This window comes from Candidatus Eisenbacteria bacterium, from assembly GCA_005893275.1.
Taxonomy (GTDB): Bacteria; Eisenbacteria; RBG-16-71-46; order SZUA-252; family SZUA-252; genus WS-7.
This window is the reverse complement of sequence record VBOW01000025.1, coordinates 1-50,703: the sequence shown is the minus strand read 5'-3', so window position 1 is coordinate 50,703 and position 50,703 is coordinate 1. Positions and strand designations below refer to the sequence as shown.

The window sequence follows — 50,703 nt, the reverse complement described above, 5'->3', positions numbered from 1 at the left end:
ACTGCGCTTCGGGGAGCTACCCCGCGAGCGTCGCGGTGAGCGACGGCGCCCTTTCCGACAACGAGAGCTTCACCGTCAGCGTGACCGACGTGAATCGGACCCCCGTCTGGAGCGTACCCGGGGGCGGGTACGCGCTCGCGATGGATGAAGGGAGCGCGGCCGATCTCTTGGTCCACGCCTCCGATCCCGATCAGGAGTGCGGCCTGCCGGCGCCGACGCTGGCCTTTCTGGGTTCGGGCGCGCCCCTCTCGCTCACGGTGACCTTCACCGACCAGGGCAGCGGCACTGGGCTTCTCCACGTGGCCGCAAGCTATGACGCCGCGGGCAGACATACGCTTACTCTGGGGGCGCGCGACGCGCTCGACCCGGCTCGGTCGGTCGACGTTCCGGTTCAGGTCACGGTCGGCGCGGTGAATCGCGCCCCGGTCGCCTCGGCGGGCGGGCCGTACTCGGGCCTCGTGGGGATGTCGGTCGCGATGAGCGCTTCCGGTTCCTCCGACCCCGACGGCGACGCGCTTACCTTCGCGTGGACCTTCGGCGACGACTCCCAGGGAGTCGGAGCGGCCGTATCGCATGCCTACCCCGCGGTGGGGCACTATCGGGTAACGCTCGCGGCGAGCGACGGCGCTCTCGCCTCCACCGACACCACGGCCGCGGACGTGGCCACCTTGTATCAGGCGCGGGCGTTCACGGATCCGGGCCCGATCAAGCTCGCGACCGGCAAGCCGCGCGAGGCGGTTTATCTCGAGCCCGTGGCTGAATCCTTCGAAATCAGCTCGGTCGATCTTTCGACCCTGAAGCTCACGGCGCCGGAGGGCACGGGAACCGTCGCCTGTATCTATCCGATTCCGGAGAGGACGACGCTCGGCGGCGACCGCGACCGAAACAACGTGGAAGAAATCCACATGGAGTTCGCGAAGGAGGATCTCCGCGCGCTTTTCGCGCACGTCGACAAGCGAGGGCCGCTCAACCTGGTGCTGTCGGCCAACCTTCTCGGCGGGGGATCGGTGCAAGCGACCGTCGACGGGGATCTCTGGCCGGAGCAAAACGTGGTCCGGCGGGTTCGTCCTAATCCCATGAACCCCGAGGCGATCATCAGCGTGAGCACGGCGGAGCCTGGATATCTGAGGATCCGTATCTACGACTTCAACGGCCGCCTCGTGCGGACCGTGCTCGACGAGGGGAGTTACCCCGCGGGAGATCACGACGTCCGCTTCGACGGCCGCGCATCGGACGGGCATACGCTCTCGTCGGGGAAGTATTTCTATCGCGTCGAGACGCCGTCGACGCAGGGCTCGGGCTCACTCACCATACTCAAATAGCTCGGTCTGCTTCACGAGCGGCTGGGCCTTCGGGCTCAGCCGCTCCCTCCCGCCTCGATTCCAGCGCTCGCGCCGAGCAGCGCGCGAAGGAGACCGCGCCACTCCGGCGCCAAGAGCCACTTGAGGCCGATGTCGATCGCGAGAAATACCAGTGACGCAATGAGGAGCGGCTTCACCGCGGCACGAGGAGCGCCCCGGTCGAAGAGCCGTGGAAAGCCCCACGCCGCGGCGGCGGTCCCCGCGAAGACGAAGGAGATCACCCGGGCGATCGGCCAAGGCGGCCACGCGATGATCGCGGCCTGGATCTTCGCGATCTCGGGATCCGCGTGGGCGACCACCCACCCCACGTACCCGTTCATGTAGCCGAGCAGGAGCGATCCCAGGATCAGCGCACCACCCCGCCGGAAATCGCCGACAGCAGGAAAACCAGACCGTACTCGACGAGCACGCGCGGCAGAAAGCGCGAGATGTCCCCTTCGGAGCCCGCCCCTGTCGCGATCCATTGCAGCATTTCCTCCCGGTAGGCGCCCGCGCGCCAGATGCCGCGCGTCGCGGACTCGGGCGAATGCGCGGCCGCGGCGACCGTGGAAACCGTGAGCGCGGCGGCCCACGCGAGCGCGAGCGTTGCCGCGGCGCGGGGTCTCCCTCGGGCGACGGCCCGCGCGTAGACGAGAGCGAGCGGAGCGACCGGTAGGATCGCGAAGAGGAGCGGATTCTTGAGTGGGATCAGGAGCCAGGGGAGCAGCAGGGCCGGGATGACAGCGGCCGCCGAGGCGCGTATCATGACGCGGCGGAGTATAGGCCGATCGATCTCATCCCCGGAAGGAGAAGTGCATGCTCCCGGAGTTTCACAGCGCTGCCATGCTTGACTATTCCCGTTCCGACGTGGAGACGGGGATGCGCGAGGCGCTCGGGCAGGTCCGATCCAAGTTCGGGGCCACCTACCCGCTCGTGATCGGCGGAAAACGGATCACGACGAAAGAGACGTTCCAGAGCAAGAACCCCGCGAATCCGTCCGAATGCGTGGGCAATTTCTCGAAGGCGACGGTCGAGCACGTGAACGACGCGGTCCTAGCCGCGGAGAAGGCGTTCGAGTCGTGGCGCTGGATGCCCTCCGAGGAGCGCGCCAACGTGCTGCTGCGCGCGGCGGGACTGCTGCGCCGGCGCCGCCACGACATGAACGCCACGATGGTGCTCGAGGTGGGGAAGAATTGGACCGAGGCGGACGGCGACACCGCCGAGGCGATTGATTTTTGCGAGTTCTATGCGCGCGAGATGATGCGATGGGGCGGCCCGCAGCCGCTCACGCCGAACCCCGGCGAGAATAACGAGCTCGTCTACATCCCGCTCGGCGTCGGCGTCGTGATCCCACCCTGGAATTTTCCCTGCGCGATCGCGATGGGCATGACCGCCGCGACGATCGTCACGGGGAACACCGCCGTCTTGAAACCGAGCAGCGACTCACCGCTCGTCGCGTGGAAACTATTCGAGATTCTGGAGGAGGCGGGGGTCCCCGCCGGTGTTCTCAATTTTCTTCCCGGCCCGGGGGGAAGCATCGGGGATGCGCTCGTAGAGCATCCGCGCGTCCGATTCGTGGCGTTCACCGGCTCCAAGGAGGTCGGGGTCGGGATCACTGAGCGCGCGGCCAAAGTGCGGCAAGGGCAAATCTGGATCAAGCGCGCGATCCTCGAAATGGGGGGAAAGGATTTCACGATCCTGCACGAGGACTCGGACCTGGAAGCCGGCGTGAAGGGCGTCTATGCGGGGGCGTTCGGCTTTCAGGGCCAAAAGTGCTCGGCGTGCTCGCGCGCGATCGTTCACGAGCGGCTCTACGACGAATTCCTGGAGCGGCTCAAGGCTCAAGTGGCAACGATGACGGTCGGTCCCACCGAGAAACGGGAGAACTACCTCGGACCGGTGGTCAGCGCCTCGGCCGAAAAGAAGATCCTCGAGTACATGGAGCTGGGAAAAGGCGAGGGCCGCCTGATCACCGGCGGAGCGAAGCACTCCGGCCCGGGATATTTCCTCAAGCCCACGGTCTTCGCGGACGTGAAGCCCCAAGCCCGGATCGCCCAGGAGGAAATCTTCGGGCCGGTGCTCGCCGTGCTCAAAGCGCGCTCCTTCGAGGAGGAGGTCGAGATCGCGAACGGAACGATCTACGGGCTGACCGGCGCCTACTACGGACGCGACCGCGCCCTCCTTCTCGAGGCGAAGCGGCGGCTTCACGTCGGCAATCTCTATTTGAACCGGAAGTGCACCGGCGCCCTGGTCGGAATCCATCCCTTCGGCGGCTTCAACATGAGCGGCACCGACTCCAAGGCCGGGGGCCGGGATTACCTCGGACTCTTCCTCCAGGCAAAATCGATCGCGGAGCTCGTGGGCTAGAGGCGTCGCCTAGCGCTGGGTGCGTCCGGCCGCAGGCTCGCCGGTGCGCGCCGCAAGCGCGACTTGGATGGCACGCGCAAAGGAGGGGAGCGTGTCGTCCCGGGCGCCCATGACGACGACCCGGTCGCCCCGCCTCGTTCCGGCGACGATCTGGCGGGCCGCCTCGTCGCGTGTGGAGACCACCCTCGCGGAGATTCCAGCGTCCGCCAGGGGATCCGCGATGTGCTCGGAGCGAATCGTGCGATCCGCGGTGCCGCCGGCGTCGTAGATGGGCGCGAGGAGGAGACGGTCCTCGGGGCGCAGAGCCTCCCGGAATGTCTCGATCAGCTCGTCCCGGAAAAAGCGGGTGGGGCCGTACCCGTGGGGTTGATAGAAGATCCATAGCGCCCCCCGCGGCCGAAGCGCCTCGATCGCCATGCGGATCTTCACCGGGTTGTGCGCGAAGTCGTCGAAGACTTCGATTCCGTCCGCGGAGCCGATCCGCTCCAGTCTCCGCCGGACTCCGGCGAAGCTTTCGAGAGACCGCGCGGCACGCCCGACCGAGATCCCCGCCGCGTGGGCGGTCGCGATCGCGAGGGCCGCGTTCTGGACGGTGAGGATTCCTGGGAAAGGAACATTGATCTCCGTGCCGCCGATCTCGAACCACACGGCGCCCGGCTCGAGCCGCACGGAGCGCGCCACCAGATCCGCGTGGATCCAGACCGGATCCCCTTCGACCGCGACGGTGAGGAAGGGGAGGCGGTCTGGGCGTGGAACCGCGGCGAGCGCGGGATCGCCGACGTGGAGGACCGCCCGCTCGCGGGTCTGCTCCAGAAGGCGAGCGAAGAGCCCGGTCGTGACATCCATTTCCTTGTGGTCGCGCGTCAGATTGGTGAGGGTCGCGATCGCGGGGGAGAATTCGGCGACGCTGCCGTCGCTTTCGTCGGTTTCGACGACAAACCAATCGCTCCCGCCCACGCGAAGGCTTCCCGGTGGGAAGGCCCCGTCCAGGCTCGCGGCGGCCCCGCCGCCCAGAAACGAGGGATCAAAACCCGCGTCCACGAGGATGTGGGCGACCATCGCGGTCACGGTGGACTTGCCGCTCGTGCCCGCGATCGCGATCGCCCGGCGCTCCGCCGCCAGCTTTGCGAGAAACGACCCGCGCCTGATCCGCGTGATCCCGAGCGCTTGGGCGCGGGCAAAATCGGGATTGCTCTGCTCCACCGCACTGGAGTGGATGAGCGCGTCCAGGCCTGGCACCACGCCGGAGCCGTCCTGGGGCACGAGGGTGACGCCCGCCTCGGCAAGGGCGTCGAACACGGGGAGCGTGAGGCCGCGGTCGAAATTCCGGTCGGACCCGGTGACGCGGGCGCCGAGCAGCGCCGTGAGCTGGGCCATGGGGGCCATCCCGCTCCCGCCGACGCCGCTGAAGTGGTAGTTCCGCTCGGTAAACGGGTGGGGATCGTTCACGCTGGAAGTCTCGCTTCCGCGGGATCTCGGGTCAACATCAGCATCCGCATGGACTCTCCGTGTCCGGAACCCAATTGACGGGATCGGCCTCTGCCATTAGCTTTGTTGGCTCGGCGACAAAAGGATGGGGCTGTAGCTCAATTGGGAGAGCGCTTGACTGGCAGTCAAGAGGTAGCGGGTTCGATCCCCGCCAGCTCCACTTGCCTTCTACCGTAGGGAGAAGGCCGGCTGGAGGAGCCGCCCCTGCCACGCCTCCGCCGCCTTGAGCGCGAGGTCGGCCGTGACGAAACGGTATCCGTTCCCCTCGACAATCCCCTCGTAGTTCTCCCGTAACGACTCCCTCAGGTACTTCAAGCCCCACTCGAGGGCGAATGCCGGCCCGATCTGCCGGGGCGCCGGCGAGCGACCATCGAGAAGCGTGGTGATGCTGTCCGCGCGAACGAAGAGCTCCAGGATCCGGTCGCCGAAGGACGACTCGCCGAGGATCCCCATTTTCAGATCGCAGCGTGCGGTTTGGAGGTCGGCGCAGATGGAGTTGAATTCGCGCACCAGGCCCCTGAGCCCGGCACCGTCCTCGCCGCTCCCCAAGCCGGGGGTCGTTGCGGTAAGCAAAAGCGTCAGGGCGAACGCCGGAAGAACGGCGGTTCCTTTCCGCCCCTTCGCGGTGGAACTCGGATACTGCATGTCGCGTTTCTCCGATTCGGAACCGCCCCGAGCGGTTCCTGGTTAATGAATCGGACGAAACGGCGAGAAACTTCACCTTTCATTCAGTTCGCATCGCGCGGAATGCCGCCCAATTCATTGACGCGGCCACACCCCTCTGATAGGCTGGTCCCATGCCTGCTCAACACCGTAAGTTCCAGTCGATTAAAGGATTTCGGCCGCTCCTGGCCACGGTCGCAGCGATCCTCCTTCTCCTGCCGGGATCGGCGCGAAGCCAGGACGATCGCGCCGTTCCCCAGGCGAAGCCGCCCGCGCGGGTCCCCATCTACGACCCCGGCGCGCCCGTGCAGAAGAAGGTGCTGAAGAATGGGCTCACGATCCTCGTTCAGGAGGAACGGACGAGCGAGCGGGTGGCCGGGGCGGTCGCCCTCCGGATGGGCTCGATCTACGAAACCGATGAGGAGGCGGGCCGCTCCCAGGTGCTGATCAAGTCGATCGTGGCCGGTACGCAGAAGCACCCGCCGGCGGAGTTCGCCCTGAGGCTCCTCGCGGCCGACGCGAGCCTTGAATCCGGGGCGGGACCCGACCTGGGTCAGATCGCGATCACCACGAAACGCGAGCAGGTGGACGCGGCGATCGATCTCCTGGCCGAGTGCGTGCTGGAGCCTTCCTTCCCGGACACCGCGGTGGATGCTTCACGACAGCGAGCGCTGACGGTGGCGGCCGGGGAAGGGGAGAGCCCGATCAAGGCGGCCTACTCGATGTATCTCGGGGCCATGTACCGGGGCAGCCCTCTGGCGCGCCCGGTGGCGGGGACGGTCTCCGGAATCGCCGACTGCCGCCGAAGGGATGTCCTCGCCCAATATCAGCGGTACTTCGTCGGCGGGAACATGGCGGTTTGCTTCGTGGGGAACTTCGACGGCAAGAAGGTGATGGCGCGCCTCGAGAAAGCCTTCGCCGCGGTGCCGCGCGGGGCGGCGCTCCGGCCGGTCGCGGGGGATCCCATCCCTCTCGCCGCGGACACGAGCATGACCGCGGAGCGGGATATTCTCGCCTCATGCCTCACCTACGGCTACGCCGCCCCCGGCTACGGGGACCCCGACTATCCTGCGTTCAAGATCATCGAGTCCTATCTCGCTTCGGGGGATCGCTCTCCGATCGCGTTCTGGCTGCCGCAGAGGGGGCTCGCCGCCACGGTCGGTGTGATCTATGCGCCCTACCCGAGACGCTCCTCCATCGCCGTCTACCTCGGATCCGCGCCGAGCAAGCTCGGAGCGGCCCGTGACACGGTCGCGGCGGTCATGAGCCGCCTGAGAACTCAGCCGCTCGACGAAGGGGAATGGATCGCGCAGCTGAAACGGGTCCAGAACGGCACCTTCGCGAACCAAAACGACCCGCTCGTACGCGCGCGCTCGATGTCCCAGTTCGAGGTGGCGGGCGAGGGCTACGATTTTCCCCGCCGGTTCGAGGAGTCGCTGCTCAAGTTGAATCCCGAGAGCGTCCGGGCGGCCGCGGAGCGCTGGTTCGCTCACTCTTGCGAGGCGACCGTCACGCCCGTGAAGAGCGAGTCCAAGCTCTAACGAACCTCGCCGGCCGAGGCGGGCAGGGGAGGGAGGAGGGTCGGTGGGCGATGTAACGGGCATCCTCCTGATGATTCCGCCGCTTCTCTTCGCCCTCACCTTTCACGAATACAGCCACGCCTACGTTGCCACCCGTCTCGGCGACCCGACGGCGAGGTTGCTGGGGCGCCTGACGCTCAACCCGATCGCGCACCTGGACGTGACCGGGACAATCGTGTTCGTCCTGACGCAGAGGATCGGCTGGGCGAAGCCGGTCCCCGTCGACGAGCGCTACCTCGGGCACCCCCGCCGGGACATGATGTGGATCGCGCTCGCCGGGCCGATCTCGAACCTGATTCTGGCGTTCCTTTTCGGAACGATCGTCCGATTCGCCGCGCCGGTCCACATGGCCGGCACGATGGAGAGGCTCCTGCTCTACATGGCCGAAGGAAGCGTCGTCGTCAATCTCGGGCTCGCGGCGTTCAACCTGATCCCGATCTTCCCGCTGGACGGATCCCGGATTCTGACGGGGCTCTTGAGCCGCGAGTGGGCCGAGCGGTATCGCGAGTTCGACCGGGTGGGGCCGTTCGTGCTCCTGGGCATCGTCGTGCTCGGAATGACGACCGGGGTGAACCTCTTCAGCTACATCGTCACGCCGTTCGTCTACATTCTCGGAGGATTCTTCACAGGGGGAGTGCTCTGATCGAACCCAAGGCCGCCGGAAGCGGCAAGAAGCCGCGCATCCTGAGCGGGATGCGCCCCACGGGGAGGCTCCACCTGGGAAATTACCTGGGGGCGCTCCAGAACTGGGTGGAGCTGCAGGGCACCTGCGAGAACCTCCACATGGTGGCCGACTGGCACGCCCTGACGACCGACTACGAGCACGTCGAGGAGATCGGGCCGAACACGCTCGAGATGGTGACCGACTGGCTCGCGGCCGGAATCGATCCGGAGAAGAGCCCGGTTTTCATCCAATCGCACGTCAAGGAGCACGCGGAGCTACACCTGCTTTTCTCGATGCTGGTGACGACGAGCCGCCTCGAGAGGAATCCGACGGTGAAAGAGCAGGTTCGGGACCTCCACCTGGAAGAAACGGTGAGCTACGGCCACTTGGGATACCCGGTGCTTCAGGCGGCCGACATTCTGCTCTACAAAGCCAACCTCGTTCCGGTAGGAGAGGACCAGGTGCCCCACATCGAGATGACGCGCGAGATCGCGCGCAAATTCAACAGCCTCTACGGCGAGGTCTTCCCGATTCCGGCGCCGAAGCTGACCCAGTTCGCGCGCGTCCCCGGGCTCGACGGCCGGCGGATGAGCAAGTCGCTGGACAACGCGATCTATCTTTCGGATTCTCCGGAGACGATCGCGGCCAAGGTGAGGACCGCCTACACCGATCCGAAGAAGATCCGCGCGAACGATCCCGGCCATCCGGAAGGATGCGTCGTCTTCGCTTACCATCAGGCGTTCAACGCCGCGAACGCGCCCCAGATCGCAGCCGACTGCCGCGCGGGCCGGCTGGGGTGCGTCGCGAACAAGAAGGACCTGGCTGCGATCCTGGCCGAGCAGCTTCGTCCGTTCCGGGAGAGGCGCCGCGAGCTGGAAGCGCGCCCCGAACGGGTTCGGGAGGCGTTGAAAATGGGGGAGGAGCGCGCGAGGAAAATCGCGCAGGAGACCATGAGGGAGGTACGCGAGGCCATGAAGCTTCCATGACCGAATTCCGGAAAAACGACCCGGCCGCCGTTGCCGCGCGCGCCCCCGGGGCCACGGAGGAGGGCGTCGCGTCGCCCGCGAGCCTGATCCGGGTTCAGCTCCCCGCGTTCGAAGGTCCGCTCGATCTCCTGCTCCATTTGATCCAGCGCGAGGAGATCGAGATCTCCGACATTCCCATCGCCCGCATCACCCGGGAGTATCTGGAGACTCTGGAGCTCATGCGGGAGCTGGATCTCGAGGTCGCCGGGGAGTTCCTCGTCATGGCCGCGACGCTCATGCGCATCAAAGCGCGGATGCTCCTACCGCCGGCGATCGCGGACGAGGAAGAGGAGGATCCGCGCGAAGGTCTCATGCGGCAGCTCTTGGAATATCGGCGCTTCAAGGAAGCGGCGCGTGACCTGGAGCAGCTCGAGAGCGACCGGCGGCTGCTCTTCGATCGGGGCGCGCCGTCGCAGCTCGAGGATCCCCAGGACGGAGAGCTGCAGCCGGTGAGCCTCTACCGGCTCCTGGACGCTCTCAAGAACGTTCTCCACCGGCAGGCCCCCCCGATCATCCACACGATCACGGCGGAGCCGATCAGCCTGGAGGAGGCGATCGCGGTGATTCGCGATTCCCTGGGTCGGAGGAAGCGGGCGTTGTTTGAGGAAGTGCTCTCCCATTTTCTGACGCGCTTGGAGAAGATCACGGCCTTTTTGGGATTGCTCGAGCTCCTGAAACAGGAACGGATCACCGTGGCGCAGGAGCAGCTATTCGGACCGATCTGGATCGCGTGGCGGGAGGAGAAACCCCGTCGACGGATCGTTGTCGAGGAGGGATGACCGACATGCCGACCGCGAAACAAATCCTCGAGGCCGTGCTCTTCGCGAGCGACGTGCCCGTCGGGCTCCAGGTCTTGACCGAGGTGCTCGGGGACCGGAGCGTCCAGGAAGTCCGGGCGCTCCTCGCGGAAATGGCCGAGGCCTACGAACGCGGGGAACGCGGAATCATCCTCCATGAGATCGCGGGCGGGTTCCAGATTCTCTCGCGGAAGGAGTGCTCCCCCTGGGTCGAGCGGATGCTCCGCTCCAGGCGAAAGATCCGGTTGAGCAAGCCGGCTCTGGAGTCGCTCGCGATCGTCGCCTACCGCCAGCCGATCACCAAAGTGGAGATCGACTCGATACGCGGGGTGGATACCGCCGGGGTGCTTCACACGCTTCTCGAGCGGAATCTCGTCACGATCAAAGGCCGTTCGAAAGGGGTCGGACGGCCGCTGCTTTACACCACGACGCCGGAGTTTCTCTCCTACATGGGGATCAACGACCTCTCGGACCTTCCCGAGCTGAAGGAGGTCGCCCCGCTGCTCGAGGAGCGCGAACAGCAGCCCGAGCAGGGGGAGGCGGTTTCAGCCGGAGCGGCCACGACGGAGGAGCAGGCGACGAAATCCGAGGTCGAGGTGTGACGGCCGGGAACGGTGCGGCTTAATCAATTTCTCGCCCGCGCCGGGGCGGGGTCCCGGCGCGAGGCGGACCGCTGGATCCGGGAGGGACGCGTCCGCGTGAACGGCGCGCCGCCGTCCGGGATGGGCCCGAGCATCGATCCGGAGCGCGATCGCGTCACCCTCGACGGGAAGCTTCTTCGCTGGCACGACGACTTCCGCTATCTCGCCTATCACAAGCCGGCGGGCGTCCTGGTCAGCCGTCGGAGCCAAGGCGGCCGCCCCACCGTCTTCGAGCTCCTCGGCGGGGTCGCGCGCGGGCTCCACGCGGTGGGCCGGCTCGACCTCCATTCGGAGGGGCTCCTGCTTCTGACGAACGACGGCGTGCTTGCGGAGGCGCTCCTCCATCCCAGGACCGGGCTCACGCGAGTCTATCGAATTTGGGTCGTTCCGGTGCCCGGCGTGCCCACGATGCGCCGCCTTCGCGAGGGGGCGATCGTCGAAGGGGAGGAGGTGGTCCCGAGCCGTGTGCTGCTCGAGGGGGCCGAGCGCGGGCAGGGAAAGCTCCTGGTCGAAATCCTCGAAGGAAAGAAACGCGAGGTGAGGCTGCTCGCGCGCGCCGCCGGCCTCCACGTCCGCCGCCTCCTGCGCGTTCAGTTCGGGCCGATCCGGCTCGAGACCCTCCCTTCGGGCAGAACACGCCCGCTTACCAGGACGGAGATCCGCGCGCTCGAGCGCGCGGCCAGGACGGCGTCCCATGCCTGATCTCGGGGATCTGCGTTCGCGGATCGATCGCATCGATCGCGAGCTGATACGGCTCCTGGCCGAGCGGGCCGAAGTCGTGGCCGCGATCGGGGAACGAAAGCGCGTGGAGGGGGAATCCGCCCTTGACCCGGCGCGCGAGAGGGAGCTCTTTGAGCGGTTGGCGGGCGAGGAGCGCGGCCAATTTCCGCTGGCCGGGCTCCAGGCGATCTTTCGCGAGGTCGTGTCCGCGTCGCGCGCGATCCAGGGGGATTTTCGTATCGGCTACCTCGGTCAGCCGGGCGGCTTCGCGCACCAAGCGGCCACGCGCCGGTTCGGGAAGTCGTCCTCGTACGAGCCGCTCGCGGCGGCGCAGCAGCTCCTGGAACGGATCGAGTCGGAGCGTCTCGAGTACGGCGTTTTCGCCCTGGAGGGGGATCCGGAAGATCCCGCCTTCGACGCATTCGACCTCTTTCTCACGGCCGAAGCCCGGATCGTCGCGGAGTTCGTGGACCGGGCCGGTTACCAGGCGCTGGGCCACGCGGCGGCGCCCAAGCGCCTCTATGCGCATCCGGCCGCGTTATCCCTCTGTCAGCGCTGGCGCGCCTCGCTCCCTTCCGGGACCGAGATCGAGCCGGTCGCGGGAAGCGGCGAGGCGGGGAGACGCGCGGCCCTCGATCCGGAAGCGCTTTGCATCGCCCCGCCGATCGTCGCGGAGACCGTTCACCTGCCGGTTTTCGATGCCGCGGCCGAAGATGCCCCCCGCAGGCCCCGCCGATTTCTCGTGCTCGGTGCCGGGGAATCGAAGCCGAGCGGCAGGGACAAGACCGCGCTCCTTCTCTCCCTGGAGAACCGGCCCGGGCGCCTTCTCGAAGTGCTGCGTTGCCTCGCCTCGCACGACGTCAACGTCGGCTGGATCGAATCGCGGACCCATCGATGGCGGCCCGGGGAGCACCTGTTCCTCCTCGAGCTCTCGGGTCACCGGCTCGAGGAGCCGCTTCGCGCCGCGTTGGACGAGATTCGCCCGGCGACGCTTCTTCACCGCATCCTCGGGAGCTTCCCGGCGGCGGATCCAGTCCCCTAGTGATACACTGCCCCAGGCGATCCCCTGAAGCTCGAGAGGACACTGATGTCGATCCGCGCGATGGAACCGGTCCGGCCTGAAGTTCGCTCCCTTGAGCCCTACGTCCCCGGCAAGCCCGTCGAGGAGCTGGAGCGCGAGCTCCATATCTCCGGCGCCATCAAGCTCGCCTCAAACGAAAATCCGCTCGGCCCCTCGCCGCTCGCGATCGAAGCGATGGCCGAGGCGATCCGCGGCGTGAACCGCTACCCGGACGGCAGCTCCTATTACCTGCGAGAGGCGCTCTCCGAATTCTGGGGCATCCCCATCGAACAGATCGCGGTCGGATCGGGCTCGAACGATCTCATCGACGTCCTCTGCCGCATTCATCTCGGCCCGGGGGACGAGGCCGTGATGTCGGACCCCGCGTTCGTCATGTTCGCGATCGCCGTCCGCGTGGCCGGGGGAAAGCTCGTCCGCGTGCCGGGGCGCGAGCTCTTCCACGACCCGGACGCCATGCTCGCCGCGGTCAACGAGCGCACGAGGCTCGTCTATTTCTCCAACCCCGACAACCCGACGGGCACGATGGTTCCCCGGCGCGCCCTCGACCGCTATTTCGATCGAGTGCCGGATCACGTTCTCACGATTCTGGACGAAGCGTACTTCGAATACGTCACCGATCCCGAGTATCCGAACGGGCTGGATTACTTGCGGAAGGGGAAGCGGGTCGCGGTGCTCCGGACGTTTTCGAAGATCTATGCGCTCGCGGGACTTCGGGTCGGATACGGCTTTTTTTCTCCGGAGCTGACGTCGCTCGTCCACCGGGTGAGGCTTCCCTTCAACGCGACGAGCGTCGGCCAGGCCGCCGCGCGCGCCAGCTTGCGGGACAGGGCCCAGGTGGAGCGCAGCCGCGCGGTGAACGAGGCGGGGAAGAAGCTCCTCTTCTCGGAGCTTCCCGGGCTCGGCCTCACGCTCACGCCGACGTGGGCGAATTTCGTCCTCGCCCGCTTCCCCGGCTCCGCCGTCGAGGCCGCGCGCAAGCTCGAGCGCCTGGGGATCATCGTCCGCCCCGTGACTTCGTTCGGGCTCCCGCCCGAGTACGCGCGGATCAGCGCCGGGACCCGGGCCGAGCTGGAGAGGCTCCTCGACGGACTGCGCCGGATCCTGTGACGCCGCGGGTCATCGCGATTCACGGGCTTGGGCTGATCGGGGGATCGCTCGGCTTGGCGCTCCGCGCGGGGAACGATCCGCCGCGGGTGCTGGGCTACGACCCCGATCCCGAGACCGCGCGCCTGGCGCGCGAACGCGGGGCGGTGGACGCGCTCTTGCCCGATTCCGGAAGACCGGATCCCGATACAGAGATCGTGGTCACCGCCGTCCCGCCTCGGGTCGCGGTGGCGATCGTGCCGAGCCTGGCGGATGCGATGCCGCGCGACGCGGTCCTCACCGACCTCTCGAGCGTGATGCTTCCCGTGCTGACCGCGGTCTCGGCCAAGCCTGACCGAAGGCGGCGGTTCGTGGGCTCGCACCCTCTGCGGGGCTCGGAGCAGGGGGGGATCCGGGCGGCGCGCGCGGATCTTTACCGGGGAGCGCCGGTCCTCGTCGGGGCGCCGCTCGATCCGGGATCTCCGGCCGAAGGCGTGGGCGCGCTCTGGGCTTCGATCGGAGCGCGCCCGTCCGCGATGGCCCCGGCGATCCACGACGCGCTCGTCGCGCTCACGAGCCACCTCCCCCAAGTGGTCTCGACGGCGCTCGTGAGGACGCTCCGCCGGACGGGGAACCTGACCGGCATGCTCGCCCAGGGCGCGGGTCCGGGGCTCAAGGACATGTCCAGACTCGCCGGGTCTCCGGCCGATCTCTGGTTCGAGATCCTCACCTTGAACGCGGAGAAGCTCACGCCCGCCCTCGAGCTTCTCGAGCGGGAGATTCGTGGATTGCGGCACGCCATCGAGCGCAAGGACCCCGGGCTCCGGACGCTCCTCGAGGAGGCGCGCGAGTTTCGCAGGGAGATCGCTCCGTGACCCGGGCCCGCATCGTGCCGCGGGGCCCGCTCCGCGGCGAGACCCGGGTTCCCGGGGATAAATCAATCACGCAGCGGGGCATCCTCCTCGGAGCGCTGGCGCCCGGCGTGACGCGGATTCGCGGGGCGAACCCGGGGGCGGACGCCGCCGCCGCGCTCGGAATCGCGCGGCAGCTCGGCGCCCGCGTCACCGCCTCGGCCAAGGAGGGTGTCCTGATCCGCGGGGGAGAGCTCCGCGAGAGCGACCGGGTTCTCGACGCTCGAAACTCCGGGACGGCGCTGAGGCTTGCGACCGGAGTTCTCGCCGCCCAGCCCTTTCTCTCGATCCTGACCGGCGATTCCTCCCTGCGGAGACGCCCCGTCGCGCGGGTGATCGAGCCGCTGCGGGCCCTGGGCGCCGAGCTCACCGCGAGGCAAGGGGACCGATATCCGCCGGTCGTCGTGCGCGGCCGGATGCTTCAAGGCGCCGCCGTTCTGACCGCGGTCCCAAGCTCGCAGGTCAAGAGCGCCGTGCTCCTCGCCGGCGTGCAGGCGCACGGTGTGACCTCGGTGCGCGAATCGACTCCGACACGGGACCACACCGAGCGCATGCTGCCGCTCTTCGGCGCCCCCGTCGAGCGGGACGGGGGCGCCGCGCGCGTCCGTGGTCCTGCCTCGCTCCACGCGACCGAGATCGAGGTCCCCGGGGATTTCTCCGCGGCGGCGTTCCTTCTGGCCGCCGCGGCCATCGTGCGCGGATCGGACGTCACGATCCGGAGCGTCGGCGTCAATCCGACGCGGACCGCCTTCCTGGATCACCTCGCGCGGATCGGGGCGCGAGTGGAACGCGGAAACGAGCGTCTCGCCTCGGAGGAGCCGGTGGCCGACCTGCGCGTGCGCTCCGGCGCGCTCCGCGGGGTGCGTCTCGCTCCCGACGGCGCGCCGGGATTGATCGACGAGCTGCCCCTCGTGGCCATTCTCGCGGCCTTCGCGGAAGGAAAGACCGTCGTGCGGGGCGCGGAAGAGCTCCGGGTCAAGGAATCGGACCGGATCGGCGCGGTCGCCGCCGGCCTTCAAGCGATCGGGGTCGACGTGGATGTGCACCCGGATGGCTGGACGATCCATGGAAGGGGAGGGCGCTTCCGCGGCGGCACCGTCGATGCGGCCGGGGACCACCGCATCGCGATGGCATTTCTCGTCGCAGGGCTCGTGGCGCGGGAAGGAGTCACCCTGCTGGGCGCCGAGTCCTCGCGCGTCTCCGATCCGGGATTTCTGAGCCGGCTGCGGAGCCTCGTGCGTTGAAACCCTTCGTGCTGGCGATCGACGGACCCGCGGGGGCGGGGAAGAGCACGACCGCCCGCGGGGTCGCGAGGCATCTGGGCCTCGTGCACGTGGATTCCGGAGCAATGTATCGGAGCGTCGCGCTGCTCGCCCTCCGGCACGGGATCTCCCTCGAGGACGAGGCGGCGCTCGTCGAGATGGTCGGTCGGGCGCGGTTTCAGCCGAGCACCGACGGGATGCTCGTGGACGGCGTGTCGATCGAGGATACGATCCGGACCACGGAGGCCGGCGAAGCCGCGTCGCGGGTGGCGCTCCATCCCCGGCTTCGCCAAAAGCTGGTCTCGCTCCAGCGCTCGTTCCGGGCGGACCCCGGGCTCGTGATGGAAGGGCGGGACATCGGGACCGTGGTCTTCCCGGACGCGGATCTCAAGATCTTCATCTCGGCAAGCGCCGAAGCGCGGGCCGAGCGGCGCTTCCTCGAGCTTCGGGCGAAGGGGCAGAGCCCCGACCAGAACGCCATCGTCGAGGCGATCCGCGAGCGGGACCGGCGGGACACCGAGCGCGTGGCGAGCCCGCTCGTGCGGGCTCCCGACGCGATCCTCCTCGAGACCACCTGCATCGGCCCCGAGGAGCAGATCGCGCTGGCCAGCCGCTGGGCCGAGCTGGCGCGCGCGCGCCCGGAGCGGGCGAGCCTCGTCTATCGGTTCGGGGCTGGATTCGCGCAGGCCTTCGCGCGGGTCTTCCTCGACTTCCACGTGGAGGGGCTGGAGCGAATTCCACGTAAGGGCCCGCTGATCGTGGCGTGCAACCACATCTCCTTTTGGGACCCGCCCTTGGTCGGCTCCTCCATCCCAAGGCCGGTCCACTTCGTGGCGAAGGCGGAATTATTCCATAATCCTCTGTTCGGAGCCCTCCTCCGGTCGTATAATGCCATCCCAATTCAACGGGGGCCGCAGGCCCGCAGCGGGCTCCGCGGGGCAGAGGAGGTGCTCTCCGCGGGAGGCGCCGTCCTGATCTTTCCGGAAGGGACGCGGAACAAGAGCGGTACGCTGTTACCCCCCCGGGCCGGGGTGGGACGTCTCTCGGCGGTTACACGGTCCCCGGTTTTGCCCGCGTGCGTCACAGGCTCAAATCAAATCCGCCGCTCGATCAAGCGGCAGGTTCCGATCCGGATCACATTCGGCTCGCCCGTGATGCCCCCCCGTTCGGGTCATCCCGAGCGGGAGGAAGTGCGCGACTTCGCCCGGCACGTCATGGACATGATCGGGGCGCTGCGCGCGGACCAGGAGAAACGACATGGACGTGATCGTCGCGGATAACGCCGGTTTCTGCTTCGGGGTGAAACGTGCGATCAAGATGGCGAACGACACCATGGATGCGGCGGGATCCCGCGTCAAATCGCTCGGATCCCTGATCCACAATCCACAGGTCGTGAGCTCGTTTCGCAAGCGCGGGCTCGAGGTGGTGGGGGATCTCGAGAGCGTGGACCCCGAGGACACCGTCATCATCCGGTCCCACGGCGTGGGCCCGGAGCTGAAGCGGGACGCGGCGGAGCGGGGCCTCAAGGTTGTGGATACCACGTGTCCGTTCGTTACCAAGGCGCAGCAATATGCGGCCAAGCTCATCGCCGACGGCTACAAGGTCGTCATGATCGGGGACAAAAATCATCCGGAAGTGATCGGCGTCGTGGCGTATACGGAGAATCGGGCGATCGTGATCAACACCATCGCCGAGGCGGAGGCGCTCAAGTTCATCCCGAGAATGGGGGTGGTGTTCCAGACAACCCATTCGATCGGGCACGTCCAGGAAATCGTGGGCGCGCTTCTGAAGCGCGGCAAGGAAGTACGCGTGTTCAACACGCTTTGCGGGGCGACGACCTCGATGCAGAAGACTGCCATCGAGCTTTCGTCGGAAGTTGAAGCGATGGTGATCGTGGGCGGACGTCAGAGCGCGAACACGGCCCAGCTCGCGGAGGTCTGCCGCAAGGTGAATCCGCGGGTGCTCCAGATCGAGTCCGCGGACGAAATCCAGGAGGATTGGTTCCAGGGATTGTCCCGGGTCGGCGTCTCGGCGGGGGCATCGACGCCCGATGAGGTCATCGCCGACGTTGTGGACCGGATCACCCGCATCGAGCCGAGCCCCGCGGGGGCTTGAATCAGGCACCACCGGCCTTCACGGCCGAATTTCATAGAAGAGGCAAGGGGGAACACCAACGAATGGTTCGACGTCATGAAGAGGATGTGGACGTAAAGGACGAGTCGGCGGACGACGCCGAGGTCGAGACGAAGCCCCGTAAGCGCAAACCGCAGACGAGGCTCATCCACGACGAAGGCGGAGACGAGGGCGCGATCACCGCCGTCGGCACCCAGGAGCTCGATACCGACGAGGACTCCGCGAGCATGATGGGGCAATGGCTCCAGCTCTACGAGGACTCGCTCAAGGACCTGGAAGAAGGCGAAATCGTCCGCGGCCGCGTCCTCAAGATCGACGACAAGGAAGTCACGGTGGACGTCGGGTTCAAGTCCGAAGGCGTCATTCCTGTCGAAGAGTTTCCGGATCTCGAAGGAGTGAAGGTCGGGGACGAGATCGAGGTCTTCCTCGAGAAAACTGAGAATCAGGACGGCCTCGTGGTGCTCTCGAAGCAGCGGGCCGACTTCGTCAAGGTGTGGGACCGCGTGAAAACCGCCGCGGATCAAGGGCAGCTCGTGGAAGGCAAGCTGGTGCGGAAGATCAAGGGCGGCGTCGTGGTCGATCTCTACGGGGTCGAGGCGTTCCTTCCCGGGTCGCAGATCGCGCTCCGGCAGGTTCAGAACGTGGACTCCCTGATCGGTCAGGGAATGGAGTTCAAGATCATCAAGCTCAACAAGAGGCGCCGGAACATCGTCGTCTCCCGGCGCGCCGTCCTCGAGGAGCATCGAGCCAAGCAAAAGAGCGAAATCATCCAGGAGCTGGCGAAGGACCAGGTTCGTGAGGGTGTGGTGAAGAACATCACCGATTTCGGCGCCTTCGTGGACTTGGGAGGCATCGACGGCCTGCTGCACATCACCGACATGTCCTGGGGACGCGTGAGCCACCCGTCCGAGCTGGTCTCGATCGGCGAGAAGGTGAAGGTGAAGGTCCTCTCGTTCGATCCGGAGAAAGAACGGATCTCGCTCGGCATGAAACAGCTCACGCCCTACCCGTGGGAGGACGTCGAAAAGCGCTATCAGGTCGCCCAGAAGGTCAAGGGGAAGGTGGTCTCGATCACCGACTACGGCGCCTTCGTGGAGCTGGAGAAGGGAATCGAGGGGCTCGTCCATATCTCGGAGATGTCCTGGACACGCCACGTGCGACATCCTTCGAAGGTCGTCGCGATCGGCGATCAAATCGAGGCGGTCATTCTCAAGATCGACAAGGAGAACGAGAAGATCTCGCTCGGCCTGAAGCAGACCGAGCCGGATCCGTGGCTCACCCTCGACCAGCGGTTCCCGATCGGCACCAAGCTCGCCGGAAAGGTCCGGAACCTGACGAATTTCGGCGCCTTCGTCGAGATCGAGGAGGGGATCGACGGTCTCGTGCACATCAGCGACATGTCCTGGACCCGACGCGTCGTGCACCCCAGCGAAGTATTGAAGAAAGGGGACAAGGTCGACGTGGTGGTCCTCTCGATCGACAAGGATGCCCGGAGGATTTCCCTGGGCTTGAAGCAGGTGAGCGAAGATCCGTGGCCCACCCTCGCCGAAAAATACATCCCGGACCTGATCGTGAAGGGGAAGGTGGTCCGCCTCCTGGACCGCGGCGTGATCGTGGACTTGGAGGAAGGGCTCGAGGGCTTCATCCCGCTCTCCCAGCTGGGAGTGGAGGGGCTCAAGAAGCCGGCGGACAGCTTCACGATGGGGGATGACCTGAACCTCAAGGTCACGCGCGTGGACACGCAGGCGCATCGGATCATTCTCAGCGTGCGCGCGTGGCTGGCCGACCAACCTCAGCCGGTCCAGGCCGAGTTCCAGACCAAGTTCAAGCCGAGTCCGTCCGCGGAGTCCTCGACCGAGGAACCCGTCACGGTCGAGGCCGAGGAGACCGGGGACGCGGCAACCGATTTTTGACGTGATATGACCGACGTCGCGCTATCGCCCGAGGGGTCGTCGAAGACCCCTCGGGTCTCTTTTTGGACGCTGGGGTGCCGCCTGAATCAGTACGACACCGCGGCGCTCCGGGCGCGAATCTTGGATTCGGGGTTTGCCGAAGTCCCCGCCGGATCGGCGGACGCGGACGTCGTCTTCGTGAACACGTGCACGGTCACCGCGCGGGCCGATCAGGAGGCGCGCCAGCTCGTCCGGCGGCTTCACCGCACCCGGCCGAAGGCGAGGATCGTCGTGACCGGTTGCTACGCACAACGTGCTCCCGAGGAGCTGCGGGCGCTCCCGGGGGTGACCGCGGTCCTGGGCTCCGCCGAGCGGGATGACGCGGAGTCAGTCATGCGGGCGGCGGCGGGAGAAACGCCCTGGGTCCGCGTGGGCGCCGCACGCGCCATCCGCGACTTCAAGACCGCCGCGCCCTTGCTCGTCGGACGCTCGCGCGCTCTTCTCAAGATCCAGGACGGCTGCGACTCCTTCTGCACGTATTGCATCGTCCCCTATGTGCGCGGGCGAAGCCGCAGCCTGCCGCCGGGGGAGGTCCTAGAGCGCGCGCGCAGGCTTCTTGAGACTGGATTCAGCGAGATCGTGCTCACCGGCGCGGATCTGGGCGGCTACGGCCGCGACCTCGGCGGGACGGGCGCGCTCGCCGGGCTCGTCCAGGCGCTCCTCGGCTTGGGCGCACGCCATCGGGTCCGCCTCTCGTCGATAGAGCCCAACAAGGTGGATCCGGTCCTCGCCGGGCTCATCGGCAGCGAGCCACGGCTCTGCCGGCATCTTCACGTGCCGCTCCAGAGCGGCTCGAACCGAATCTTGCGCGCGATGAGGCGCGGCTACACCCGGGAGGAGTACGCGGCGCTCGTGTCGGGGGTCTCGGCACGCGGGCCCGTCGGAATCGGAGCCGACGTGATCGTGGGCTTTCCGGGCGAGGGCGAGGCCCAGTTTCAGGAGACCTACGATTTCCTCGAGGGATCGCCGATCACCTTCCTTCACGTGTTCCGCTATTCGCCGCGCCCGGGGACCGTGGCCGCGCGCCTGGGGGCCGGAGTGCCCGAGGCGGGGGCCCGGGAGCGCGCCGAGAGGCTCCGCGCCCTGGGGGAGGCCAAGTCGGATGCGTTTCGGCGCTCCCTCATCGACTCGACCGTTCCCGTCGTGATGGAATCGGGGCGCGGAACCCGCGGGCCGATCGCGATGAGCGACGTGTACGTTCCGGTCGAGCTCGATCGTGATCCCGACCGGCGGGATGGGATCCATCTCGCCCGCGTCGAGGGGGTGTCGGGCGGGCGCCTCGTGGGATCGATCGCAGCAACGGGTTGACCCTCCCGCCGGAGGCCGATATCCTCGCGCCGGAATCCGAAACCGCCCCATCCCGGGAGGGGACGCTCATGTGGATTCTCAAGAATCTCGCCTGGCTTCTAGTCATGATTGTCGTTGTGGGCTTTGCGGTTCTGAACGTGAACGGGCGCGTCACGGAAATCAGGCTCCCCGGCGCGACCTACGTAGACCTCCCTCTCACCGTGATCCTCTTCGCCGCCTTCGCCCTGGGGATGTTTCTCGCGTTCATCCTGACGTCGATTCACTACCTGAAGGGCCGGGCGGCGATGGGCCGCCTCGCGCGAGAAAACCAGAGCCTGAAGGAAGAGCTTCGTTCCCTGCGCAACCTTCCTCTGGAGGACCTGAGGATCGACGAGAAGCAAGGCGGCGAGGACTGATGCCGGCCCTCTACGCCTTCGTCTTGGGGGGCGGGGTGTTGGCGCTGGTGGGCTGGGCCGCGTGGACCCTTTCCGGAGGGTTCACCGTGGACCGCGCGGGGCCGGACACGCCGTACCGGCACGCGATGGACGCCCTCCTCCGCGGGGACCGCGACGAGGCGCTCCTCGCCTTTACCGAGACGGTTCGAATCGACACCGACAACGCGGACGCCTACATCCACCTGGGGAACTTGCTCCGGGAGCGGGGCGAGGCGGGCCGCGCCTTCCACATCCACCGTGAGCTGACGGTGCGGCCTGGGCAGACTTTGGCCCAGCAGCGGGCGGCGCGTGAGGGGCTCGTGTTGGATCTCATCGCGCTCCGCCGACCGGAGGAGGCGGTGGAGGAGGCGGAGACGCTCCTCGAGCTTGACCCAAAGGACGGACGCGCGCTCAGGATCCTGCTTCGCGCCCACGAGGCGGCCCGGGACTGGGAGGGCGCCTTCGAGGTGCGCTCGGAGCTTGCCCGGGCGAACGGCGAACGCGCCAACGAGGCGCTCGCCAGCTACCGCTCCGCCATCGGGGAGAGCTATTTGCGCGCCGGAAAGATCCGGGAGGCGGAGAAGCATCTCCGGGGCGCGCTCCGCCTCGAGCGAAACCATCCCGCCGCCCTGCTCCGGCTCGGCGATATCTACTACGATCGCGCCCGCCCGGAGCGCGCGGTCGTCCTCTGGAAAGGACTTGCCCGGACGCACCCGGAACGAGCCAACCTCGTGCTCGAGCGCCTGGAGACCGCGTATTTCGAGCGCGGACGATTCAGCGAAATGGCGCAGACCTACGAAGAGATGCTCGCGCGCAATCCTCGGGATGCGAGGATCATGGTCGCGCTCGCTCGGATGCACATCAAGAAGGGCGATCTCCTCGAGGCGAGCCGCGCTCTCGGCGAGGCGCTCGAGATCGAGCCCGAGTCTCTGTCGGCGAGGTTGCTTCTCGTCGACGTGCACCGCCGGCGAGGCGACCTGAGCCACGCCCTCGACGAAGTGGAAGCGCTCTTGAAGCGGTTTCAAAGCACCGAACGCTTTTCGTGCCCTGCCTGCGGCACCGCCTCCGATGAGTACTGGACCCGGTGCCCCGCGTGCTCCGCGTGGTCGACCGTCGCATGAAACACGGGCCGAGGACCTTCCTGCCCTTCGCCGTAGCGGGGATATGCCTCGTGGCGATGACGGCGTCGCTCCTCGCCGAGCGTCCCCCCGCCGGGGAGCGCTTCAAGAGACCCGCGCCTGTCCGCGGCGGGTCGCGCGCCCTCGCGGAAGAGCGGCGGGTCACGGACGCCCAACGCGCGGTGGACCGCGGCCGGGTCGAGGAGGCCCGCGCGCTCCTCAAAGGGGTGGATCCCGCCCTGCTTCCCCGCGCCCTGGGCGAGGCCGCGGCCTTTCTTTCCGCCTCGATCGCGGAGGACGCCGGCACGGTGGATCGCCTGCTCGATGAATATCTCAACAACTATCCGCGCGGACCCCACAGGCGCGCGGCGGCCTTGGCCCTCGCCAAGAGCCAGTATGCGCAAGGGGACTACCGGGAGGCGGAAAACCTCCTCAGTATTTTCTCCCCGGGGGTCGAGCGCGATCCTCTCGGACGGGACGGTCTCATTTGGCGCGGGCTCTCCCAGCTCGGCCGCGGGGACGCGGCGGGAGCTCTGCAGCACTTCAAATCGGCCAAACAGGATCTGGACGGAAGCAGCGAGGAGGAACCCTACTACTTCGCCGTGGCCGAAGCCGCGCTCCGCGCGAGCAGGCCGCGGGAGGCCGTGGAGGCGCTCAAGGTGATCCTCGCGCGGTATCCGCGCGGAGATTATGCGCCCCAAGCGCTCTACGCGATGGGGATCTCGCTCGAAACCATGGGGCGGGGCGCCGACGCGGCCGCCGTGTTCCGCCAGGTCGCGCAGCGATTCCCCGACTCCTACGAGGCAACCCGGGCGCGCGACCGCGGGATTCGCTCGGCCGGGCCGCCGATGCTCGGGCTGCCGATCGGGGGCGGATATGCGATCCAGGTCGGCGCCTTCGCGCGGCGCGAGCTGGCCGAGGCTCTCGGGAAGGACCTGAGACTCGCCGGCGTCGGCGACGTCGCCGTGCTGGAAGGGCGCGAAGCGACTCCCATCTACCGCGTCCGCGCGGGGGCGTACGCGACGCGCGACGAAGCGCGGGCGCTCGGGGAGAGGCTCCGCCGCGAGCGCGGCTTCTCCTACACCATCGTGCCGCGCTGACGACGGGGTCCATGGAAACGACCCCGATGCTCGATCAGTACCGGCGGCTCAAGGCCGAGCATCCCGGAACGATCCTTTTTTTCCGGATGGGGGATTTCTACGAGACGTTTGGAGAGGACGCGCTCGTCGCCTCGCGAGTCCTCGGAATCGCGCTCACGAGCCGCGACAAGAAGAAGGATGATTCGATCCCGCTGGCGGGGGTGCCGCACCATGCGGTCGATGGATACCTTCGCACCCTCGTGCAGGAGGGGCATTCGGTGGCGATCGCGGAGCAGATGGAGCCGGCGTCCGAAGCGCGCGGCCTCGTGGATCGGCAGGTCATCGAGGTTCTCACGCCGGGAACCATCACCCGAAGCGGAATCCTCAACGCGGTCGACAGCAATTACATCGTGGCCCTTCACCCGGGCGCGGAACGGATCGGGGTCTCGGTGGCCGAGGTCTCCACCGGAGAGTTCCGGGTGGGGGAGGTCGCGAGCGAGGACCTGGCGGCGCTTCTCCTCGAATATCCTTCGCGCGAGATCCTTTGCCCCGACGGGGTCCCAGCCGACCTCGGCCTCCCGAAGATCGCCCCCCGCGCCCACGTGACCCGCTGGGACGCCGTACGGTTCGACGCGCGCGCGGGGCGTCAAGCCCTCGAGCGGAAATTCCAGGTCCGGAGCTTGGATTCGTTCGGGCTCGGCGACCCCGGGCTTGGATTCGGAGCCGCCGGCGCGCTTCTCGACTACCTCCGCTCCCTCAAGAAATCGGACCTGCCTCAGATCGGGACGGTCCTCGCGCTCCGTGAGGGACCGTCGCTCGTGGTGGACGAGGTCACGTTGCGGAACTTGGAGATCCTGGAATCCCAGGCCGGTCCCGAGCATACGCTGCTCCATCTCCTCGACAGGACCGAGACGGCGATGGGGGGGCGGGCGCTCCGGGCGCTCCTTCGCGCTCCGTGCGCCGAGCTTGAGGTTCTGAGCGCGCGCCTTGACCGAACCGAGCTCTTCGCTCTCACGCCACGTCTTCGCGCCGAGATCCGCGAGCGGCTTCACCGGATGCCGGACCTGGAGCGCGCCCTCGGGCTCCTCGGTTCCGGCCGCGCCACGCCGCGCGACCTCGGAACGCTTCGGGACGCGTTGCTCCGGCTCCCGGACGTGGCGAAGACGCTCGAGTCGCACCGGAACCCCGTGACGGAGGCGTGGCGCGCGGCGCTCCCGGACCTCTCCGCGCCGGCCTCGGAGCTCGGCCGCGCTTTGGCGGACGAGCTTCCCCTCGCCGCGACCCAGGGAGGAATCATCCGTGAGGGATACGATCCCGTGCTCGACGAGCGGCGCCGGGAGGCGTCCACCTCCCGCGCGCAGGTATTGGCGCTCGAGGCGAGCGAGCGTGCGCGGACCGGGATCCACAATCTCAAGGTTGGCTTCAACCGCGTGTTCGGGTATTACCTCGAGGTCACCCGCTCCCAGCTCGGACGCGTTCCTCCGGACTACGTCCGGCGCCAGACCCTGGCGGGCGCGGAACGATTCGTCACCCCCGATCTCACGCGGATGGAGGAGCGGATCGAGGCATCGAGCATCGAGAGCCACCGGCTCGAGGCCGAACACTTTCAAAAGCTGCGCGATCTCGCCACCCGCGAGATGCCGCGGATCCAGTCCGCGGCCCGCGTCCTCGCGGCGCTGGATCTCCATCTCGCCCTGGGAGACTGCGCGGCCCGCGAGCGATGGGTGCGGCCCTCGCTCGCCGAAGACCGCGGCCTCCGCCTGATCGCTTCGCGTCATCCCATGGTGGAGCGTTCGCTCGAGCCCGGCGCCTTCCAGCCGAACGACGTCGCGCTCGATCCCGAACAAGAACAGATCTGGCTCATCACCGGGCCCAACATGGCCGGGAAGTCCACCTTCCTCCGGCAAGTCGGCCTCGCCGTCTACCTCGCGCACATCGGCTCGTTCGTACCCTGCGCCGAGGCCAGGATCGGCCTCGTGGACCGGATCTTCACGCGCGTCGGCGCCTCGGATCAGATCGCGCGGGGGGCTTCCACCTTCTTCGTGGAGATGCAGGAGACGGCGACGATCCTGCGCCAGGCAAGCGACCGAAGCCTGGTGCTGCTCGACGAGGTGGGGCGCGGCACGAGCACCTACGACGGGCTGAGCCTGGCCTGGGCGGTGACCGAAACGCTCCACGACGGCCCCGGCGCCAGACCCCGGACGCTTTTCGCCACCCACTACCACGAGCTGACCGATCTCGAGTCGAGGCTCCCGCGCCTCAAGAACCGCACGGTGCGCGTCGAGGAGCGCGGGCACGAGATCGTCTTCCTCCATGCCCTGGCGCCCGGGCGCGCCGACCGCTCCTACGGGATCCACGTGGCGAAGCTCGCGGGGCTCCCCGAGGGCGTGTTGAGCCGGGCGCGGGAGATCCTCGCGAGGCTCGAGGCGGGGGATCGCGCGCCAGAAGAGCCGGCAGCGACGGATGCGGCGGAGAAGGAGCGGGTCGAGGAAGCCCGCGCGCCTTCCAGGGTGGCGCCGCGCTTCGAAGCCGCGCTGGCGCGAGAGCTGGCGCGCGTCGCGGTGGAGTCGATGACGCCTCTCGACGCCCTGAACGAGCTGGCCCGGCTCCGCGATCGGGCGCAGAAGTCCCGGGAGCATTGACGGGCCCCGGCCGAATCCGTATCCTTCCCTCCAGGAGACATGACCCGCCTTCCGCGAATAGCTTCCCGCCGTTCACGACCGAGGGGCTTCCGTTTCGGGACGGCTCCCCGGCTCGGCCTGTTTACGACCATCGCGCTCCTCCTGATCGCCGGCCGCGCCGGAAGCCCATGCTTCGCGGCCCCCCTCCCGGCGGCGAAGGCGATGCTCTCCCCACTTCCCACCGATTCCGTGCGCGCAGGTATGACCGGCTACGGCCTGAGCGTGTTCCGGGGAACCTCGGTCGACAGCTTTCCGATGACGATTCTCGGGGTCCTCAAGGGGAACCGCCCGGGAGCCGACCTCATCCTGGCTCGGGCGCACGGCGAATTCCTCGAGAGGACCGGGATCATCGCGGGAATGAGCGGAAGCCCCGTTTATGTCGGCGGGAGGCTCATCGGCGCCGTCTCGTATACGTGGGCCTTCACCAAGGATCCGGTCGCGGGCATCACGCCGATCGGGGAGATGCTCAACTCGCTTCGCCCCATGCCCGAGGAGAAGCTCGAGCCTTCCGACGCGCGATACGGTGGGCTCGATCTGCCCCCGGGCGGGGCATCGCCGCTCCCCGGCGAGGCGCACCCCATCGCGACCCCGCTCGCGCTGTCGGGATTCACCCCCGAGGCGATCCGCTACCTCGATCCTTGGCTCAAGGAGCACGGGTTTGTCTCGGCTCCCGGTGGCGGCGCCCAGGACGTCGGCTCATGCGACTCGATCGTGCCCGGCTCCGCCGTAGGGGTGGAGCTTGTGCGCGGGGACATGAGCGCGACCGCAATTGGTACGGCGACCTACCGCGAGGGAAACCGCGTCCTCGCGTTCGGGCATCCTTTCTTTGCGCTGGGGCGAGTGCAGCTTCCGCTGACCGCCGCCACGATCCACACGGTGTTCGCAAGCCAGCAGATCTCGACGAAGGTAGGATCGGCGACGCGCACGTGCGGCACCCTGGTCGCCGATCGAAGCGTCGGGATCGCGGGGCAGCTCGGCAGCGCCCCGTCCATGATTCCGGTGACCGTCTCGATCCGGGGACCGCAGAGCCTCGAGCGTCGGTATCAATTCGAGATCGCGCGGAGCCGCTCCCTGACGCCCGGGCTCGCCGCAGCCACGATCGTCAGCTCGATTTCCGAGGCGCTCTTCGACGTGGGCCTTTCGACCACGCGCTACGACCTGACCTACTGGTTGAACGGCGGGACCCGCCTGCTCAAGCGCGGCAACGCGATCGTGGCCCCCGCCCCTCTCGCGGGCGCGGGAGACGACGTCTCGCAGACCCTGCTCCTGCTCTTGATCAATCGATTCGAGCCGGTGCAGCTGGATTCCTTGCGGGCGGATATTTCCGTGGAGGACGGGCTCGACCAGGCCACCCTCACGTCCTTCCGGGTGGAGCCCACGATGGCCGCGCCGGGTGAATCGGTCCAGGTGGAGCTTTCCATCCGCCCGGCCCGGCATGCGCCCGAAACGCGTCGGGTCACCGTCCGGATTCCCCCTGGGACCCCGCAGGGAGATCTCACGGTCAGGGTGTGCAATGGCCCCGAGACCGACAAGTGGGAGCGCGACCGCGCGCCCGAGACGTTCGAGCCGCAGAATCTGGACCACCTCCTGAGCCTCCTGAGCCGCGAGCGCCGCGGCGATCAGATCTTCGTGCAACTCTACCGGGAGGTTCGTGGGGTCAGCGTTCACGGCGGAGAGATATCCCAGGCCCCGTCCTCGATCCTGGACGTGCTCGGCGCCGGGGCCAAGTCCGGGGACGGGGCCCCCGTCAAGGGGGCGACCCTCGTGGAGGTTCCGGTGGAGATGGGCCGGGTCATGAACGGCTGCGAGCAGAAGACGGTCACGGTGCTCCCGTATCGGGTGCGATGACGCCGCACGGGGCTTCGATGAAAGGAGTGACCATTCCATTGCCCATGAGGCGGCGATTCTCGGTGGTGCTGACTGCCCTTGCCCTCTTCGGTGCTTCGCACGCGTGGGCGGTGAGGACCTCCCTGTGGACTCAGGATACGGTCGATGACTTTCTCTCCGGCGACGTGGCGGGGGTTACGGTAACGAGCGAGGGGCAGGTGGAGCTCGGCGCCGCGTGGGATTCGGTGGTGTCCAACCTGCCCGACGTCGCCCAGATCTGGTGTCTCGCGCGCGATTCGAAAGGCCAAATCTACTTTGGGACGGGGGACGAGGGTCGCATCTACCGCTGGTCCCGCGGCCGCCCCGCGCAGCTCGTTTGGGACACGGGATCCTCCGAGATCATGTCCATGGTGATCGACGCGAACGACAACGTGTACGCGGGCTCGTCGCCGGGCGGGGTGATCTACCGCGTTTCGGCGCGCGGGGACACCTCCCGCTACTTCGAGACGGGGGAGCAGTCGGTCTGGACGCTTCTCCTGGGAAAGAACGGGACCCTGTACGCAGGAACGGGCAGCCGAGGGCGCATCTACAAGATATCCGGCCCGGGCAAGGGGTATCTCCTCGCCGATACACGCGATGCCAATGTCCTCGCGCTCGCGTGGGCGAAGGACGGCGACCTCCTCGCGGGAACATCCTCCAAGGGGCTCCTGATCCGGATCGATCCGGGGGGATCCCCACGGGTGATCTACGATTCGGGCGCGGAAGAGCTGCGGGCGATCGCGGTCCTCGAGGACGGCTCGATCGCGGTTGGGACCAATCGCGGGCAGAGCGGCTCCGGCTCGGGCAGCGGCGGCGCGGGGGGCGGCGGCGCGGGGGGCGGAGGCTCCTCGACGGGGGGATCATCCCTCGGAATCGAGGTCACCCCCTCCGGAGGGAGCAAGTGCGGCGTGTACATCGTGCAGTCGGATGGCTCCGCGCGGCTCCTCTACGCTCCGCCGTGCGATTACGTCTATGCGTTGGCCCCCGGGGACGCGCGATCGGTGTGGTTCACGACGGGAAATCCCGCCGCGCTCTTCCGGGTCGGACTGGATCGAAAATTCGCGCTCTTGGGCGCGACCGAATCGAAGCAGCTCCTGGGGCTGGTCCGCGCCGACAAGGAGGCGTACGCCTCGGCGGGAAACGCGGGCCTGCTTTACTCGCTCGGGTCCGGGCCGGGCGCCGAGGGGACGTATATCTCGGAAGCGCATGACCTTCGCTCCGTGGCATCCTGGGGGGAAGCGAGGGTCGCCGTATCGGGGGGCGGGGAGGTGCATTGGTCGAGCCGAAGCGGGTTCAGCAAGACGCCCGACGACGGGTGGAGCGGCTGGTCGCGCGAGGTGCCGATCAAGGGCTACGTCAAGATCGAGAGCCCACCCGCGAGGTTCCTCCAGTACCGGCTCCGGTTCCGCCGCGGGTCGGGGGATCGACCGACAGTGTCGACCGTCGAGGTCGCCTATCTCCAACGCAACCTGCCCCCATCGATCGCAAACGTCACCCTGTACGGCCCGGAGAATCCCTTTTTCGAGGGAGGTCCCGAGTACCGCCCGCCGCAGATCTCGCAGTCGTTCGCGAACGGGATCAAGCTCGAGTTCTCACTCCCGCGCGCCGGCCCGCGTCCGGTCTCCGACGCGAGCGCCGCCTGGGCGCGCGGCATCCGAAGCGCCTCATGGGAAGCGGCCGATCCGAACGGCGACAATCTTCGCTACAAGCTCTACATCAAGGCCGACGATGAGACCGCCTGGAAATCGCTCTCGAGCGAGATGGACGATCGCGCGTTCAGCTGGGACGCGGAGTCCTTCGCGAACGGTACGTACAGGCTCAAGCTGGAGGCGAGCGATTCGCCGGACAACCCGGACGGGACCGCGATGAAAACGGAACGGGTCAGCGCTCCCTTCCTGATCGACAATATTCCTCCTCGCGTCGAAGGCCTGCGCACGGTGACCCGCGAGGGAGGCGTGAGAGGGAGGAGCACCGTCGCCGTTTCTGGGATCGCGATCGACGCTGACAGCAGGATCGCAAAAATCGAATACTCGGTCGACGGGTCGGACTGGAAGCAGATCTTTCCGGAGGATTCGATTTTCGATTCCTTGCAGGAAAAGTTCCGTTTCGACGTGGTCGATCTGGCGCCGGGAGAGCACGCGATCACCGTCCGAGCCTCCGACTCGCAGCGAAACGTCTCGGTCGGAAAGATTCTCGCGGTCACGCGGTGAGTCGTGCGAATTGCATGATTTTTTTCCGGCGCGAGGCGCGCGCCGGACGGGGGCGCGCCTCGCGCCCCGAAAATCTCCGCTAACTCCCACAATCACGGCATTCCCAATCCCCGGACGGCGACCCTCGTCCAGTGGTACGATCCTTGCGCTTTCCCCGGCCGGATCAAAGGCTCTCTTGGGCTGGCCGGCCACGCAGGGGTGTCATGAAGCTCGCTTTCTTGGATTTGCCTGACGAACGGGTCGACCTCATCTCGGTGGCCCGGCACGATCCCAACGTGGAAATCGTGCTGGTCGCGCACCCCGATCCCGAGGCGTTGTCCTTGAAGATCGCGGAGGTGCTCCAGATACCGCGCTCGACCGAACCGCTCGACCTCCTCGCGCTCAAACCCGATCGGGTCGCTCTTCCTTCGCTCGCCTCTCCCAGCGCGGCGGCGCTTGCGCGCGCGGGCATCTCCGAGCAGATCTTTGTCACCCTGGACAATCTCTCGCAGGGCTTGCCGCCCGCGCCGGCGGAGAAACCCGCCGAGGATACGAACCCCATCGAGCTTTGGGAAAACCAATACGACGAGGCGACGAGCGGCTCGCGGCTGAACCGCATCCGCGCCGCGCTCGCCCTTTCCGAGGACCGCCAGCTCCTCTTTCGCGAAGTGCTCGCCCTCGCGGTCGAGCAGTCGGGCGCCGATTCGGGATCGATCATGGTCGTGGACGAGGAAGCGCACGAGCTCCGGATCGCCTTCGCCGACGGCCTCACCCCTGAGATCGTGCGCACCTCACGGCAGCGGCTCGGGGAAGGGGTCGCCGGAAAAGTCGCACTCGACGGAAAGCCTCTCATCATCAACGACCGGGTCACCGATCCGCGCTTTCGCGACGGACGCCAGCGCTCCCAGATCGTGGCCGCCATGTGCGCTCCGCTCAAGGTCGACGGCCGGACGATCGGCGTGCTGAACGTCTCCAGCGATAAGGCGGGCACGGCGTTCCAGGACGAAGATCTCGCGCGCCTGGTTGAGATCGCGGATCAGATTTCAGGAATCCTGGACCGGGCGATCCGTGTCGCGAGGCGCGAGCGGGACGCCCTCGAGCTTCGCGCGCGGCGTGAGATCGAAATCGCCTTCAGCCGCAAGGGGCTCGACCTGACCGAGCGGCTCCGCATGGTGGCCGGGAGGCTCGCGGAGCTCCTGGCCGCCGATGCCGTCCAGGTTCACCTCGCCGACGAGTCGCTCGATCGCTTTCGCACGGTCTCCTCGGCGGGGCGCTACGGTCAAGAGGGAGAGCTGCCCCTCCACCATGGCCTCCTCGCGAGAGCCTTCGCGGAGCACAGGTCCTATTTCCTCACCGCCCGGCCCGGGCGGTCGTTCGAGTCGGACGCAAGCGAGCCGCTTCCCAATCTCGTGCTCGCGCCGCTCATGGGCTCGCGCCCGCTCGGGCTGCTCGCGTTCGAGTGCGTCGGCAGCGCAGCGGCGGACCAGGAGGAGTTCGAGCGGCTCACCGCGCGGGTGGCCGAGTTCCTCGCGCGATCGATCGAGGGTCAGGCGGACGAATCGGAGCTGAGCCACCGGAGCGCGCTCCTGGGGAATCTCGCGGACATCGCCGCCCGCGTCATGCTCTCCCACGACGTGGAATCGCTCCTGAGCGAGGTCTTGGGCGCCCTGCGCTCCCTGTTCCCGACCGGCCTCAACACGGTGCGGATCCGAGGAGAGGGAGGCGGCTTCCTGTTCCGGAGTGCCTTCGAGGGGCTCGAGCCCGAGCGACAGCGCGCGCTTGAATTCGAGTCGACCCTGGCGCGGCGGGCCGTCGAATCGAGGCGGGAGCTCAGCTCCTCGGGTCTGGCTCCCGATGAGCTGCGAGGCATCATGGAGGAGCACGGCGTCGCAGCCTACGCATTCATACCGGTCCGGATCGACGAGGAGGTCGCGGGCGTGCTCGGCGTCCTTCTGCCCGCGGCCCGGCGCGGGGGCGAGCCGGCGCCGGGGCTGAGCCGGCTCGACATCCAGAGCCTCCGGAAGCTCGCGCTCTACGTCTCCCTGGCGATCGAGAACGCGCGCCGCGCGGAGGCCAGGACCGAACGGACGGTCGCGGACCCGCTGACCGGTCTCCTGGCGGCGGGGGGCTTCGAGCACCGCGTGCAGGAGGAAGTGAAGCGCGCCGAGCGATACCGCGAGCGGTTCCTGCTCACGATCTGCACGATTTGCGAGTACGAGCGGCTCCTCGATCGGCACGGGCCCACCTGGGGCGAGGCGTTCCAGAAGGAGTTCGCCCAGGCGCTTCGAAAGAACGTGCGCGAAGTGGACGCGATCGCGCGGATCACGGATGGGAGGTTCGCGGTGCTTTCCCCGGCGAGCGACAAGGAGAGCGGCGTTCTTCTCAAACGACTCGAGGCGCTTCTGGGTCACCTTCCGAGCGTGCGCGCCCTGCCCGATCCGTCGGATGTGCAGCTCACGGGACGTCAGTATTCCTTCCCCGATGAGATCGCGACCGGAGGGGAGCTTCTCTCGCTCGTCCGCTCGGGCGCCTAGTTTTCGTTGCCGTTCCCGGCGCGCCGGGATATGTTTCCATCATGCGCGTCTCCGCCGAAACGGATGTCCGCTCCCTGGGCGCCCAAAAGCTCGCCCAAGCGCAGGAATTCCTGCGCGACTCTTCCCTCGAGGCGTGGCTCATCGCCGTCCGTGAATCGCAGGAGCGCCCGGACCCCAATCTTCGATTCTTCTTGGACCAGGAATTCACCTGGAATAGCTACTTCCTCATCACACCGAACCGCGCCTTCGCCCTTGTGGCCACGTTCGACGCCCCCGACCTCGGCCAGTCGGGTCTCTTCGATGAGGTCAGGACCTACAAGGAAGGCGCGCGCGCCGCGCTCGTGGAGCTCCTGGGCCAGGTGGATCCGCGGTCGATCGGGATCAACGTCTCTCAAGACGATGCGCTCGCGGACGGCCTGACCGCGGGTCTCCACGATCACCTCCGGGAAACGCTCGCGGGGACGCCGTACGCCGCGCGGCTGCAATCCGCCGAGCGCTTCCTCGCCCTCCTGCGCGGGGTGAAACTCTCCGGGGAGCGCACGCTGATCGCGCGCGCGGTGACGGAAACGGAGCAGATGTTCGACCGGGTCTCGCGCGAGTTCTGCGTCGGAATGACCGAGCGCCAGATCGCGGAGCGCTTTCACGGCGAGGCGGATCGCGCCGGTTGCCCGACCGCGTGGTCCCGGCGTCATTGCCCGACCGTGACTGCCGGCGCCAAGTCCCCGGTGGGTCACGTGCGCCCCGGTGACGAAGCCATCCGGAAGGGCAGCGTGATCCACGTGGATTTCGGCATCGCGCGGGACGGCTATTGCTCCGACCTCCAGCGGGTCTGGTATGCGGCCGCAGACGGGGAGGGTGTAGCACCCGACGCGGTCCTCCGCGCCTATGCGGCGATCGTCGAATCGATCGAGCTGGCCGCGAAAGCGCTCCTCCCGGGCGTCGCGGGATGGGAGGTCGACAAGAAAGTACGCGATCACCTCGCCTCCCTCGGCTACCCGGAATACGCGCATGCCTTGGGACATCACCTGGGGCGCGCGGTTCACGACGGAGGCGGGGTTCTGGGCCCTCGGTGGGAGCGCTATGGAAAGGCTCCCTACGAAACCGTGCGTGAGGGAAGCGTCTACACCCTCGAGCCCAGCATCCATCTCCCGGACCACGGGCTCGTTTCCCTCGAGGAGGATGTGGTGGTGGGACCTCGAGGCGCCGAGTTTCTGTCGCGGTTCCCGCGCAAGCTTCCGATCCTCACCCTCCGGTAATCGATGCCGCCCATCCGCATCCTCGACCCTTCGGTCGTAGGAAAAATTCGCGCCGGCGAGGTCGTTGACCGCCCCGCCGCGGTCGCGAAGGAGTTGATCGAGAACGCGCTGGACGCCGGCAGCACGCTCGTCGCGATCCATGTCGCCTCGCACCCCGAGCGATTGATCCGCGTGCAGGACGACGGCGCGGGGATGTCGCGCGAGGATGCCCTCTTGGCGCTCCGCCGCCACGCGACGAGCAAGATCGAATCCGCGGACGATCTCGCGCGCATCCGATCGCTCGGCTTTCGGGGGGAAGCGCTCGCGAGCATCGCCGAGGTATCGCGCTTCGCGCTCTCCACCCGCTCGAGCGAGGATCTGACGGGAACCCAGGTAGAGGCTTTGGGCGGCGCCGTGATTCAGGTCTCGGGCGTCGGCCGCGCGGTGGGAACGACCGTGATCGTGGAGGACCTCTTTTTCAACACGCCGGCGCGGCTTCGGTTTCTTAAATCGCGCGAGGCGGAGATCCGCGTGCTGAGCCGCGTGGTGTGGAATTACGCCCTCACGTACCCCCGGATCCATTGGAGATTCTCCGTCGAAGGACGGGAGGACACGGATCTTCCCGAATCCGGCGATCTGCTCGAGCGCTGGCATGTGCTCTATGGGAAAGGCCCGGAGGAGGGCTCGGCCGCGTTCGATCACGAGGCGGGGGGGATTCACGTGAGCGGCGTGCTCGGCGCCCCCGAGCAAGCCCGCGCCTCGCGCGACCATCAGACGTTCGCCGTGAACGGCCGGGTGGTCTCTTCCGCCACCCTGGGCGCCGCCCTGCGCCAAGGATACGGAAATCTCCTGCCGGGGGAGCGGTATCCGCTCGCGCTCGTCTTGATCGAGATCGATCCATCGATGGTCGATTCGAACGTCCACCCGACGAAACGGGAGGTTCGCTTCCGCGACGAGGCGCGCGTGTTTCAGGTGGTCCGCCGCGCGGTCGAGGCCGCGATGCGCCGGTACGTGCCCGCCGGGATCGCGCTGCCGGATGCGGGATCGGTCGCGGAGCCGGGGCCGGAAGGGGCGCGGGCGTACGCGGTCCGCCCGGAGACGGGCGACGCGTGGGCCGCCGGGATGGAGGGCGAGGGCTCGCTCATGCTCGCGCTCTATGCGCCCCCCGTCCCCGCGGCCCAGGAGCGAGAAGGGGGGGACGTCCAGGAAAGCCTCGGGGAGCCCGAGATACCCATCTGGCAGCTCCATGAGCGCTACCTGCTCGCGCCGATCCGAGGAGGGCTCGTCATCGTCGATCAGCACGCAGCCCACGAACGGATTCTCTACGAGGAAGCGCGCGCCTACCTCTATGGCGGGACCGGCACGAGCCAGGTGCTCCTGTTTCCGAGGGTGGTGGACCTCACGCCCGCCGAGCTGGATGCGCTGCTCATGATGGAGCCGCACCTGCGAAGGCTCGGATACGAGGCGTCCCTCTTCGGCGAGCGGCAGGTCGCCGTGCGCGGCGTACCCGCCTCCATACCCGAGGAGGCCGCGATCGACTCCCTGAAGGCCGTGCTTGGCTCGGTGGACACCCTCGGGGAGGGCGGAGAGCCGCCCGAGGAGCACATCGCGAAGTCCTTCGCCTGCCACGCCGCGGTGAGGAGCGGACAGATCCTGAGCCCGATCGAGCGGCGCGCTCTCTTCGACCGACTCTTCGCCACGAGCCTTCCTCACGGCGATCCGCACGGGCGCCCCACCTATGTCCGCGTCCCGATGGAGGAGCTGGACCGTCGCTTCGGGCGCCGGTAGCGAGACACCGAGCCCGCGTCGCATCGTGCTGGTCGGCGCGACCGCGTCGGGCAAGAGCGACGTGGCGATGCGCCTCGCGGAGCGGCTCGGGGGGGAGATCGTCGGCGCCGACTCCCGGCAGATCTATCGCGGCCTCGAGATCGGCACCGAGGCGCCGACCCCGGAGGATCGGTCTCGGGTCGCGCATCACTTCGTCGCGTTCCTCGATCCCGCCGAGACCTATAGCGCGGGGCGCTACGGCCGCGAGGCCCGCGCGGCCATCCGGGACATCGAATCCCGGGGGAAGCTCCCGATCGTTGCGGGGGGTTCCGGGCTCTACATCCGCGCCCTGCTCGAGGGGCTGTTCGAAGGGCCGGCGCGCGACGACGCGATCCGCGAGCGCCTCACGCGGCGGATCCGCGAGGAGGGGCTCGACTCGCTCCGCGAGGATTTGCGGCGGGTCGATCCCGATGCGCTGGCGGGAATCCTTCCCGGAGATCCGGTGCGCGTCGTGCGTGCGCTCGAAGTCTACGAGCTGACGGGCCGACCGATCAGCGCGCTGCGGCGGGAGAAGGCGCGCGCGCCGCTTCCCGCGCTCCTCTTCGGGCTCCGCTGGCCGCGGCCCGCGCTGCGCGATCGGATCGCGGCCCGCCTCGACCGGCAGCTCGAGCGCGGATTCCTCGAGGAGGCGAAGCGGCTCCTGGAATCCGCTTTGCCCGAGAGCACGCCGGGTCCGCGGACGCTCGGATACCGGGAGCTCCTCGCACATATAAAGGGGGCGATGACGCTCGAGGAAGCGCGTGCCGCGATCGCGCTCAGGACGCGCCAGCTCGCGAAGCGCCAGGAGACCTGGTTTCGAAACACGCGGGGGGTACGGTGGATCGAGCTCAACGCATCAGGGGATCTCGGTCGCGCGACCCGCGAAATCGAAGATCGGCTTGACCCTGCGGTGGACAGGCCCTAGCCTGGGACCGGGCCAACACCGTGTGAGCGGGCATAACTCAGTGGTAGAGTGTCAGCTTCCCAAGCTGAAGGTCGCGGGTTCAAATCCCGTTGCCCGCTCCATGTTCTTTCTCGGCGCTCGGGCCGGCCGGGCCGCTCCGGCATTCAGGCGACACTTGATTGGAAGGCCGGAAGTGCTTAGAATCACTCGGCCTTATTCCCATCGTGTCTTTTCTTCCGAGGAACCCCCGTGATCGGTCTCAGTGATCCTTTCACCGTCGCCGCCGTCGATCCAAACGGCCTGGCCTTCCGGCTCGGCATCCGCCGCGGCGAGCGCATCGTGGCGATCAACGACGTGCCGTTGCACGACGAAATCGACTTCGCCGCCCAGTCTTCCGAGGAATTTCTGCGCATCCGAATCCTCGCGAAGGACGGCGCGACGCGCGATGTCGAAGGCAGGCGGGAGTACGGCGTTCCCTTCGGCGCCGAGTTCGAGGCGCGGCAGCCGAAACGCTGCCACAACAACTGTGTTTTCTGCTTCGTCTACCAACATCCGAAGGGTGTCCGCCGCGAGCTCTTGATCAAGGACGATGACTATGTGTTCTCGTTCGTCCACGGCAACTTCATCACACTCACGAACCTCTCGGAGATCGAGTTCCAGCGGATCATCGACGAGAGGCTCTCGCCCCTGTATGTCTCCGTGCACGCGACCGATCCCGAGGTGCGGGTGCGCATGATGAAGAATCCCAAGTCGGGGAAGATTCTCGAGCAGATCGACCGGCTTTGCGCCGCCGGGATCGAGATCCACACGCAGCTCGTGATCTGCCCGGGCCTGAATGACGGGGCGGTCCTCACGAAATCGATCGTGGAGCTCGCCGGCCGCCACCCGGGAGTGGCGACGATCGCGGTCGTGCCGGTGGGGCTCACGAAGCACCGCGAGCGGCTCCCGCAGCTCCGGGTCTTCACCCGCGAGGATGCCGTCGCCGCGCTCCGGGAGGTGCACCGATTCCAGAAGGATTTCGTGCGCCGCATGAAGACAAGGGTCGTATTCGCCGCGGACGAGATGTACACGCTGGCGGGGGAAGAGGTGCCCCCGGCGGCCGCCTATGAAGGGTTCCCGCAGCTCGAAAACGGGATCGGCATGCTCCGCCAGACGATGGACCGGTGGCTCTCCGGCAAGGACACGGTTCGTGCGCGAAACGGAAGGCGCGAGCGGGTCGCGATCGTGACCGGCGCGAGCGCCGCGCCGACGATGGAGCGCCTCCTCGAGGAGCGCCGTCCCGCCTCGGTCGACGCCTCCCTCTGCGTCGTGCGGAACGAATACTTCGGCGACACCGTGACCGTGAGCGGGCTCCTCGTGGGCGCGGACATCCAGCGCGCCCTCGAAGCGAGGGGTCCCTTCGACCGGGTGCTTCTCCCTCCCAACTGCCTCAAGGAAGAGGAGCTTTTCCTCGACGATCGCACCCGGAGCGATCTGGGAAAGGCGCTCGGAATTCCGATCCAGATCGGCTTCGATTCGTCACGCGCTTGAGCGTGGCCATGCTGCCGATCGTCGCCGTCGTAGGCCGCCCGAACGTCGGGAAATCCACCCTCTTCAACCGAATTCTGGGTCAGCGCCAGGCCATCGTCGACGAGCTTCCCGGCTTGACGCGGGATCGCCATTACGCCGAGGCGACGTGGAACGGCCGGACGTTTCTGCTCGTGGATACCGGCGGGATCGATCCCCTGAGCGCGCAGCCCATTCAACGTCAGATCATGAGGCAGACGGAATACGCGATCGATGAAGCGGACCTCACCCTCCTCGTGCTGGACTGGAAGGAGGGCGTCACGCCGCTGGACCTCGAGGTTGCCGATCGCATCCGCAAGCGCGGACGGCCGGCGGTGCTCGTCGTGAACAAGGTGGACACCTCCCGGCCCCAGGCGGAGCTGGCCGAGTACTATGCCCTGGGGTTGGGCGATCCGGTTCCCGTCTCGGCGCTCCACGGTCGCATGTCCGGGGACCTCCTCGATCTCATCACCTCGGCCCTGCCGGGAGCGGAGCCCGCGGCGCTCGATCCGGACGCGGTCCGAATCGCCGTGGTGGGCCGTCCCAACGTCGGGAAATCCTCGCTCGTGAATCGGCTCGTGGGCCAGGAGCGGATGGTCGTGGACGAGGCGCCAGGCACCACGCGGGACGCCGTCGACACCACGATCCGGCACGGTTCCCGGACCTATGTGCTCGTCGATACGGCCGGCATGCGGCGCGAATCCAAAGTGCACGATCCCGTCGAGTTTTACGGCATAACCCGCGCGCTGCGCGCGATTTCCAGGGCCGACATCGTGGTCCTGGTGGTGGATGTCTCCCGGGAGCCGGCCAAGCAGGAGGCACGCCTCGCGTCGCTCGCGGAAGAGCGTACGAAAGCGATCGTCGTGGTCTTCAACAAGTGGGATCTCGTCTCGGACCCGTCCGCCACGAGGGAGGCGATCGAGGAGGAATTCACGCGGATGTACCCCTTCCTGGAGCACGCCCCACGCCTCTACGTGTCTGCGAAGACGGGCGCGGGCGTCGCGAAGATTCTCCCCGCCTCCGAACGGGTCTACCGCGAGTACTCTCGATTGATCCCCACGCCCGAGCTCAACAAGGCGGTGCACGACATCCTGAACCGCGTCCGGCCGCCCGCCACGCCGGCCGGAAAGCACCTCAAGTTCTATTACGCGGCGCAGACCTCCACCAAACCGCCCACCTTCGCTTTGTATGTGAACAATCCTCGATATCGGATCAAGAATTATGTAAGTTACCTGGAGCGTGGTTTGAGGGAGCGTTTCGGCTTCCAGGGGATTCCGATCGTGCTCGACTGGAAGCGGAGCCAATAGGCGGGCCTTCCCCCGCCGTAGCGCGGAGACGCCGATACCACTCCTCGTGACCTCCACTCTGATCGGGTTTCTCCTCGGCGGCCTTCCGTCCGGCCTCTGGATCGGTCGCGCCCGCGGCGTCGACCTGCGAACGGCGGGCAGCCGGAATGTCGGAGCGACCAACGCGTACCGCGTTCTCGGGGCCCGCTGGGGAATCCTCGTGTTCGCGCTCGACGCGGCGAAGGGCTTCCTCGCGGCGCTGATTCCGGTCCTCCTGGTCCGCGCCGCGGGCGGGGATGCCTCGCCGGATACGCTCCTCGTGGCGAAGATCGCGGGCGGCATGGCGGCGATCGTGGGGCACGTGTTTTCCCCCTGGCTCGGCTTCCGGGGCGGGCGCGGTGTCGCGGCGAGCCTCGGCGTCTTTCTCGCGATCGCTCCCACCCCCACGCTCCTCGCCCTCGGGCTCTGGATCCTGCTCGTGCTCCTTACGCGTAGGGTTTCGGTGGGCTCGATCGGCGCCGCGCTCGCGTATCCGTTCCTCGTCCTGCTCCTTCTCCGGGGCGACCCCCACCGCGTGCTGCTCAGCGTGATCGCGGCGGTGGTGGCGCTCCTCGTAATCGTGCGCCACAAGGCCAATATCGAGCGGCTCCTCTCGGGAACCGAGCCGCCAATCTTGGATAGGAAGCAGGGGAGGGTCTCGTGAGGATCGGAACGCTCGGGGGCGGGGGCTGGGGAACAACGCTTGCGATCCTTCTCGATTCCAAGGGGCACGAGGTGCGTCTTTGGGTCTACGAAGCGGAGGAAGCCGAGCGGATGCGGCTCACCCGCGAGAACGCAACCTTTCTCCCCGGGGTCCCGATCCCGGGCGGCGTGGCGATCACGACCTCCACGCAAGAAGCGGTGGACGGGGCCGACATCATCGTGCTCGCCACCCCATCGCGCGCGATGCGCGAGGTCGCCACCGCGCTCCTCGCGGGGGCGGGCCCCAAGGTTGCGAACGCGCGGGCGATCGTGGTGGGGAGCAAGGGGCTCGAGCCCAAGACGCTCCTGCGAATGAGCGAGGTGCTCGCCCAGGTGCTGCCCCAGAATCTCCACCGGAGCATCGTGGTCCTCGCGGGCCCGAGCCATGCCGAGGAGGTATCGCGCCAGGTGCCCACGGCGGTGGTGGCGGCCTCGAGCGACGCCGGCACGGCCGCGCTGGTCCAGGATGTGTTTTCGACCGAACGGTTCCGGGTCTACACGAACGACGACGTGGTCGGGGTCGAGATCGCGGCCGCGCTCAAGAACGTGGTCGCGATCGCCGCCGGAATCTGCGACGGCCTGGGCTTCGGCGACTCCACGAAGGGGGCTCTTCTCACGCGCGGCCTCGTCGAGATCGCGCGGCTCGGCGAGGCGCTCGGGGCGCGCCCGGGCACTTTCTCGGGGCTCGCCGGGATGGGAGATCTGATCGCGACCGCGATGAGCCGGCACAGCCGGAACCGACGCCTGGGAGAAGCGATCGGAAAGGGAATGAAGCTCGAGGAGGCGCTCGCCGCGACGAAGATGGTCGTGGAGGGAGTGGGGACGGCCCATGCCGCGGTGGACCTTGCCCGGCGGCACGGCGTGGAGCTTCCCATTGCGGAGCAGGTCCGCGCGATTCTTTACGATGGGAAGAGCGCCAAAGCGGCGATTCGGGAATTGCTGACTCGGGACCTCAAATCGGAACCACGAGCACTGACGAGGAGGTGACCGCGTGAAATCGATTCCGACCGGACGGCTCTACTACTCCATCAGCGAGGTCAGCGACATGATCGGCGTGAAGCCTCATGTGCTCCGGTACTGGGAAACCCAATTCAAGATGCTCCGGCCCAAGAAGGGCCGGGGCGGGGCGCGCATGTACCGGAAGCGCGAGGTGGAGACGCTCTTTCAGGTGAAGCAGCTTCTCTATGACCAGCGCTTCACGATCGCCGGGGCGCGCAGGAAGCTGCTGGATGATCGAGGGAGCCGCGAGCAGATCGAGCTGAGCTTCACCCGCACGGACCGCGAGGAGATGCTCCGGGCGCTGAGGCGCGACCTGGAGGGGCTCCTCACCATCCTGCATCGCGACGTGAACGGCTCGCGCGCCCGCGCGAGGAAGTAGGGCGCCGAGTCGTCCCGACGGGGAGGCGGGCGTTCCGAATCGCCTTGTCCGAGGAGCGCCGATTCGTGTAGGATGCCCCCGTCTCGAACTCCATCAACCCCTGAGGTCGGGGCGTAGCGCAGCCCGGTAGCGCACCTCCTTGGGGTGGAGGTGGTCGCAGGTTCAAATCCTGTCGCCCCGACCATTGAATGGATCTGTTGGTTCCCGCCCCGCGGCCCCGAAACCCGGGGCGTTCTCGTTGGACCCCGAATCCGAGGGCGATCCGTGACCGACCTGGGCTATAGCCTGGCCTCCTTCCTGGTCCGCCGGCTTCCGCAGCGCGCGGTCGATCCGCTCGCCCACCTGATCTCCGACCTCTACGTGCTCGCGCATCCGCGCCGGGCGCGCGCCGTGAGCCGAAATCTCGCGTGGATCTGGAGCGAGGCAGAACGGCACGGCCCGCCTCCGGACGCGCGTCAAACGTACCGTGCATTCGCCCGGGCGGTCGGTGACTTCCTCGCGCACGAGCCGAGGGAGGATGGCAGGGGCGTACGCCTCTCCGAGCCGGCGCGCGCGGCGCTCCGCACCGCGCGGCGTTCGGGAACGGGAACCGTGCTGGTGAGCGGTCACTTCGGCCCGTGGGAGCGCGCGCTTCGATGGCTCGCCGCGGAGTTGGGCGGGGTCGAGGCGCTTGCCGCGCCCCACCGGCTGGCGGCGGTAAACCGTTTCTTCGTGGAGCAACGGGCGCGCGGAGGCGTGCGCACGCTCTGCTCGAGCCACCCGGTCATGACCGCGCTCCGGACCCTCAAGACCGGCGGGTGGATCGCCGCCTTGGTCGACCGCCCGCGACGGAAGCCGGGGACCGACGGCATCGTGCCCATCGACCGTGGCCCGCTCCTCCTCGCGCGCCGCGCGGGGGCGCTCGTGATTCCCGGGGTTTCCAGGTTCGCCGCGGATGGGGCGCTGGAGATCGAGTTCGACGCCCCGTTTTCGCTCGATCCGGGGAAGGGCGGGCTCGAGCTTTCGCAGGGGCTGGCCAGGATCCAGCGATTTTTCGACGCCCACGTTCGCGCGCATCCGACGCAGTGGTTCGAATGGCGCGGCGCGCGGAGCTTCGGCGCGGCCGGATAGTGAACGCGATGGCCGTGATCCCCGCGCGTGACGCCGAGGCGACCATTGCCGAGGTGGTGCGGGGATTGAAGCGCGCGATCCCCCATCTCACGGTTCTCGTCGTGGACGACGGCTCCGTCGACGCCACATCCGCCCGGGCCCGCGACGCGGGCGCCGAGGTGATCCGCCGCGACGTGAACGGCGGAAAAGGCGCGGCGCTCCAAACCGGATTCGACGAGGCGTTGCGCCGCGGAGCGGAGGCGGTCCTCACGCTGGACGCGGATGGGCAGCATGACCCTACCTGCGCCGCGGAGCTGCTCCAGGGGCTCGATGGATCCGACGTCGTGATCGGGTCGCGGGACAAGGACCGGACGGGAATGCCATGGCTCCGCCGGGCGACCAACACGGTCACGACCTGGTTCGTGTCGCGCCTCGCCGGAAGGGAGATTCAGGACAGCCAGTCGGGCTACCGCGCGATCCGCGCCGAGGTCCTGGCCTCCGTGCGGCCCATCAGCCAGCGCTTCGATTACGAATCGGAGTTCTTGATCGGCGCGGGCCGTCAGGGGTTCCACATCACGTCGACCCCCATCCCGACGCTTTACAACGCCCCCGGAAGCCACATCGATCCTTTTCGCGACACCATCCGATTCGTCCGGCTCGTCCTACGGCATTGGATCCGCTGATGGAGATCCTCGTCACGAACGACGACGGGATCCATGCCGACGGCCTTCGCGCGCTCACCCGATCGCTTCAGCCGCTCGGAACCGTCACGGTCATCGCCCCCGACCGGGAGCAGAGCGCGGCGAGCCATGCGCTGACGCTCCATCGGCCCCTCCGGATCAAGAAGGTCGAGGAGGGGATCCTGAGCGTGGACGGGACCCCGACCGATTGCGTGCTCCTCGGCGTGCACGGCTTCCTCAAGCAGAAGCCGAACCTCGTGGTCTCCGGCATCAACCACGGGCCGAACATGGGGAACGACACGAGCTATTCCGGAACGGTCGCGGCGGCCATCGAGGGAACGTTCCTGGGAATTCCCTCCGTCGCGATCTCGCTCGCGAGCTGGGATAGCGCCGACTTCGAGCCGGCGGGCAGGGTGGCGTACGAGCTGGTGAAGTCGCTGCTCGAGCACGGCATGCACGCGGGAATGTGCGTCAGCGTGAACATCCCGCCTATTCCGCGCGCCGACATGAAGGGGATCCGAGTTACAAGACTCGGCAAGCGGGTGTACCACGACGTCATCGTGGAGAAGACCGACCCGCGCGGGAAGCTCTACTATTGGATCGGCGGTGAGGATCCCACCTGGGAACAGGACGAGCTGAGCGATTTCAACGCCGTGAGCGAGGGGTACGTGTCGGTGACGCCGCTGATGCTCGAGCTGACGGATTACAAGGCCATCGTCGAGATGGAGTCGTGGGGGTTGAAGCTTGCCGGGACAACCTGATTACGCGGTCGCGCGCCGGCGCATGGTGGAGGAACAGCTCAGGGCGCGGGGGATCCACGAGCCGCGCGTGCTCCGGATCATGGCCGCCGTGCCGCGCCATCTCTTCGTCGATCCGGCGTTCGCCGGCCGCGCCTACAGCGATCACGCGCTCCCGATCGGACAGGAGCAGACGATCTCTCAGCCGTTCATGGTCGCGCTCATGACTCAGGCGCTCGGCCTCGAAGGGGACGAGAAGGTGCTCGAGATCGGCACCGGCTCCGGCTATCAGACCGCGATCCTGGCGGAATTGGCGGACCGGGTTTTCACGATCGAACGGATCCCCGAGATCGGGATCGCGGCCCGGGAGAGGCTCGCCGCCATGGGGTACACGAACGTGGTCTTCCGAATCGGCGACGGCTCGCTGGGGTGGCGCGAAATGGCCCCCTTCGACCGCGTGATCGTGACCGCGGGCGCGCCGAAGATCCCCAGCTTTCTCGAGGAGCAGATGCGGATCGGGGGATGCTGCATCGTCCCCGTCGGCGACCCTTCGAACCAGAGCCTCGTTCGGGTCACCCGCGCGGAGGAAGGGCTCAAGGAGCAGGTGCTCTGTTCCTGCACGTTCGTTCCTCTGATCGGACGCGAGGGCTGGTCCGCGGGGGAGCCGGGTTGACCCGCCGAAGGGCGCGTTGGTAGACTCGTCTCGAGGGAATCCCGGTCCCTCGATCTGCGTGTACGCAGTCTTTGTCGGGGCGTGGCTCAGCCTGGTAGAGCACCTGGTTCGGGACCAGGGGGTCGGAGGTTCAAATCCTCTCGCCCCGATATCCACGTGACTGCTCATCTGACTCCGGGTCCAATGGGGCTCGACTCGACCCTTTTCCCATGATGCAATCGAGCCATGGGCGCCTGGTCGCTCACATGCATGGGCGGGTCCAAGGGGTCGGGTTTCGCGCCTTCGTCTATGGGGTGGCGCAGGACCTGGGGATCTCGGGATCCGTGAAGAACTGCCGCGACGGGTCCGTACGGGTCGAGGCGGAGGGTCCAAGGGAACTGCTGGACCGACTCTTGCTAGCGTTGCGGACGGGCCCCCCAGCCGCGCGGGTGGAGCGCGTCACGGAGAAGTGGGGCGAGCCGCGGGGGATGACGCGGTTCACGATTCTACCGATGTGAGATGGATGTGAGAGGAATATGCGAGAGGAGATGGACGGATTTGTAGCGGATCTCACCGCGGCGATGCGGCGTGGCCTGGAACGGGGCTCGCTCGAGGCGGAGGAGATCGACACGCTCCTCCACGCGCCCGACTTCGACCCGGTCGCGTTCGACACCTTCCTCGCCGAGGCCCGCCTCCGGGGCGTCCGTTTTCCCGAAGACAGCGTGGACCCGGGGTCCGATCCCGATCCCGTGCCCAGCGTCGATCACTCGATCACCGACATCGAACGCCGCTACCTGACCGAGATCCAGCGCTACCCCCTTCTCCGCCGGGAGAACGAGCAGGAGCTCTGGACCGCGATGCGCGGAGGGGACGAAAACGCGCGGAAGGCGCTCATCCTCGCCTACCTCAGGCTCGTCGTTTCCATCGCGAGGAGCTATCGCAACCGCGGGGTGGAATTCCTGGATCTCATCGAAGAGGGAAACGTCGGGCTCATCGCCGCCGTGGACCGGTACGACGTGGACCGCGGCGTCCATTTCAGCACGTACGCGACCTGGTGGATCCGGCAGGCGCTCGCGCGGGGTGTGGCGAACCAGGCGCGAACGGTGCGGATCCCGATCCACGTCCTCCAGATGGTGCGCCGGTACGTCGCGACGGAGCGCAGGCTCGAGAGGGAGCTCCACCGCCGGCCCGAAGTGCTCGAGATCGCCCGGGAGCTGGGGCTCCCGAGCACGCGCGCGAACCGTCTGCGGACGCTCATCCACGCGATCCGCACGCTCGACGTCGATTTGGGTGGCGATGCGTACCACGGCCTGATCGACAGCGAGGCCCTCGAGCAGCAGCCTTCGATCGACCAGATGGTCGAGATGCAAATGCGAAACCAGCACCTCGACGAGCTTCTGAAGCGGCTCTCCGGGCGTGAAGAGGCGATCCTTCGTCTGCGCTACGGGTTCTACGATGACAAGATGCACACCCTCGCCGAGGCGGGGGAGCAGTTCGGGCTTTCCCGCGAACGGATCCGCCAGCTCATCGACTCGGACACGACCGAATCCACGTCGGTGCACTGACCTCCCGTGGCGGGACTCGGACCGCGTGGGTCTCACCTCTTCTTCCCTTTCATGAGATCCCGCAATCTCAGCTCACGCAGGGCCGCGACGTAGTTGCTCTTCGCGGCCATCGCCGCCCCTTCCTCTCCATGCCAGTTCCGCTGAAGAGCAAGCGTCAGGGTATCTGCGGCCGCATCCGGCCGCCCCTCGAGGAGCGAGGCGACTCCCAGATCCGAGATCGGCATGGCGTAGTCCGGGAAGAGCGCCGCGCACCGCAGGGCCGCCGCGCGCGCCTCCCCCGTGAGGCCCAGGTCGAGATAGCCCTGCGCGGCCAGCTCGAGCACGTTCGCGTTCTCGGGCTCGAGCGCGATCGCTCTGGCGAATTCTGAGCGCACGCGGTCGAGGTGGGGGCCGTCGTCGGAGGCAGGCGCTTGCGCCGCAATGGTGCGCGCGAGGAGGGCGTGAAGCTCTCCCTCTCGCGGCGCGATCTGGGCCGCGCGCTCCAGCGCCGCGCAGGCGAGCGCAAGCCCTTCCTGCCGCTGGGTTGAGTCCGGAACGGCAAAGGCCTGAGCCAAGAGCGTGCGGCCCAGCTCCGTCGCGTAGCGGCCGTCCCACGGCGCGAGGGACGCGGCACGGCGCAGAGTCCCGGCGCGTTCCGGCGACGCCATCGGGAACCGCATCCCGGGAGCCGCGGCGGTGTCTGCGAGCCACGGAAAGAGCACGAGGAACGCCCAGACAGCCGCGGCGGCACCGAGACCGATCGCATGGGCCGGCGCGCCTCGGGCGTCCCGCGACGAGGGATCCTGCGCCGGGACCCCGGCGTTTCCCGACGCCCATCCCGCCACCGCGGCCGCCAGGACTCCCGTCGAAGACACGGTGAAGCTGGCGAGATCCTGTACGGCAAAGGCGACGAGCGTTCCCGCCGCCGCGGCCGCTCCCGACCGGATCGTCGCGTCGGGGTGACGCGAGGCACGCAGGACGGCCCGGCCCGCGAGGAGGATCACGAGAGAGCACCCGAAGAGCCCCAGGAGTCCCTGGGTCGCCGCGATCTGAATCAGCTCGTTATGGGCTTTGGCCGAAAGCCCGTTCCACTCGATCCGCCAGTACTCGGGAGTGCGATAGCGGGGAAAGGCCGCGAGGTAGGCGTCCGTGCCCACGCCGAGGACCGGATGATCCGCCGCCATCCGGATGCCCGCACGCCAGAGGTGAACCCGCGACTGGGTCGAGGGGGCTCTCACGTCCGTGATCTGGCGAAAACGAAGGAGAAGCTCCGGGCGAAGCGGGGTCAAGAGCGGCGCCATGAATGCGGCGGCCCCGAGCGCGACCGCCACGAAAACGAGGCGCCATCGGCCCCCCTTGGCCCCTTTCCGGCGCGCCGCCCAGGCGACGACCGCGGAGGCCACCCCCCCCGCGGCGCACGCGACCCAGGATCCCCGCGACAGCGTGGCGGCCAGAACCGGGAGAGATGCGACCCCGAGCACGATCCAGGGGAGCCGTCCGCTCCACGATTTCCCCCGAGAGATGAGCCACGCGAGGAGGGGAAGGGTCATCGCGATCCACGCGCCGAGGTGATTCGCGTGGCCGAGCGTTCCCGGCGCGCGGCGAAGACCGCCGAGCGTCGCGCTGCGGGTCCACTCGAAGGGATCGAGCCCGATGAGCTGGAGGAGCGCGTACGACACCGCGATCGCGAGCGCCGCCGCCGCCGCGCCCGCGATCCGGTCGAGGTGCCGCGCGTCGGTGCCGAGCGACCGGGAAGCGAAGTAGACCACCGCCGTAGCGAATGCCGTCTTGAGGCCCGCCTCGCTCTCATGAGCCCCGAAGAGGCTCACGTCACGACGAATGGATACGACCGCCGAGAGAACGGCGGACAGGAGGAAAAGGGAGATCGCCGCGCCGAGTGGATCGCGCCTGGCGCGGGCTACGGCACGCTCGGGCAGCGCCGCGAGCCATGCCCGAGCGCCCGCGGCCCGGGCGCGCGCGACCTGGCCCGCCGCGTAGATTCCGCTCAGGATGAGGGCGCCCGTTGCGAGGAGCTCGGTCTTGGGAAACTCGAAGACCTCGGTCGTTCCACGATAGAAAACGGCCGGCACGAGCGCAATCAGGGCATAGAGAATGATTCCGGGGAAGGTCATGGGTGGCGGGGAGTCTAGCATCTGGCTTACCATGCATGTTGTCGGGGGTGGAGAGGCACGGACGAACGGGAGGAGAACATGCGACATCATTCGATTTCCAGTGGCCCGCGGATCCTGCTTGCCGCGCTGATCCTGGCCGGGGTGCCCGCGTGCTCTTCGATGAGCAAGGAGCAAAAAGGCGCGATCATCGGCGCCGCGGCCGGGAGCGCTGCGGGCGCCGTGATCGGCAAGCAGACCGGGTCGACCGCGCGGGGCGCCATCATCGGAGCGGCGGTGGGAGGAGTGGCGGGGGCGATCATCGGGCATCGGATGGATCGGCAAGCGAGGGAGCTCAAGCAGAACATCCCGGGAGCGGTCGTCGAGCGCGTGGGGGAGGGGATTCAGGTCACGTTTGCCTCCGGGCTCTTGTTCGATTTCGACTCGGATGTGGTCCGGGGGAATGCCCGCGCCAACTTGAACGAGCTTGCACGAAGCATCGACAAGTATCCCGACACGGACCTGATGATCGTGGGGCACACCGACGCGGTCGGGACGGACTCCTACAACCAGGACCTCTCGCAGAGACGCGCCGAGTCGGCGGCCCGCTACCTGGAATCCCGGGGAGTCAGGACCCGGGTCGATGCCCGGGGACGCGGGGAACGCGAGCCGGTCGCGACCAACGAGACGGACGCGGGCAGACGGCGAAATCGCCGCGTCGAGGTCGCGATATACGCGAGCGACGATCTGCAGGAGCAAGCGAAGCGTCAGGCGGCGTCGCGCTGAGGTCCGAGTTGGGATCCCCCGGGAGCTTGACGGGCACACGGAGCAGCGTGGCGATCACGGCCGCCTTGGCCGGCCGAAAATTCCGAGACGGCTCCCTCACGCCCGAGCAGCTGACCGGGGATCTCCTCGAGCGGATCGAGCGAGAGAATCCGCGGCTCAACGCCTTCTACGAAGTCTTCGCATCCGAGGCGCGGGAGTCGGCCGCGAGAGCGACGCGAGAGCTGCGCGAGGGCCTGGACCGCGGCCCGCTCCACGGCGTTCCGATCGCGGTCAAGGATCTCTTCGATGTGGCGGGGCATGTCACGACGGCGGGCGCGCACCCTGGTTTTCATCCGCCCCCGGCCCGTGGCGATTCTGAGGTGGTGGGTCGGCTCCGCGCGGCGGGGGCCGTCCTCTTAGGGAAGACCGCGGTTCACGAATGGGCGTTCGGCGTCAGCACCAACAATCCCCACTTCGGTCCCACGCGGAACCCACACGATACGGAACGGATCCCGGGAGGGTCGTCCGGTGGGTCGGGGGCAGCGCTCGCCGCGGGGCTCACGGTCCTGGCGCTGGGAACCGACACGGGCGGATCGATCCGCATCCCGGCCGCCCTGTGCGGGGTGGTCGGGCTCAAGCCGACGTATGGGCTCGTGAGCCTGGGCGGCGTCACGCCGCTTTCGCGCTCGCTCGATCACGCGGGTCCGATGGCGGGCTCGGTCGAGGACGCGTTTCTCCTGCTCGAAGCGATCTCCGATTTTCGCCGCCGCACGATTGCACGCCCGAAGATTCTTCTCCCGAGGAGCTTCTTTTTCGACGATGTCGACGGTGCGATCACGGACCTTGTGCGCGCGGCAGCCTCGCGGCTAGGGAAGACGGAGTCGGTCGAGGTCGCCGGCGTGGAGGCCGTGTTGGACGCGAACACGGTGATCCTCTTCTGCGACGCGGCCGCGCTCCACGAGGAGCAGCTCAAGGAGCATCCGGACTGGTTCGGCGCATCGGTGGCGGAGCGCATGAGCACCGGCTTCAAGCACCGCGGGGTGGACTACGCCCGCGCCCGGGACGTGCAGCGCGACTGGACCGCGTACCTCACGCGGCTACTCGGGGCCGATGCGGTGCTCGCGGTCCCCACGTCGCCCGTTCCTGCCACGGTGATCGGAGATCGCGAGGGCGCGGTGCTGGGGACCTTGATGACGCGCCTCACCGCTCCGTTCAACCTGGCGGGGGTGCCGGTTCTCGCCGTGCCTGTCGGCAAGGTGGGCGCGCTCCCGGTCGGGATGCAGCTTGTCGCCGCCCCGGGACGGGAGTCGGTTCTTTGGGCTCTCGCGCAGGGGCTCT

43 protein-coding genes, 4 tRNA genes and 1 pseudogene are annotated in these 50,703 nt (G+C 67.9%); 43 read left to right on the top strand and 5 right to left on the bottom strand.

Annotation, left to right across the window (positions count from 1 at the left end; genetic code table 11):
- Nucleotides 1-35 precede the first annotated feature (35 nt).
- A complete protein-coding gene (locus E6K76_05945) occupies nucleotides 36-1,322 on the top strand; it encodes a PKD domain-containing protein (GenBank protein ID TMQ59128.1) in 1,287 nt (428 codons plus the stop codon).
- A 35-nt stretch (nucleotides 1,323-1,357) separates the two neighbouring features.
- Here the strand turns inward: E6K76_05945 and E6K76_05940 are convergent, their stop codons facing one another.
- On the bottom strand, nucleotides 1,358-1,681 hold the full coding sequence (locus tag E6K76_05940) for a hypothetical protein (protein TMQ59127.1): 324 nt from the start codon (nucleotides 1,679-1,681) through the stop codon (nucleotides 1,358-1,360).
- A 26-nt stretch (nucleotides 1,682-1,707) separates the two neighbouring features.
- Nucleotides 1,708-2,106, bottom strand: a complete 399-nt coding sequence (locus tag E6K76_05935; GenBank protein ID TMQ59126.1) for a hypothetical protein — start codon at nucleotides 2,104-2,106, stop codon at nucleotides 1,708-1,710.
- A 50-nt stretch (nucleotides 2,107-2,156) separates the two neighbouring features.
- Here E6K76_05935 and pruA point away from each other — a divergent pair, with 50 nt between their 5' ends.
- Nucleotides 2,157-3,707: an L-glutamate gamma-semialdehyde dehydrogenase gene (pruA, locus tag E6K76_05930; protein ID TMQ59125.1), complete on the top strand. Its 1,551-nt coding sequence runs from the start codon at nucleotides 2,157-2,159 to the stop codon at nucleotides 3,705-3,707.
- A 9-nt stretch (nucleotides 3,708-3,716) separates the two neighbouring features.
- Here the strand turns inward: pruA and E6K76_05925 are convergent, their stop codons facing one another.
- Nucleotides 3,717-5,156: a UDP-N-acetylmuramate--alanine ligase gene (locus E6K76_05925; protein TMQ59124.1), complete on the bottom strand. Its 1,440-nt coding sequence runs from the start codon at nucleotides 5,154-5,156 to the stop codon at nucleotides 3,717-3,719.
- A 126-nt stretch (nucleotides 5,157-5,282) separates the two neighbouring features.
- On the opposite strand from E6K76_05925, the gene E6K76_05920 reads away from it, so the two are divergent.
- Nucleotides 5,283-5,355: transfer RNA gene (locus E6K76_05920), tRNA-Ala, on the top strand.
- Between the two features lie 8 nt (nucleotides 5,356-5,363).
- On the opposite strand, the gene E6K76_05915 is transcribed toward E6K76_05920, so the two are convergent.
- Entirely contained in the window at nucleotides 5,364-5,840 is a 477-nt protein-coding gene (locus tag E6K76_05915; GenBank protein TMQ59123.1) for a hypothetical protein, read from the bottom strand.
- Between the two features lie 152 nt (nucleotides 5,841-5,992).
- Between E6K76_05915 and E6K76_05910 the strand changes: the two genes are divergently transcribed.
- The 38 genes and pseudogenes from E6K76_05910 (at nucleotide 5,993) to E6K76_05725 (ending at nucleotide 46,513) form a co-directional block, all read left to right on the top strand.
- Nucleotides 5,993-7,399 (top strand): insulinase family protein, encoded by a 1,407-nt coding sequence (locus tag E6K76_05910; protein ID TMQ59122.1) that lies wholly within the window; start codon nucleotides 5,993-5,995, stop codon nucleotides 7,397-7,399.
- Nucleotides 7,400-7,469: 70 nt separating this feature from the next.
- A pseudogene (locus E6K76_05905) lies at nucleotides 7,470-7,997 on the top strand (site-2 protease family protein).
- Between the two features lie 134 nt (nucleotides 7,998-8,131).
- The gene (gene trpS, locus E6K76_05900; GenBank protein TMQ59121.1) at nucleotides 8,132-9,088 is read left to right on the top strand and encodes a tryptophan--tRNA ligase; all 957 of its coding nucleotides are present in this window, start codon (nucleotides 8,132-8,134) and stop codon (nucleotides 9,086-9,088) included.
- A complete protein-coding gene (locus tag E6K76_05895) occupies nucleotides 9,085-9,906 on the top strand; it encodes a segregation/condensation protein A (protein ID TMQ59120.1) in 822 nt (273 codons plus the stop codon). Before trpS ends, E6K76_05895 begins: the two co-directional genes overlap by 4 nt.
- Nucleotides 9,903-10,526: an SMC-Scp complex subunit ScpB gene (scpB, locus tag E6K76_05890; protein ID TMQ59119.1), complete on the top strand. Its 624-nt coding sequence runs from the start codon at nucleotides 9,903-9,905 to the stop codon at nucleotides 10,524-10,526. Before E6K76_05895 ends, scpB begins: the two co-directional genes overlap by 4 nt.
- A 12-nt stretch (nucleotides 10,527-10,538) precedes the next feature.
- The gene (locus tag E6K76_05885) at nucleotides 10,539-11,267 is read left to right on the top strand and encodes an rRNA pseudouridine synthase (GenBank protein ID TMQ59118.1); all 729 of its coding nucleotides are present in this window, start codon (nucleotides 10,539-10,541) and stop codon (nucleotides 11,265-11,267) included.
- Complete coding sequence (locus E6K76_05880) at nucleotides 11,260-12,327, top strand: hypothetical protein (protein TMQ59117.1); 1,068 nt, start codon at nucleotides 11,260-11,262, stop codon at nucleotides 12,325-12,327. Before E6K76_05885 ends, E6K76_05880 begins: the two co-directional genes overlap by 8 nt.
- A gap of 45 nt (nucleotides 12,328-12,372) precedes the next feature.
- Nucleotides 12,373-13,473 carry a histidinol-phosphate transaminase gene (locus E6K76_05875; protein TMQ59116.1) on the top strand — a complete coding sequence of 367 codons (1,101 nt, stop codon included), beginning with the start codon at nucleotides 12,373-12,375 and terminating at the stop codon, nucleotides 13,471-13,473.
- On the top strand, nucleotides 13,470-14,324 hold the full coding sequence (locus E6K76_05870; GenBank protein TMQ59115.1) for a prephenate dehydrogenase/arogenate dehydrogenase family protein: 855 nt from the start codon (nucleotides 13,470-13,472) through the stop codon (nucleotides 14,322-14,324). The genes E6K76_05875 and E6K76_05870 overlap by 4 nt, the downstream gene beginning before the upstream one ends.
- Nucleotides 14,325-14,335: 11 nt before the next feature.
- Complete coding sequence (aroA, locus tag E6K76_05865) at nucleotides 14,336-15,604, top strand: 3-phosphoshikimate 1-carboxyvinyltransferase (protein ID TMQ59134.1); 1,269 nt, start codon at nucleotides 14,336-14,338, stop codon at nucleotides 15,602-15,604.
- Complete coding sequence (locus E6K76_05860) at nucleotides 15,601-16,902, top strand: (d)CMP kinase (protein TMQ59114.1); 1,302 nt, start codon at nucleotides 15,601-15,603, stop codon at nucleotides 16,900-16,902. Before aroA ends, E6K76_05860 begins: the two co-directional genes overlap by 4 nt.
- Nucleotides 16,880-17,737, top strand: a complete 858-nt coding sequence (gene ispH, locus E6K76_05855) for a 4-hydroxy-3-methylbut-2-enyl diphosphate reductase (GenBank protein ID TMQ59113.1) — start codon at nucleotides 16,880-16,882, stop codon at nucleotides 17,735-17,737. The genes E6K76_05860 and ispH overlap by 23 nt, the downstream gene beginning before the upstream one ends.
- Nucleotides 17,738-17,799: 62 nt before the next feature.
- Entirely contained in the window at nucleotides 17,800-19,668 is a 1,869-nt protein-coding gene (locus E6K76_05850; GenBank protein ID TMQ59112.1) for a 30S ribosomal protein S1, read from the top strand.
- Between the two features lie 6 nt (nucleotides 19,669-19,674).
- Nucleotides 19,675-21,015, top strand: a complete 1,341-nt coding sequence (gene mtaB / locus E6K76_05845; GenBank protein ID TMQ59111.1) for a tRNA (N(6)-L-threonylcarbamoyladenosine(37)-C(2))-methylthiotransferase MtaB — start codon at nucleotides 19,675-19,677, stop codon at nucleotides 21,013-21,015.
- A 68-nt stretch (nucleotides 21,016-21,083) separates the two neighbouring features.
- The gene (locus tag E6K76_05840; GenBank protein TMQ59110.1) at nucleotides 21,084-21,410 is read left to right on the top strand and encodes a LapA family protein; all 327 of its coding nucleotides are present in this window, start codon (nucleotides 21,084-21,086) and stop codon (nucleotides 21,408-21,410) included.
- Nucleotides 21,410-22,549, top strand: a complete 1,140-nt coding sequence (locus tag E6K76_05835; GenBank protein ID TMQ59109.1) for a tetratricopeptide repeat protein — start codon at nucleotides 21,410-21,412, stop codon at nucleotides 22,547-22,549. Before E6K76_05840 ends, E6K76_05835 begins: the two co-directional genes overlap by 1 nt.
- Before the next feature lie 179 nt (nucleotides 22,550-22,728).
- Entirely contained in the window at nucleotides 22,729-23,646 is a 918-nt protein-coding gene (locus E6K76_05830; protein ID TMQ59108.1) for a tetratricopeptide repeat protein, read from the top strand.
- Nucleotides 23,647-23,657: 11 nt separating this feature from the next.
- The gene (mutS, locus tag E6K76_05825; protein ID TMQ59107.1) at nucleotides 23,658-26,267 is read left to right on the top strand and encodes a DNA mismatch repair protein MutS; all 2,610 of its coding nucleotides are present in this window, start codon (nucleotides 23,658-23,660) and stop codon (nucleotides 26,265-26,267) included.
- 39 nt (nucleotides 26,268-26,306) lie between these two features.
- Nucleotides 26,307-28,154, top strand: a complete 1,848-nt coding sequence (locus E6K76_05820; protein ID TMQ59106.1) for a hypothetical protein — start codon at nucleotides 26,307-26,309, stop codon at nucleotides 28,152-28,154.
- Between the two features lie 26 nt (nucleotides 28,155-28,180).
- Entirely contained in the window at nucleotides 28,181-30,382 is a 2,202-nt protein-coding gene (locus E6K76_05815; protein ID TMQ59105.1) for a hypothetical protein, read from the top strand.
- Nucleotides 30,383-30,585: 203 nt separating this feature from the next.
- Nucleotides 30,586-32,895: a GAF domain-containing protein gene (locus E6K76_05810; protein ID TMQ59104.1), complete on the top strand. Its 2,310-nt coding sequence runs from the start codon at nucleotides 30,586-30,588 to the stop codon at nucleotides 32,893-32,895.
- A gap of 41 nt (nucleotides 32,896-32,936) precedes the next feature.
- The gene (locus E6K76_05805) at nucleotides 32,937-34,151 is read left to right on the top strand and encodes an aminopeptidase P family protein (protein ID TMQ59103.1); all 1,215 of its coding nucleotides are present in this window, start codon (nucleotides 32,937-32,939) and stop codon (nucleotides 34,149-34,151) included.
- 3 nt (nucleotides 34,152-34,154) lie between these two features.
- Complete coding sequence (mutL, locus tag E6K76_05800; GenBank protein TMQ59102.1) at nucleotides 34,155-35,918, top strand: DNA mismatch repair endonuclease MutL; 1,764 nt, start codon at nucleotides 34,155-34,157, stop codon at nucleotides 35,916-35,918.
- The gene (gene miaA / locus E6K76_05795; GenBank protein TMQ59101.1) at nucleotides 35,869-36,861 is read left to right on the top strand and encodes a tRNA (adenosine(37)-N6)-dimethylallyltransferase MiaA; all 993 of its coding nucleotides are present in this window, start codon (nucleotides 35,869-35,871) and stop codon (nucleotides 36,859-36,861) included. Before mutL ends, miaA begins: the two co-directional genes overlap by 50 nt.
- 26 nt (nucleotides 36,862-36,887) lie before the next feature.
- Nucleotides 36,888-36,962 (top strand) — tRNA-Gly (locus E6K76_05790).
- A gap of 127 nt (nucleotides 36,963-37,089) precedes the next feature.
- Nucleotides 37,090-38,370 (top strand): DUF512 domain-containing protein, encoded by a 1,281-nt coding sequence (locus E6K76_05785; protein ID TMQ59100.1) that lies wholly within the window; start codon nucleotides 37,090-37,092, stop codon nucleotides 38,368-38,370.
- An 8-nt stretch (nucleotides 38,371-38,378) separates the two neighbouring features.
- Nucleotides 38,379-39,692, top strand: coding sequence for a ribosome biogenesis GTPase Der (gene der / locus E6K76_05780; GenBank protein TMQ59099.1), 1,314 nt, complete (start codon nucleotides 38,379-38,381; stop codon nucleotides 39,690-39,692).
- A 34-nt stretch (nucleotides 39,693-39,726) separates the two neighbouring features.
- Nucleotides 39,727-40,374 carry a glycerol-3-phosphate 1-O-acyltransferase PlsY gene (gene plsY / locus E6K76_05775; protein ID TMQ59098.1) on the top strand — a complete coding sequence of 216 codons (648 nt, stop codon included), beginning with the start codon at nucleotides 39,727-39,729 and terminating at the stop codon, nucleotides 40,372-40,374.
- Nucleotides 40,371-41,399 (top strand): NAD(P)-dependent glycerol-3-phosphate dehydrogenase, encoded by a 1,029-nt coding sequence (locus tag E6K76_05770; GenBank protein TMQ59097.1) that lies wholly within the window; start codon nucleotides 40,371-40,373, stop codon nucleotides 41,397-41,399. The genes plsY and E6K76_05770 overlap by 4 nt, the downstream gene beginning before the upstream one ends.
- Nucleotides 41,400-41,457: 58 nt before the next feature.
- Nucleotides 41,458-41,790, top strand: coding sequence for a MerR family transcriptional regulator (locus tag E6K76_05765; GenBank protein ID TMQ59133.1), 333 nt, complete (start codon nucleotides 41,458-41,460; stop codon nucleotides 41,788-41,790).
- Nucleotides 41,791-41,897: 107 nt separating this feature from the next.
- Nucleotides 41,898-41,974, top strand: a tRNA-Pro gene (locus E6K76_05760).
- On the top strand, nucleotides 41,935-42,900 hold the full coding sequence (locus tag E6K76_05755; GenBank protein ID TMQ59132.1) for a hypothetical protein: 966 nt from the start codon (nucleotides 41,935-41,937) through the stop codon (nucleotides 42,898-42,900). Before E6K76_05760 ends, E6K76_05755 begins: the two co-directional genes overlap by 40 nt.
- Complete coding sequence (locus E6K76_05750; protein ID TMQ59096.1) at nucleotides 42,864-43,562, top strand: glycosyltransferase family 2 protein; 699 nt, start codon at nucleotides 42,864-42,866, stop codon at nucleotides 43,560-43,562. The genes E6K76_05755 and E6K76_05750 overlap by 37 nt, the downstream gene beginning before the upstream one ends.
- Nucleotides 43,562-44,320 carry a 5'/3'-nucleotidase SurE gene (surE, locus tag E6K76_05745; protein TMQ59095.1) on the top strand — a complete coding sequence of 253 codons (759 nt, stop codon included), beginning with the start codon at nucleotides 43,562-43,564 and terminating at the stop codon, nucleotides 44,318-44,320. Before E6K76_05750 ends, surE begins: the two co-directional genes overlap by 1 nt.
- Before the next feature lie 22 nt (nucleotides 44,321-44,342).
- Nucleotides 44,343-44,969, top strand: coding sequence for a protein-L-isoaspartate(D-aspartate) O-methyltransferase (locus E6K76_05740; GenBank protein ID TMQ59131.1), 627 nt, complete (start codon nucleotides 44,343-44,345; stop codon nucleotides 44,967-44,969).
- Nucleotides 44,970-45,044: 75 nt separating this feature from the next.
- Nucleotides 45,045-45,118 (top strand) — tRNA-Pro (locus E6K76_05735).
- 63 nt (nucleotides 45,119-45,181) lie between these two features.
- Nucleotides 45,182-45,466: an acylphosphatase gene (locus tag E6K76_05730; GenBank protein ID TMQ59130.1), complete on the top strand. Its 285-nt coding sequence runs from the start codon at nucleotides 45,182-45,184 to the stop codon at nucleotides 45,464-45,466.
- A gap of 30 nt (nucleotides 45,467-45,496) precedes the next feature.
- Entirely contained in the window at nucleotides 45,497-46,513 is a 1,017-nt protein-coding gene (locus E6K76_05725; protein ID TMQ59094.1) for an RNA polymerase sigma factor RpoD/SigA, read from the top strand.
- 32 nt (nucleotides 46,514-46,545) lie between these two features.
- Here E6K76_05725 and E6K76_05720 read toward each other — a convergent pair whose 3' ends face one another.
- On the bottom strand, nucleotides 46,546-48,714 hold the full coding sequence (locus E6K76_05720; protein TMQ59093.1) for an O-antigen ligase family protein: 2,169 nt from the start codon (nucleotides 48,712-48,714) through the stop codon (nucleotides 46,546-46,548).
- On the opposite strand from E6K76_05720, the gene E6K76_05715 reads away from it, so the two are divergent.
- Both E6K76_05715 and E6K76_05710 read left to right on the top strand, forming a co-directional pair.
- A complete protein-coding gene (locus E6K76_05715; protein TMQ59092.1) occupies nucleotides 48,703-49,386 on the top strand; it encodes an OmpA family protein in 684 nt (227 codons plus the stop codon). The genes E6K76_05720 and E6K76_05715 overlap by 12 nt on opposite strands.
- Nucleotides 49,332-50,703: amidase (locus E6K76_05710; GenBank protein ID TMQ59129.1), on the top strand; the 1,372-nt coding region annotated here is incomplete at its 3' end. The genes E6K76_05715 and E6K76_05710, both read left to right, overlap by 55 nt.

Bases quoted from the DNA above. Each gene is read 5' to 3' on its own strand.
- E6K76_05940 (TMQ59127.1), bottom strand. From the start codon at position 1,681: ATGAACGGGTACGTGGGGTGGGTGGTCGCCCACGCGGATCCCGAGATC.
- E6K76_05935 (TMQ59126.1), bottom strand. From the start codon at position 2,106: ATGATACGCGCCTCGGCGGCCGCTGTCATCCCGGCCCTGCTGCTCCCC.
- pruA (TMQ59125.1), top strand. From the start codon at position 2,157: ATGCTCCCGGAGTTTCACAGCGCTGCCATGCTTGACTATTCCCGTTCC.
- E6K76_05915 (TMQ59123.1), bottom strand. From the start codon at position 5,840: ATGCAGTATCCGAGTTCCACCGCGAAGGGGCGGAAAGGAACCGCCGTT.
- E6K76_05910 (TMQ59122.1), top strand. From the start codon at position 5,993: ATGCCTGCTCAACACCGTAAGTTCCAGTCGATTAAAGGATTTCGGCCG.
- trpS (TMQ59121.1), top strand. From the start codon at position 8,132: ATGCGCCCCACGGGGAGGCTCCACCTGGGAAATTACCTGGGGGCGCTC.
- E6K76_05895 (TMQ59120.1), top strand. From the start codon at position 9,085: ATGACCGAATTCCGGAAAAACGACCCGGCCGCCGTTGCCGCGCGCGCC.
- scpB (TMQ59119.1), top strand. From the start codon at position 9,903: ATGACCGACATGCCGACCGCGAAACAAATCCTCGAGGCCGTGCTCTTC.
- E6K76_05880 (TMQ59117.1), top strand. From the start codon at position 11,260: ATGCCTGATCTCGGGGATCTGCGTTCGCGGATCGATCGCATCGATCGC.
- E6K76_05875 (TMQ59116.1), top strand. From the start codon at position 12,373: ATGTCGATCCGCGCGATGGAACCGGTCCGGCCTGAAGTTCGCTCCCTT.
- ispH (TMQ59113.1), top strand. From the start codon at position 16,880: ATGGACGTGATCGTCGCGGATAACGCCGGTTTCTGCTTCGGGGTGAAA.
- E6K76_05850 (TMQ59112.1), top strand. From the start codon at position 17,800: ATGGTTCGACGTCATGAAGAGGATGTGGACGTAAAGGACGAGTCGGCG.
- mtaB (TMQ59111.1), top strand. From the start codon at position 19,675: ATGACCGACGTCGCGCTATCGCCCGAGGGGTCGTCGAAGACCCCTCGG.
- E6K76_05840 (TMQ59110.1), top strand. From the start codon at position 21,084: ATGTGGATTCTCAAGAATCTCGCCTGGCTTCTAGTCATGATTGTCGTT.
- E6K76_05835 (TMQ59109.1), top strand. From the start codon at position 21,410: ATGCCGGCCCTCTACGCCTTCGTCTTGGGGGGCGGGGTGTTGGCGCTG.
- mutS (TMQ59107.1), top strand. From the start codon at position 23,658: ATGGAAACGACCCCGATGCTCGATCAGTACCGGCGGCTCAAGGCCGAG.
- E6K76_05820 (TMQ59106.1), top strand. From the start codon at position 26,307: ATGACCCGCCTTCCGCGAATAGCTTCCCGCCGTTCACGACCGAGGGGC.
- E6K76_05810 (TMQ59104.1), top strand. From the start codon at position 30,586: ATGAAGCTCGCTTTCTTGGATTTGCCTGACGAACGGGTCGACCTCATC.
- E6K76_05805 (TMQ59103.1), top strand. From the start codon at position 32,937: ATGCGCGTCTCCGCCGAAACGGATGTCCGCTCCCTGGGCGCCCAAAAG.
- mutL (TMQ59102.1), top strand. From the start codon at position 34,155: ATGCCGCCCATCCGCATCCTCGACCCTTCGGTCGTAGGAAAAATTCGC.
- miaA (TMQ59101.1), top strand. From the start codon at position 35,869: ATGTCCGCGTCCCGATGGAGGAGCTGGACCGTCGCTTCGGGCGCCGGT.
- der (TMQ59099.1), top strand. From the start codon at position 38,379: ATGCTGCCGATCGTCGCCGTCGTAGGCCGCCCGAACGTCGGGAAATCC.
- E6K76_05765 (TMQ59133.1), top strand. From the start codon at position 41,458: ATGATCGGCGTGAAGCCTCATGTGCTCCGGTACTGGGAAACCCAATTC.
- E6K76_05750 (TMQ59096.1), top strand. From the start codon at position 42,864: ATGGCGCGGCGCGCGGAGCTTCGGCGCGGCCGGATAGTGAACGCGATG.
- surE (TMQ59095.1), top strand. From the start codon at position 43,562: ATGGAGATCCTCGTCACGAACGACGACGGGATCCATGCCGACGGCCTT.
- E6K76_05740 (TMQ59131.1), top strand. From the start codon at position 44,343: ATGGTGGAGGAACAGCTCAGGGCGCGGGGGATCCACGAGCCGCGCGTG.
- E6K76_05730 (TMQ59130.1), top strand. From the start codon at position 45,182: ATGCAATCGAGCCATGGGCGCCTGGTCGCTCACATGCATGGGCGGGTC.
- E6K76_05725 (TMQ59094.1), top strand. From the start codon at position 45,497: ATGGACGGATTTGTAGCGGATCTCACCGCGGCGATGCGGCGTGGCCTG.
- E6K76_05715 (TMQ59092.1), top strand. From the start codon at position 48,703: ATGCGACATCATTCGATTTCCAGTGGCCCGCGGATCCTGCTTGCCGCG.
- E6K76_05720 (TMQ59093.1), bottom strand. From the start codon at position 48,714: ATGATGTCGCATGTTCTCCTCCCGTTCGTCCGTGCCTCTCCACCCCCG.